This window comes from Flavobacterium sp. LHD-85 (assembly GCF_030929595.1).
Classification (GTDB): domain Bacteria; phylum Bacteroidota; class Bacteroidia; order Flavobacteriales; family Flavobacteriaceae; genus Flavobacterium.
Map to the genome: position 1 here is coordinate 346029 of NZ_JAVFVR010000003.1, position 57671 is coordinate 403699.

Sequence of the window (57671 nt, forward strand, 5' to 3'; positions counted from 1 at the left end):
CTTAAGGTTGTGAAGATTTTAGAAATTCTAACAATCTAACCATCTAAGCAATCTAAATATTTACTACAGTTCCGATGTTTTCGCCTTCGCAGATTTTCAAAAGGTTTCCGATTTTATTCATATCAAAAACAACAATTGGCAACTTGTTTTCCTGGCTTAATGTAAATGCAGTTGTATCCATTACATTCAATCCTTTTTTGATTACGTCATCAAATGAGATGAAATCAAATTTTACAGCCGAAGCATTTTTCTCTGGATCTGAATCGTAAACACCATCAACGCGAGTTCCTTTTAGGATAACATCAGCATTGATTTCGATACCTCTTAAAACTGCAGCAGTATCAGTTGTAAAATATGGATTTCCAGTTCCTGCGCCAAAAATTACAATTCTGCCTTTTTCAAGATGACGGTCAGCTCTTCTTTTAATGTATGGTTCTGCAATAGATTCCATTTTCAAAGCCGTCTGCAAACGCGTTTTCATTCCTTTATCTTCAAGAGCGCCTTGCAAAGCCATTCCGTTAATAACAGTTGCAAGCATTCCCATATAATCTCCTTGCACTCTGTCCATTCCTGAGCTTGCCCCGGCAACGCCTCTAAAAATATTTCCTCCTCCAATAACAATAGCAATTTCGACTCCTTTATCGTGAATTTGCTTAATTTCATCTGCATATTCGCCTAATCTTTTTGGGTCAATACCGTATTGTAAATCACCCATTAGGGCTTCGCCGCTAAGTTTAAGAAGAATTCTTTTATATTTCATGTGTGTGTTGCGTTAATTTGTGCAAATATAGACATATTCTGATTTTTAAAAATAATGTTTGCAAAAAATTAATTTTTGGTTGAATTTTAGATTTAAAACGGCCTTATAAGTTATTTAATCTAAATGTGACAAATGTCATTTCTCCGTCATTTCAAAAATTCGTATTTTTATTGTATTCTAAAAATGAAACAAATATGAAAAGCATCGTGGCCAAAGCATTATTCAATAGTCATCCCTATGTTGAATACAGAAAAATAGTAACCGATTTATTGTCTGAAGGAAAATCAACAGGAAATGAACAATCTGAAAGTCTTACCAATTATTCTAAATTGAATGAAGCAAGAATGAACCGTTTGGAAAAAACGATTGTCATTTCTGATAACATTTCGACTAAACTTCAAAACTTAGACAATCATTATATTTGGCTGGTCCTTTCTGAAGGCTGGTGTGGTGATGCAGCACAAATTCTCCCAATTTTAAATAAAATGGCTTTGGCCTCAAATAAAAAAATTGAGCTAAGAATTGCATTTCGCGATGAAAATGATGATTTGATGAATCATTATTTGACCAATGGCGGAAGAGCAATTCCAAAAGTAATCGTTATCTGCAAAGAAGCTGGAATTGTACGCGCCGATTGGGGGCCAAGACCAAAAGGAGCAACCGAATTAATGGAAAAACATAAAAGAGAAGTTGGCGCTATCAATGAAAAAATAAAAACAGATTTACAGTTATGGTATCTGGCAGATAAAGGAATTTCGGTTCAGGAAGAGTTGGTCGAAATTATGGAAAATATCAAGTATAATCGCCTTTGATCGGATTAATGTGTTGATAAACAGATTATTTGTTAATAAAATTATCTTAAAGTCTTTTTGACTTCAATAGATTTTTGTAACTTAGTAAAAATAATCCCACATCTATTATAGCTTTCAGATTTACTCTTTTTATTGGTGTTTATTTAATATTTAACAATTAAAAATTACACTATTATGAAAAAGTTATTCGAAAGATTTTATGATTTCTTTTCTACATTTTTATTTGGAGGGAAGAATGTGCCTCACTATTAATTTGAGATGAGTATGGAACAACATTACTTGTTTTAAGAGCTTGGCACATTACTTTCTAATATGTAATGTGCTTTTTTTGAACCAAATATTTAGTTTGCTTCTGATGATGAGTAATAAAAGAAATCCTGAAGAGTTATTCCAAAAGAAATCATACCAATGCTTTTTTCATTGTGGAGTGGAAAATCATAATCACAGATTTCTGCAAAAAGAATAAAATCGTCTGAACCAATTCCGAGTTTTAATTTTTTGTACGCTCCATTTAAATCGCCGCGTCCTATGGCAAACCCTTTTCCGTAACCGGCTTGTAGCATAATTCGCGTTTCTGGTCCTACTTTTGGACTTATGCCAAGATTTAAAAAGACAGGAACAGCAACAAGTTTGTCATCCCATTTATAGTCAATACCACTGTGAAGACCTAATGTGAGCCATTTTTTGTAGTGAACTCCGTACCCAATTTTCGAACCTAATCCGTTTGGTACAAGAAAAGCATTTGTGGATGTTGATTCTTGATCGTAATATGAATCGTTTGTGTTAGGGTTTCCAGTTATAGAAACAGCAAAGTCAAATTGTAAGTATGTGAATTTAGCTGCCTGACTATGTATGAATGAACTAAAAAAGGTTATAAATGCAATAGTCAGTAAAATTCTCTTCATACAAGGTTTTATTTTTTCAGGAGTTCTTCTTCAAACAAAGTAATATCAATTGCATTTTTTACATCGTAATCGCCAATTTTAGTTCGACGTAAAACGGTTAAATGCGAACCCGAATTCATTGCTTTTCCAAAATCATAAGCTAGAGAACGAATATAAGTTCCTTTAGAACAAACTACTCTAAAATCGATTTCTGGTAATGCAATTCTTGTGATTTCAAATTCGTGAATAGTAGTTTTTCTGCTTGCAATTTCAATAGATTCTCCTGCACGCGCATGTTCGTATAAACGGACTCCGTCTTTTTTAATTGCAGAAAAAATAGGCGGTTTCTGGTCAATTTCTCCTAAAAACTGTTTTACGGTTTCGTGGATCAAAACTTCATCAATATGTTCAGTTGGAAAAGTCTGATCGATTTCGGTTTCTAGATCGTATGATGGAGTAGTGGCTCCAATGTAAAAAGTTCCAGTATATTCTTTTGCCTGACCTTGAAGTTCGGAGATTCTTTTAGTGAATTTTCCTGTGCAGATTAATAAAAGTCCAGTTGCCAAAGGATCTAAAGTTCCTGCGTGGCCAATTTTGAACTTTTTTGGAAGCCCGACTTTATTAATTAAAAGGTATTTTAATTTATTGACAGCTTGAAATGAACTCCATTTTAAAGGTTTGTCTATCAATAAAACCTGTCCTTCTAGATATTCTTCAGGTGTCATTATATAATAGTAAGCGGATGAATGAAAAAGTGAATCAATAATAAAATGATTCCAGCAATGATTCGGTAATAACCAAAAACTTTAAATCCGTTTTTAGTCAAAAATCCGATGAAGGTTTTAATCGCTAGTAATGCTACAGCAAAAGCAACAATGTTTCCAATAACCAGCATGTTTACTTGGTCGTGAGATAATTCAAAACCTGCTTTGTAATAATCGTAGCATTTTTTTGCAGTTGCGCCGAACATAGTTGGAACGGCTAAGAAAAATGAGAATTCTGCAGCAGAAGTTCTAGTCAGTTTTTGTGCCATACCTCCAACAATACTAGCACCGCTTCGAGAAACTCCAGGAATCATGGCAAGACATTGAAATAAACCAATTTTTAAAGCTTTAGCATAAGTGATTTCAGTAGAAACTTCTGGGTCATTTGGTTTGTTGAACCATTCGTCTACTTTTAGCAGAATTACACCTCCAATTAAAAGAGAAATTGCTACAGTTACGGGATTTTCTAATAAGCCATCAATAAAATCACTTAATAATAATCCTAAAACAGCTGCAGGAATAAAAGCAACAAGAAGTTTAAAGTAAAAATCAAAAGTTTGAAAGAAACGTTTGAAGTATAAAATTATAACCGAAAGTATCGCTCCAAGCTGAATTACAATGGTGAAAAGTTTAGTGAAATCGTCATGAGCGATTCCAAAAAAAGAAGAGGCAATAATCATATGTCCTGTAGAAGAAACAGGTAAAAATTCTGTAATTCCTTCAATAATGGCAAGAACAATAGCTTGTAGTGTATTCATTTAGAATTTTAGATTTCAGATTTCAGATTTTAGATTGCCCTTCGACTTCGCTCAGGGTGACAAAAAATCTATAAACCTTTATTATTTTGATTTTTTGAATATAGAATAAATCGTGATTCCAAAACCGATTAGGACAGTTGTTGGTGCTAAACGAATACGTCTAAAGTTAAAAATGTCTTCGTTAAAAACATTCGGATCTGTACTTCCTCCGCCAGACATTAAAATAAATCCAAGTGCAATTACAGCAATACCAATCAATAAAATTTTATAATTGATGCTGTCAAAAAGGAATTCCTGTTTTTGAACTTGTTGTTCTTCTTTATTATTGTTATTGTTGTTTTTCATTTTTATCTTTTGTTAAACCAGCAAAGCTGAGTTTGTTTATTTGTAGCCTGAGCAAAAACGAAGGCGTTATAATCTAAAATCTAAAGTCTGCAATCTAAAATCAAAAATTAATAAAGATCGTCAGTTCTTAAATTCAAGAAACGTTGTGTTGCAAAATGTGTGCTTACCCAAGTAATTAAAACTCCTAATCCGAAAACCGCAACCAGAACCAAACCAGTTAAAGCTTTATCTTCAAGAATTCCTAAACCAGGAAAATTAGTATCTACATATAATAAAAGCGCGATTAAAGCAATAATGGCCAAACCTGCACCAAGCATTCCAAGTTTTACACTTCGTATTACAAATGGTTTACGGATAAACGCTTTTGTAGCGCCAACCATTTGCATGGTTTTAATAATAAAACGATTTGAATGTATAGATAAACGCAATGAACTATTGATTAATAAAACAGCAATTACAGTTAAGAAACCGCTGATAATCAAAATCCACATACTTACTTTTCTGATGTTGTCATTTACAAGATTTACCAATTGTTTGTCGTAAACAATATCTGAAATCATAGCATTTTTGCGAAAGTTGCTTTCAATCTTAACGATGCTGTCTCTTTCTACATAATCTGCTTTTAAGTGAATATCATATGAATTCAATAACGGATTTTCTCCCAAAAAGGTTAAGAAATCTTCTCCGATAATATCCGTGTGTTCTTTTGCTGCTTTTTCTTTGGTTACATAAACAAAAGATTTAGCAAAAGGCGCTCTTTTAAGTTCTGTATTAAATGCTTTGATAATGCTATCATTCGCTTCATTTTTGAAGAAAACTGTCATGGCGATTTTTTCTTTAAAATCGTCAGCCAATTGTTTAGAATTAATAATGAATAATCCCAGTACTCCTAAAAGGAATAAAACCAAGAATACACTTAATACTACCGAAAAATAAGAGGAAATTAACCTGCGCTTTTGAAATTTATCAAAGTTAGAACTCATAGATACTTAAATTATGTGGTAAAAATAATAAAGAATTTCTTTATTTAAAGTTAATAACAAACTTTTATACTTAAAAGTACGATTTAAATCTTGAATAAAAGTTTATTTAATCTCAAAGTGCGCAAGGTTTTATGTAAAGTTTCTAAACAAAGCTTATTTAATCTCGCAAAGTCGCGGAGTTGCAAAGTAAAAAGTATAACCACAGATTAAAAGGATTAAAGTGATTTTTTAATCGATGTGAATCCTTTAATCTTTGGCAAAAAAATAAAACTTTGATTTTTGTACGTATTGTATTTTAAATATAGCCCGTGGTTTCAACCTCGGGTACACAATCATTGTCATACATTTGTCGCAATCTGTATTCCTGCAATTCAATCGTAGGGCGCAAATATAAATACGTTTCCCGTGGTTGAAACTACGGACTATGTTCGATAAGAAGATATTAAATTTGATTGAACAAAAACTTTGCGACTCCGCGACTTTGCGAGATTAAATAAGCTTAGCGACTTAGTGCCTCAGAACCTTAGAATCTTTATTCAACTTTATAAACTTCAATGCTTTTTAGCCAATAAACATGTCTTGGTCCAGTTCTAATGTCATTTTTGCAAATGGCAATCATTTCTCCATTTTTAATTGGTTTTCCATTTTCTTCAAAAAGAATAAAAGCATTGTCTCCTGTTGGATTATTGAAAAGTTCGGCCCACGAAAAAGTAGCTTTATAATTATCTGAAGCTCTTGTAACAATATAAAAGTTTCGATCTTTATGGTCTTCCTGTTTTATTTTGGCTTTTTCTAAAATATCTCTCAGCAAAACGCCTTTGCAGGTTTTTACTTCTCGTTTTACTTCTCCATTTTTACCTAAAATTTTGAAATTATCAATTGTGGTAACTTTCATTTTCTTCAAAGAATCGACAGTCAATTGCAACGGAAATTCTACTTCGCCTTTTACTTCAATGTAATGATTGACTAATTTTAGACTGTCCTCAGCCGTAAGAACAGTATGTTCATGTTTCGGTTTTTCTAAAGGTTTTTCTATAGCGTTTGTTTCTTCTTTGTCTTTTTTAGAAGAATTACACATAGAGCATGAAAATGCAATTAATAGGACGAGAATGTAATTTTTAGTTTTCATAAAAGTTGTGTTTTAGAATTTAGTGGTTTCCCAAACTAATGATAAGTAATATAATCCGCCAATTGATGGTCCGCCAAGAATTGAAGTATATGGTTTATTGAGGATGTTTGTTCCGCCCAATTTTGCCGATATGCCCTTTTTGAAATGGTAATTTAATTGCGCATCCATTGTCCAATAAGCAGGAACAGTTCCGCTGACCAAGAAAGAAACATAATCAAAGTTGTTTTGATAACGAGCCGTTACGCTTGCACCAAGATTTTTCCAAATGTTTTGGGCAATCAGCGTTCCGTTTAAGTTAAATTCTGGCGTGTTGAAACCGTCTTCCAAACCATCTTTATCGTCCGTTTTGTCGAGTTTGGTGTAAGTAAGATTGGTTAAAGCGCTGAAAGTATTACCAAAACGATATTTCAAACCTAAACTTCCTCCGTAATTGTAAATTTTACTTTTTGAATTCGTCCAAAGTCTGTAACGGTTTTGTGTATTTTTTGAATATAAAGCAGTCGGAATCAAATTTGGATCTGTCGTATTCGGAATGCTAGCTTCGACTTGTGCAATGAAATTTTTATAAGAGTTGTAATAGAAATCGGCATCAATAAATAGGTTTTTGTTTAAAGCCATTCCTCTAAAACCAACTTCAAAGGATTTCACAAATTCGGGTTCCAAATAAGTGTAAGGATTTTTCTGAATTGTATTTTTGTTTTTTTCGATCGCCTGTGCTTGAGCCAAACCATTTGTATTAACATCAGTATTAACCTGTGTTTGAAATTTATCGATTGAAGCTTTGGTATATGAGTTTTCGAAAATTCCATCAGACATAATTCGCAATCCGCCAACACGTTTTACACCGCCTGAATTGACATTGGAAAAACCTTCAAAAATGCTCGGGAAACGATACCCGTTTTGATACGAAGCTCTAAAGTTTAAGTTTTCTTTTGGCGAATAAACTGCTGTAAACTGAGGCGTAAATTTTGCATCAAAATAATCGGCTTTGTCCATTCTTATAGTTGCGCCCAATCTTAATTTATCTGAGAAAAAATCTTTTGTGACTTGTGTAAAAGCACCAGTTTTTTGATACGTCAGATTTTCGTCAGCATGAACTGGATTGATGAAATAATTTCCATCGGGAACAATTATGTAATTTCTATAATCTACACCGCTTAATAATTTCACATCAATTTTTTCAAAGAAGGAAAGAAAAGCTTTATCCCAATTAATCAATCCTTCGCCATGAACTAACGTTGATTTTACCCGCAAAGCGGCGCCAATATCCCAATTGTTGATATCGATTAATTCGTTTTTCTTTTGTTCGTAAGCTTCAGTTCCAGGTAAAAATCGCCCTGCGTCAGATTGAGTTCTCGCAATTCTGTGTGCATCAGCAACGCTTGCTCCGCTTGAAACAGCATTTTTATAGGCAGTGCTGTAATCGGCAAACCATTTATCATCCGATTTATAAGCACGATCCATATTTTCTGCCAAAGAACGTATATTGTACGAATCGCCAGTGTTTTCGTTTGTTGCATACGCTTTTACCTGAAAAACGGGTGTGTGATAATCGGCAGAAAATTGATTTAAAGTATACTTGTCTAATCGAAATCGGTTCGAACGCTGATAAATAGTATTTATTAAAGCAGTTTTGTAAGTCAGAGAAAGTTCATGACCTTTTTTTGGACGAAAATACAATCCGAAATCAGCTTTGTAATTTTTGATTTCGTAGTCAGAAATATCTGTTTCACGATAACCTGTTCTTGCCACCACATAATTTTTGCCATTTAAGTTTAAAGTTTTTCGATTTGCCGATTCATTTCCGTAACCATTTACTTCGTCGTAAGCAGGATTATCTGCGCCAAACAAACCTGTCGAAGCATTTGCATTTGGAGCCAAATCAGTTCTGTCGTCGGCAACCCAATCTGTTCCGCCGGTTGTGGATGCATTTATTTTGAAAGCCAATTTTTCATTAAAAGCTTTGGCAATTCTCAAATTAAACTGCGAATACACTTTTGGTGAAAACCGATCAATATTCCCAACATGATTTACGCCAGTCAATTGCTGTATGGCGATTCCTTGATATTCAAAAGGATTTTTGGTCTGAATATTGGCTAAACCGTTAATGGCGTTCATTCCGTACAAAGCGGCTGCAGTTCCAGGAATAATTTCGATTTTATCAATATCGAGATCATTTGCCCCGAGTGCATTTGCAATTGGAGCGCCCAAATGTGGAGCTTGATTATCAATTCCGTCTACTAATTGTGCAAATCTTACATTAGTAGAATTCGCAAAACCTCTCGTATTGATCACTTTAAAACCTAAACTCGGTGTAATAATCTGAACGCCTTTTACATTTTCGAGCGCTTCGTAAATACTCGGTGATCCCATTATTTTAGCTTCCGCCGATTTTAACTGCTCGATACTAATTGGGGAATGCATTAATTTTTCGGAACGGCGAGACGCTGTAATCACGATTTCATTTAGTTCTTCTTTTTTAATGCTGTCTTGCGTTTTTGAATTTTGGACTTGAGAAAAACTTTTTAGGCTTATAAAAACAAAGAATAAATACAGTTTTTGGTTCATGGTTTTTGGCTGTTAAATTCAGTATGTTTTAAAATGAATACTGATGATTAAAAAAAAAGTCGGTTTGGTTGGTTATTTTTTTAAACACATAGAAACATAGTTTTTTTATCCTCAAAAAGATTGTAAAAAAGAAACTAGTTTCTAAAACATAGATTTGCTATGTGTATTTGAATTAAGTGAAACGCCTTTTTATGATTGCTAAAGCTATGTTTCTATGTGTTTAAATATTTGTTTTTAAAACTTCAAATTCTGAGTTTCTTTTTGGGCAAATTCTTTAATGCGTTTTTCAACTTCATAAAAAACAGTAATCGCTCTTTCTCCAGCTTCTGTCAATCTTGCGCCTCCACCACCTTTTCCTCCAAGAAGTTTTTCGACCAAAGGAGATTCTGCACGCTGATTCATTTCTTCGACCAATTGCCAAGCCTGACGATACGCCATTTTCATTTCTTTGGCCGCATTGGTAATCGATCCCGTTTTCTTGATGTTTTCTAAGAGCCAAATTTTACCAATTCCAAGAAACGCACCTTCAGCTTCTTCAATCCAAACACGGACTTCTACATTGTATTTTTTACCGTCGGCCATTTTAATTTTTTAAATGCTATTCAAAAATAATTCTTTTCTGATAAAAATTTTCTATCTGCGCGAGATATTTTCTAAGTATTAAAATACAAACATAAGTATTTTTACGTAATTAAAAATAAGTATTTTGTTATTTTATTTGTTTGTCAATGAAATAGCTTTGCTACAATCCGCAATAAATGTAAATTTGCGGCTTAATTAATTTAGTGAAAAGCTTAGAACCTTAGTAACTTAGAATCTTAGTCACTTAGAAATGAAGTACAATCCAAACGAAATTGAAGCCAAATGGCAAAAATATTGGGCAGAAAGTCAAACTTTTGCTGCAAAGAATAACTCTGAAAAGCCGAAACATTATGTTCTCGATATGTTTCCTTATCCATCTGGAGCAGGACTGCACGTTGGGCATCCGCTGGGTTATATAGCTTCAGATGTGTATTCGCGTTTCAAAAGACATCAAGGTTTCAATGTTTTGCACCCAATGGGTTACGATAGTTTCGGATTGCCGGCAGAACAATATGCAATTCAGACAGGACAGCGTCCAGAAGATACAACGCGTGTAAATATTGACGGTGGAGTAGACAAAGAAGGAAAACAAATTGCAGGTTACAGAAAACAATTAGATAAAATCGGATTCTCATTTGACTGGGCTCGTGAAGTGCGTACATCAAATCCTGATTATTACAAACATACACAATGGATTTTTATCCAATTGTTCAACTCTTGGTATTGCAGAAAACAAGGACAAGCTTTTGATATTAAAGATCTTGTAACTGTTTTTGAAGAAAGCGGAAATGCATTGGTTGAAGCAGTTTGCGACGATAACGTTGCGATTTTTACGGCTGACGAATGGAAATCTTATTCGGATGACCGAAAAGAGAAAATCTTGTTGCAATACAGAATGACGTATTTGGCAGAAACCGAAGTAAACTGGTGTCCAGGCTTAGGAACTGTTTTGGCAAATGATGAAATTGTAAACGGAGTTTCGGAACGTGGAGGCTTTCCTGTTATAAGAAAAAAAATGACACAATGGAGTATGCGAATTTCTGCTTATGCCGAACGCTTGCTTCAAGGTCTAAATGATATTGATTGGAGTGAGTCTATCAAAGAATCTCAAAGAAACTGGATTGGGAAATCGGTTGGAGCTTTGGTGACTTTTAATGTGAAAAATCATGATGAAGTAATCGAAGTATTCACAACAAGACCTGATACTATTTTTGGAGTTACTTTTATGACTTTGGCTCCAGAGCATGATTTGGTAGCTAAAATTACAACTCCAGAGCAAAAAGAAGCTGTTGAAGCGTATATCGAAAAAACAGCAAAACGTTCGGAGCGTGAGCGTATGGCCGATGTAAAAACTATTTCTGGTGTATTTACGGGAGCTTATGCCGAACATCCGTTTACAAAAGAACCAATTCCGGTTTGGATTGGAGATTACGTTTTAGCGGGTTACGGAACTGGTGCTGTAATGGCGGTTCCTTGTGGAGACGAAAGAGATTATGCTTTTGCTAATTTCTTTAAAGGTCAAAACGGAATGCAGGAAATCAAAAATATCTTCGCTAATGTTGATATTTCTGAGGCTGCTTACGGATCAAAAGATAACGTTGAAATCGCAAATTCTGATTTCTTAAACGGATTAAATTATAAAGAGGCAACTCAAAAAGCAATTGCTGAATTAGAAAAACTAGGTCAGGGAACAGGAAAAACAAATTACCGTTTGCGTGATGCGGTTTTCTCTCGTCAGCGTTATTGGGGAGAACCATTTCCAGTTTATTACGTGAATGGATTGCCAAAAATGATTGAGACGCAGCACTTGCCAATTATTTTGCCTGAAGTAGAAAAATATTTGCCAACAGAAGACGGTTTGCCTCCATTAGGAAACGCAGCGGTTTGGGCTTGGGATACAAAACAGAATAAAGTTGTGGCAACTGATTTAGTTGACAATGTAACGATTTTTCCTCTAGAATTAAACACAATGCCAGGTTGGGCAGGAAGTTCATGGTATTGGATGCGTTATATGGATGCGCACAACGAAAATGAATTTGCAAGCAAAGAAGCTTTGGCTTATTGGGAAAATGTAGATTTATACATTGGAGGAAGCGAGCACGCAACCGGACATTTATTGTATTCTCGTTTCTGGAATAAATTCTTAAAAGACAAAGGTTTTGCTCCAACCGAAGAGCCATTCAAAAAACTGATTAATCAGGGAATGATTTTGGGGACGACGGCGTATGTTTACAGATTGGAAGGAACAAATACTTTTGTATCTAAAAATAAAATTGAAGGTCAAAATGTGCAGCCAATTCGTGTTGATGTAAATTTCGTTAATTCTTCAGACGAATTAAATATAGAAAAGTTTAAAGCTTGGAGAGAAGATTTTGCTACAGCTGAATTTGTTTTTGATGAAAATGGAAAATACATTGTAGGCCGTGAAGTAGAAAAAATGTCGAAATCATATTACAATGTGGTGACTCCAGATGATATTTGTGCTGAATACGGTGCTGATACATTGCGTTTATACGAAATGTTCTTAGGTCCGTTAGAGCAGGCAAAACCTTGGAATACTGCTGGTATTTCTGGAGTATTTGGTTTCTTGAAAAAATTATGGAGATTGTATTTTGATGATAATGGTTTAATCGTAAACAACGACGAACCAACAAAAGACAATTTAAAATCATTGCATAAAACCATCAAAAAAGTAGCAGAAGATATAGAGAATTTCTCTTTCAATACTTCAGTTTCTCAGTTTATGATTTGTGTGAATGAATTGTCTTCTCAAAATTGTCATTCAAGAGCAATTTTAGAGCCGTTAGCAATTTTGGTTTCGCCTTATGCGCCTCATATTGCAGAAGAATTATGGTCACAATTAGGACATAAAACTTCAATTTCAGAAGTTGCTTTCCCTGTTTTTGAAGAAAAACATTTAGTTGAAACTAATAAGGAGTATCCAGTTTCTTTCAACGGAAAAATGCGTTTCACAATCGAATTGCCTTTGGATTTAACCAAAGAACAAATCGAAGAAATCGTAATGAAAGACGAAAGAACTCAAAAACACTTAGACGGAAGAACACCAAATAAAGTGATTATTGTTCCTGGGAAAATAATTAACCTAGTCGGTTAATTATTTTAAAATTCCAATATTTTAAATCCCAAATTCCAATTTTACGATTGGGGTTTGGGATTTTTTTTTGTTTTTTCCGCCACGAATTGCACGAATTTCCACGAATTTCACCCCAAATACGCATAGTTTGTCATTTCGACGAAGGAGAAATCTTCGTAAGTAACTCCGTTCCAATAAGCCAATCTTTGTAGAGCTTCTCGCGAAGATTTCTCCTTCGTCGAAATGACAAGATTGTGGAAAAAACTTTGCGGCTTAGTGCCTTTGCGAGCAAAAAAACTCACATTTTTTATACTTATAAACCCCCGTAAACATTGGGATTTGGAATTTTTTTATTGAAATTTTAAATTAAGTTGTAACATTTTAATAGTTGCCGTATCAAAAGCATGGATCCGATTTAATTAACAATTTATTGCTATTAGAATTTTAACAACTTAAAACTATTAAAAATGAAAAAGTATATCATCTTAATTATCGCATTCCTATTCTCAGCATTATGTCTAAATGTTTTTGCACAAACAAAATCATATCCTTTTGAAGTTCTTAAAACCGGAAAAGGAAAACAATCCATAATATTCATTCCTGGATTTGCATCTTCTGGAGATGTCTGGAATGAAACCAAAGCAGTTTTTGAAAAAGACTTTACCTGTTATACACTTACAATGGCAGGTTTCGCTAGAGTAAAACCACAGCCGAATCCGTCGTTTGAAAACTGGAAAAACGGAATTGCTCAATATATAAAAGACAACAAAATTGAAAAACCAATTGTAATTGGCCACAGTATGGGCGGAGGTTTGGCACTTGCCATTGCGGCAGATTATCCAGAATTGATTGGGAAAATTGTGGTTGTGGATGCACTTCCTTGTCTGGCCGCTTTAAGTGATCCTTCTTTTAAATCAAAAGAAAATAATGACTGTTCGGCAACTGTAAAGCAAATGACGGGAATGAACGAAACGCAGTTTTACGATATGCAGAAACAAATGATGCCGAGACTTTTGCAAGATCAATCTAAATTGGAGACGGTTGTGAGCTGGAGCGTAAAATCTGACCGAAACACTTTTGGGCAAATGTATTGTGATTTTTATAATACAGATTTAAGAGCGAAAATCTCACAGATAAAATGTTCGTCTTTAGTTTTATTAGAATCTTATTTTATAAATTTAAAACCTGCAATCGATGAACAATATAAAAATTTGAAAACAGCCGATTTTAGATACGCTAGTAAAGGTCTACACTTTATTATGTATGATGATACAGCTTGGTATTTGGCACAATTGAATAATTTTTTAAAATCTTAAAATGGAATTTGAACAGATATATAAAACGTATTGGGATAGAATTTTCAGGCTTTGTATGGGTTTCGTAAACGATTATGATGCCGCTCAGGATTTGACTCAGGAAACTTTTATAATTGTTTGGCAGAAACTGGAAACTTTCAGAAATGAATCTTCTATTGGAACATGGATTTTCAGAATTGCTTCCAACAACTGTCTCAGGCAGATAGAAAAACAAAAACGTTTCCCAAAATCTGAGCTTCCAGTTCATCTTTCAGAAGAAAAACATACCTCATTAGAACCTCAGATTCAATTCTTGTATAAATGTATTGCTGAGCTTCCAGAAACCGATCGTATTATTATTTCGTTAGAACTAGAAGATATCAAACAAAATGAAATTGCTAAAATCGTTGGACTTTCTGAAGCAAATGTTAGAGTGAAAATTCACAGAATCAAAGAAAAACTGACTCAAAAATTTAAAGAAAATGAACAACGATAACAATATAGATTTTAAAGACTTATGGAAAAAGCAATCCGTAAGTCAGCCAGATATGACCGATTTATTGGCGAGAGTAGGTAAGTTTAAAAAAGCAGCTTTACGCAGTTTATGGATGATTAATATTTTGCTTTTGGCAACGAGTGCTTTTATAATTTTTATCTGGATATACTATCAGCCACAGTTTATTTCAACTAAAATCGGAATTGTGGTTACCATTCTTGCTATGATGGTTTATGTATTTGTATACAATAAATTATCGAACGATTATAAAAGCATCGATTCTACACAAACCAATCAGGAATACTTGCAGAAACTGATTTCGATAAAAAAGAAACAACAGTTTCTGCAGACCAAAATGATGAATTTTTACTTTATAGGGCTGACACTAGGGATTTGTTTGTATATGTACGAATACGCAAGCAGAATGAGTGTTTTAGGAGCAAGTTTAACGTACGGAATCACGTTGCTTTGGATGTTGTTTAATTGGTTTTACATTCGCCCAAAACAAGTTAAAAAGCAGCAGGAAAAAATTAATAGTCTGATTGAGAAATTTGAAGAAGTTAATCATCAGCTAGAATCATAAAAAAAAGAAGCTTCACAATTGCGAAGCTTTCTTTTACCAAAAACAAAAATCTAAAATTTTAAATTTCTATAGACTATTGTGGGAAAACGTATGGTGTAAGAGGTAATACAATTATTCCATCACTATTTGCTGTTGCAGTTAATTCGTTTTCCAATTTTCCTCCAATATAAATTTTTCCAGTCAATGTTTGTCCAGGAGTTCCACCATATCCACTTGCGCTTAATGATGCGCCAATAGATTTTGCATCAGCAGTAAATTCTTTAGTCCAAGGAAGTTTAGTAATGTCTTCGTTCAGGGCATTTCCTCCTTTTTCAAAATAAGTAGTAGAAAGTGTTCCTGTGTAATTTCCAGTTATTTCATATTTAACGTCTCTCGAGTTGCTTCCGCCTTTATCGTCATTATCGCTGCTGCAAGAAACTGCTGTAAAAGCAAGAGTCATTACAATTGCTAAGGTTTTCAAAATTGATTTCATAATATATCCTTTAATTAATAATCTGATTCATAACAAAATTAGACCCTTACTTACGGGGTGGCAATACCTGATAAAATGTATTTTTTATTACCTGATATCAGGTAAAAGCAAGTAATTTCTTTTTGAAAGTCATTAAGCTTTAATAACTTTGAGTAAATGCCACATTTATGAAGAAAATCTACGCCTTTTTATTTTTTTTGTTTTTCACTGCAATTTCCAATTCACAAGTAATTCTTTCATTAGATGATGATACTGTTTACATTGACAGTATTGTTAAAATCGCAAAAAACACAAAATCCGATAGTGTCAAAAGTTTGAATAGTTTCAGGTTATCAAAACTATTTTTGATGGTGCAGGATGCAAAAAAATCCAAAGAATATTTGGAGCAGGCAAATAAACTTAAAGTCAAATTTCCTTTTCTAAAAGACGCTTCTGTTTTTTATAATGCCTACAGTTTTATAGAAAAAGGCGATTTGGAAGGTTTTGAAAAAGCTTTGCTGGAAGCTAATTCCAAACTTAAAAAATACAGAAATAAAGAAGCCTATAAACTTCGTGCTGTAATACTTCAGAATTATGGCATTATGCAGCAGCGCAAGAATAATGAAAACGCTTATATGAAATTGCTGGTAAATGAAGCCATTCCAATTGCTAAGAAAAGTGGCGATTATGAATTAATCAGCGCCTTAAATAAAGCCGTCGCGATTATTTTCATGAATAATGATGAACGCGAAAAAGCAGCAGAATATCTGGATCAAGCGCAAAAATATATCGAGAGCGCTACCAAAAAATCTGCAACTTTAGCAGAGTCTAAAATGGAAACCTATATTATAAATGCAGAGAATTTAGTAGAGCTGAAGCATTTTTACGACGCTAAAGAAATTTTAGATAAAGCTTATGCGACTTTAGAAAAATACCCAGAATCCAACTTAAACGATTCTTATTTTTATTCGGAGGGACTTTATTATTCTAAACAGAATAAACATAATGAAGCGTTAGTGAGTTTTGAAAAAGGAATCAAATCAGCAGAAAGCCATCAGAATGCAATTGCAGTAAATAGATTGAAATTTGCCGAATATGAAGTGCTTTTTAAATTGAAAAATTATGATAAAGCCAAAAGCAATTTAGAATTTCTAATCGCAAAAACGCCTTTTATTGTAGATAAAAAGAATTACTATAAAGAGCTGTCTAAAGTTTATAATGCGACTAAAGAATATCCGAAAGCGTATTATTATTCGAATAAATACAATGTCATAAACGACAGTCTTAACGATGCTAAACTGAAAAGCGAAATTGTAGAGCTTGAAGCAAAATATAAAAAAGCGGAAAGTGAAAAGAAAATTGGCTTGCTGCAATCTGAAAATGAAAAAGCGGTTTTGCAGGTCAACAATAACCGTTTGAATATGATGCTTTTTGCGGTGCTTTCGTTTGTTCTGTTTTTGACGGTTTTGTTTTTGTGGAGCTGGAATAATTATCAGAAAAAGATAAGTTTCCAAAAAGAAGTCAATCATAAACAAGAACTTGAAGCATTAGAGAACCAGCAAAAATTATCGGTTTCAAATGCTTTGATTGAAGGAGAAGAAATAGAACGTAAAAGAATTGCCAGAGATTTGCACGACGGACTCGGGAGTATGCTTTCAGGACTTAAGATGCATTTGAATCTTGCCGATCGTGAGAATAAAGAAAACGCACCCAATATTAATGGTCTATTGAATGATTCGATCAAAGAGCTGCGCAATATTTCTCAGAATTTAATGCCCGAAAGTTTAATGAAACTTGGACTTGAACATGCGCTTAGAGATTTATGCGCTTCGCATTCAACAGCCGAAACAACAATTGAATTTCAGTATTTGATTAAAAAAACGACTTTGCCACAGCATTTTAAAATAATGATTTTCAGAATCATTCAAGAACTTCTGAATAATTCTCTGAAATATGCCAAAGCATCGCAGATTTTGGTTTCTTGTTCGCAGAACAAAGATGTGTTTTTTATTACTGTAGAAGATAACGGAATTGGTTTTAATGTAGAATATGCAGAAAAAAGAGATGGAATGGGCTTGCGAAATATCAAAAATCGTGTGGCTTTCTTAAACGGAAAATTAGAAATTGATTCTGTTCTGGATAAAGGAACTTCAACTTATATTGAATTAAAATATAACCCAAATCATGATTATGAAGTATAAAACGGTAATAGTAGATGATCATCCGATTGTGATTTCTGGAATTTCAGGTTTGCTTTCGGATTTAGATAATATAGAAATTGTAGAAAAATTTGAATCGGGAATTGCGCTTTTAGATTATATAGAAGACAATAAAGTCGATTTGATTTTAATGGATATTTTCTTGCCCGTAATAAATGGAGTTGATCTGTGTAAAACTATCAAACAGAAGCATCCAAAAATGGTGATTTTGGGTATGAGCAGCCAATCTGAAAGAAGTTTGGTAATGCAGTTTATTCAGAATGGAGGAAATGGATATATTCTTAAAAATGCTTCTTTTGATGAGTTTAAAGAATGTATTTACAAAGCTATTGATGGTGAAATTGTTTTTAGCGAAGAAGTGAAAACAATCATTAGTCAGCCCTTGTCTGAAGATTTGGAAAGAATTCCGGGTTTGAGCCGAAGAGAACGTGATATTGCTTTATTGCTTTCGCAAGGAAAATCGACTCAGGAAATAGCCGACGATTTATTTTTGAGTTTTCTAACCGTTCAAACACACCGACGCAATATTCTTCAGAAATACAAAATGAAAAATGTGGCAGAATTAATCGCCTTTTTGCTTAAAAACAACATGTTGAATTAAGTCAAAAATGGTAAAAAAATGTCAAAATGGCATTTTGTTAAAATGGTTCGCAATTTGCAGTTTGTTTTGTAAATTTAAAAATCAATCTAAAAGACAGAAAAAATGGGATCAGGATATTTAATTATTGCTGGAGCTATCATGTTGTTCAGCTGGCTAGTAAGCTCACAGCTGAAAAGTAAATTTGAATTGTATTCGAAATTGCAATTGAGAAACGGAATGAGCGGAAGAGAAATTGCTGAAAAAATGCTTGCCGATAACGGAATTACAGATGTTCGTGTTATTTCAACGCCAGGCCAGTTAACAGATCATTATAATCCTTCAGATAAAACAGTAAATTTAAGTGAAGCGGTATATAATCACCGTAATGCAGCCGCAGCTGCAGTTGCGGCACACGAATGCGGCCACGCAGTTCAACATGCAATTGGTTACGAATGGCTGACTATGCGTTCTAAGTTGGTGCCGATTGTAAGTGTTGCTTCAAATTTTGTGCAATGGATCTTACTTGCAGGAATTCTAATGATCAAAGTTTTCCCAGGATTGCTATTGGTCGGAATTGTTATTTTTGCCGCAACAACTTTGTTTTCGATTATTACGCTTCCGGTAGAATATGATGCTAGTAACCGTGCTTTGGCTTGGTTAGAAAATAAACATATGCTTACGCAAGAAGAACAAGCAGGAGCAAAAGACGCTTTAAAATGGGCGGCAAGAACTTATTTAGTAGCAGCAATTGGTTCTATTGCAACGTTGCTGTACTATATATCGATTTATTCTGGAAGCAGAAGGAACTAATTTGATAATTGAGATAATTAGTCAATTAGATAATTTATAGCAAACCCGACAGGTTTTAAAAACCTGTCGGGTTTTGTGTTTTATGAAGTTAGTCAAGCTGAGCGGAGTCGAAGCCCTTATAGGTAATTAAGTCTTTCGACTTCGCTAAAGGTGACAGCTCGAGTGAAATTATCTAATTTTCAAATTGGCACATTATCTAATTCTAAAGCTGTATCTGTCTATCAATCTGCTGATCTAGCGAGATAAAAGTCTCTGTTCTTGAAACCCCTTCAATAGCTTGGATTTTGTTGTTTAAAAGTTGCATTAAATGCTCGTTATCGCGACAGATAATTTTAATCAAGACCGACCAGTTTCCTGTTGTATAGTGGCATTCTAAAACTTCTGGGATTTTGCGGAGTTCTTTTACGGCTTCGGAGTTTCTCGAAGCTTTGTCCAGATAAACACCAACAAATGCCATTGTATTATAACCAAGAACTTTTGGATTTACAGTAAACTTAGATCCAGAAATAACACCAGATTGTTCTAGTTTTTTTAATCTCTGGTGAATGGCTGCTCCTGAGATTCCTATTTTATTAGCGATTTGTAAGATTGGTTTTCGGGCATCGTCCATAAGATAGCGAAGGATTTCTTTGTCGATTCCGTCAATTTCAATTAAAAGGGAGTTGATTTTCATAACTTACAATTTGAAACTATTTTTTGTGATTTGGGTTGTCAATAGAAATCAAATGTAGTTAAAATGAAGGAAAAATAAAATTCCATTTTTTTTAAATTCTAAAATCTAAATTCCAAATCTAAAATTTCAAACATAACCCGTGGTTTCAACCACGGGAAACGTATCGAATAAATCTTAAAAAAGAAAAATTCCAAATTTCAAGCGGTTAACTTGGAATTTGGAATTTTAAAAATTGTATATTTTATAAAAAGGTTATTTTCCTTTGTTGGCTTCTGCTACGTATTTCTCTAGAGCCATTGTCATAGAAGGCGTTTCAGGAGTTGGAGCAAGAATATCAATTCTTAAACCATGATCTAAAGCTTCTTTTTGCGTTGTGCTTCCGAATACGGCGATTCTGGTATTGTTTTGTTTAAAATCTGGGAAATTCTTAAACAATGATTTAATTCCTGTCGGACTGAAAAAAGCTAATACATCATAATAAACATCAGCTAAATCAGATAAATCACTCATTACAGTTCTGTAGAAAATTGCTTGTGCCCAATCTACTTTTAGACTGTTTAATGTAACAGGAGCATCTGCATTTAATTGGTCAGATGCAGGAAGCAAAAACTTCTCGTCTTTGTACTTCTTAATTAGCGGAGATAAATCTGCAAAATCTTTTGCTCCAACGTAAATTTTACGTTTTCTGTACACAACATACTTTTGAAGGTAGAACGCAACAGCCTCAGATTGACAAAAATACTTCAATCCTTCAGGAACTTTGTAACGCATTTCATCAGCCACTCTAAAAAAATGATCTACAGCATTTCGACTTGTTAAAATGATCGCAGTGTAATGATTAAGATCGATTTTTTGTAATCGAATCTCTTTTGCGCTAACCCCTTCTACATGAATAAATGGTCTGAAATCAATTTTTATTTTGTGTTTTTGTTGGAGCTCAAAGTAAGGAGAATTCTCCACTTTAGGTTCAGGCTGTGACACCAAAATTGTTTTCACTTTCATATTATAAATATTTACTAAGCACTCCCTTTTGTTAACCAATAATAGAGAAAATAATAAGGGGCTATTTCAAGAGCGCAAAGATACAAAATAAAATAAAATAACTTACCGATTATTACGTTTTGATACGTTTTAATTGAAATAAAGTAAGAGTATACGCTAATACACAGCGAAATACCAATGATTGCTAGCGGAATAATCTGCGGAATATTGTTGTAATAGAACAAAACAGCATTGATTGGAAGGATTAAAACGCCTATATAGGTTCTGTACGTTACCTTTTGTAAGTTAAATAGTTCTACAAAATCGTCAATATTGAATGAAGCGGCTACAATTTTTTCGATTAAATACTTTCCTAAAATGAAATAAAGTAAAAAAGTAGCAATGCGAATAAACAAAAGCCAATCGGTTTTTGAAGCATAACCAAAAATATTCATCGTAAGCAGAATAAAAAAGGCAAACGATACAATCTGCACAAAAAATAAACCAACCGTAAAGCTGTTTTTCATGTGGCTGTTGTCCCGATAAATTTTGGCGTATTTATCAGAAAAAATAAGTTTACTAAATTCACTAAATCTTGTTTCGTAAGCCGATTTCGTCATGGCAACAACGGCAAAGGTCAGCACAAATAAAAGTGTTGCCCAGTCTTTGTTTTCAAGAATCCGAGGGTGTAATTGTTCAATCATAGCCTTGCAAAATTAGTAATTTTTTGATGCAATACTTTTATTATATATTTATTATGAATCAAATGCTATAAAAAGTTTACTTTTGCGGTGAAATTACCGAGAAAAAATGAATGATAGTATTGTCATAATTCCCACTTATAACGAAATTGAAAACATAGAAAGTATAGTTAGAGCTGTACTTTCGCAGCATAAATCTTTTCATCTGCTGATTATCGATGATAATTCTCCTGATCATACGGCAAAAAAAGTAATTGCATTACAGGAAGAATATCCGGGGAAACTTTTTTTAGAGCAGAGAACAAAAAAATCAGGATTAGGAACCGCTTATGTTCATGGCTTTAAATGGGCTTTGGAGCGCGACTATCAATTTATTTTTGAGATGGATGCCGATTTTTCGCATAATCCAAATGATTTAGAAAAATTATACGATGCCTGCCACTTTGGTGGAGCAGATTTAGCAATTGGTTCTCGTTATGTAAAAGGAGTGAATGTGGTGAACTGGCCATTAAGCCGAGTTCTGATGTCTTATTTTGCTTCTGTTTATGTAAAATTTATCACCGGAATGAAAATTCATGATGCGACTGCAGGTTTTGTATGTTACAAAAGAGAAGTTCTGGAGAAAATCAATTTAAATAAAATAAAATTTGTCGGATACGCGTTTCAAATTGAAATGAAGTACAGAACGTATTGTGCCAAATTTCAAATTACCGAAGTCCCAATTATTTTTACAGACAGAACAAAAGGAGTTTCTAAGATGAGCAATGCTATTATTAAAGAAGCTATTCTTGGAGTGATTTCGCTTAGATTAAGAAAATTAGTCAATTCATTATAAACCAACCGAAATGAACAGGATTTTAATAAAAAATGCCAAAATTGTAAACGAAGGGACAATTTTTGAAGGTGATGTTTTAATTGAAAACGATTTGATTGTTGAAATTGCAGACAGCATTTCATTAAAAACTTCAGATTGTATCGTAATTGATGCTGAAGGAAATTATTTAATGCCTGGCGCAATAGACGATCAAGTGCATTTTAGAGAACCAGGATTAACGCACAAAGGCGATATCGAATCAGAATCTCGTGCTGCTGTTGCAGGCGGAATTACTTCTTTTATCGAACAGCCTAATACAGTTCCGAATGCGGTTACTCAGGAAATTTTAGAAGATAAATACCAAATTGCGTCAAAAAGTTCATTTGCGAATTATTCGTTTATGATGGGCGCAACAAACGATAATTTGGAAGAAGTTTTGAAAACGAATCCAAAGAATGTTGCTGGAATCAAGATTTTCTTAGGTTCATCTACAGGAAATATGCTGGTGGATAATGAGGCTGTTTTAGAAAAAATATTCTCAAGTACGCCAATGTTAATTGCAGTTCATTGCGAAGATGAAACTACAATTAAAAATAATCTTGCAGCTTTTAAGGAGCAATATGGAGACGATGTTCCGGTTACGGCGCACAATTTAATTAGAAGCGCTGAAGCTTGTTATATTTCTTCTTCAAAAGCAGTGGCTTTGGCAAAAAAAACTGGAGCAAGATTGCATATTTTCCATCTTTCGACTGCGAAAGAAATGGAATTGTTTACGAATAAGATTCCGTTGGAAGAGAAAAAAATCACTGCTGAGGTTTGTGTACACCACCTTTGGTTTACAGATGAAGATTACAAAACAAAAGGGAATTTCATTAAATGGAATCCTGCGGTTAAAACAGCTGAAGATCGTGCAGAGCTTTGGAAAGCTTTAAATGATGGAAGAATTGACGTTATTGCAACAGATCACGCGCCGCATACTAAAGAAGAAAAACAGCAATCTTATTTGAATGCACCTTCTGGAGGTCCGTTGGTACAGCACGCTGTTGTGGCGATGTTTGAAGCGCATCATCAAGGAAAAATTAGTGTGGAGAAAATTGTGGAGAAAATGTGCCACAATCCAGCTAAGCTTTTCAAAATAGAAAAAAGAGGTTTTATCAGAGAAGGCTACCACGCCGATTTAGTTATCGTAAATCCGAGTTTGCCTTGGAATGTGAAGCCAGAAAATATTTTATACAAATGCGGATGGTCTCCGTTTGAAGGTTATACTTTCAAATCTAGAATTACGCATACTTTTGTAAACGGAGAATTGGTTTACAATAATTTCAAAGTGAAAGATACCAGAGCGGGTAAAAGATTATTGTTTGACAGATAAAAAATAAAAATGAAAAATTTTATAGTCATAATATTGGTTTTGTTTCTTTCTGTAAGCTGTAAAAAAGAGGTCGTAAAACAGCCGACAAAGCTTATTGAGAAAGATAAAATGATTGATATTATGTATGATTTGTCTATTTTAGAAGCAATGAGGTATCAGAAACCATTGTCTTTGGATTCGATAGAAAATGATCCGAAAAAGTTTATTTTTAAAAAGTATAAAGTAGACAGTCTTCAATTTGCACAGAACAATATGTATTATGCTTCTGATTACGATAGTTATAAAGACATGTTTGATGAGGTAAATAAAAGAATTGAAGTAAATCAAAGGGCTGCAGATTCGTTAGCTAAAATAGATGAAAAAAAAGCCACAAAAGAGAATAAAAATAAGCCTAAAGAATTAAAAGAGGTTTCGAAAGATTCAGTTCAAACAAGAATTCCGAAAGTTAACATTGATTCAATTAGAATGGCGCAAAGAAAGCACAGAAGAGATTTATAATTTAGAGCTTTCTAAAATATATTTATGAATATCAGTAAAAACCGTTCCTAGAGCGGTTTTTATTTTTTCGTTACTATACAGATTTTTTGAGTACGAAGCTTTTGCTGTTGCTTTTGTGATGCTTCTTTTTCTGAAAAGCAAAGTAGAAAATATTCCGTCAGCCATCCATAATAAATTCATTAAAAAAGGTGTGGCATGAATATGAGGTTTTTTTACTTTTAAAGCGTCAGCAACGGTGTTTAAAAGATCTTTAAAAACAATATTGTCTGCAATCAGCGTGAAACGTTCGTTTTTTATTTCGCTTTTCATCAATTCATAACTGGTTTTTGCAACATCATCGACTGTAATAAAACCAGTGCTTCCTAATGTGAAGAATGGAAGTCCCTTTGAAACTTTACGATAAATCTCGCTGCTGCCTTCATCGAAAATGTCCATCATTTTCGGCGGACCTAAAATTACTCCTGGATTTACAATAATAACATTTAAGCCTTCTTGATGTCCGCGCCAAACTTCCATTTCAGCACCATATTTAGAAATGGCGTAATCGCTGTGTGGTTTTTCGGGATTCCAATCTGTTTCTTCGGTAATGTGTGTTTCATGAGGCGCAATATCTCCTAAAGCAGCGATAGAACTAATGTAGCAAAACTTTTCTGTTTCTTTGGCAATAGCAAAATTAACCATGTTTGCAGTTCCTTCGATATTGGTTTTTCTAAGGGTTTCTTCGTCTTTTGGTTCGAAAGAAATAAAAGCTGCTGAATGATATACTTGTGTGATGCCAATAAAAGCAGTTTCAAGTGAAGGTATGTCTAGAATATCGGCTTCAAGCCAATTAATTTTTTCAAACAAATCTGTTTTTTTATAAAGATCAAAAACCGATTTTGTTTTCTGAATATTCTTTTCGGTTCTGTAAATTGCCCGAACATTTTCTCCATTTTCAATTAAATGAAGCAATAAATGTGCGCCTACTAAACCAGTTCCTCCAGTTACTAATACCATTTTGTAAAGATAAGTTTTTGTTGGAAAGGTGCAAAATTGCAGAGGGACAAAGTTGCAAAGGTTTTTTTCTTTTTGCCACAAAGACGCAAAGGCGCGAAGTTTTTGTTTTTTCTTGTGAAGGCTTAGCGTAAACTTTATGGAAATAAAAAACTTTGCCACTTAGTGGCAGATTTTTTTTGTCATCGCCATTGATTGTATTAGTGTAAATTATTTAAAACACTAAAGCAACGGACAAATGTTTATCCATTGCTTTAGTATCTTTTTGTGAAGTTTCTATTTGTGTATTAGAAGATAGAATAGGCAAATACCAAATCAATTGCTTTGTAGTCAACCGAAATGGTGTTGTAATCTCCTAATAGCTGTTTTTTTGTATTTGTTCTAATTTCAGCACTAAATTTGTTTTTAAAGTTGTAACCTACTCCAAAAGCAAAATTAGATCCCGATTTACTTTCAAGTTCTGCATTTTTATCAAAAGATAAACTTGCTTTGCCATTTATATCAAAAGAGTAAGCAGCATTTATGAAAACTTTTGAATTATTATTAATAAGAAAATAATAACGTAATCCTATTGGAACTTGGATGCTTGTGTATTTAACTTCTATGTTACGAGTTATAGAGGGAGATCCCGCAAAAAGACCTGGTCTGCTGTATTGCTTAGTGGTTTCGTATTTTTGATAAGCTGGGTTTAAAAAGAGACTCCATTTGTTTTTATTAAAAGGAAGAAGATATTCTGCTTCCAAGCCTATTTTAAAATTAGTATTGCTATCTAAATTTACATCTATTGATGGACTGTCTCCGTCATTCATAGATCCTGAGATAAAGCTAAGTTCAGGTGTTATTTTTAAATGAAAATGACCTTCACTAGATTTAGATATTACATTGTTTTTTGTTCTGTTGTCGGTATTATTGTATTTTAAAAAGTATCTGGTAAGATCAGCTTTTTTATATTTTAGATTCGTAATCTCGCTGTCGGTTGTATTTGCAGATCTTACATTGTTGTTTAATTGTTGTTTGTAGTAATCATTTTCTCTTAGTTCTCCGGTTGATTTATCTCCTTTTGTCAAAGTGTATTTTAAATACGTAAGTTGCTCTAATGGGATGCTTTTGGTTTCGTAAAAATATCGGATAAGATTTCCTTCTGTGTAAGAGTATAATGTTGCTTCTCCCTGAACTAATAATCTTAGAAAAAGAGTGTTTTCTTCCCATACAGGTTGTCCAGTTTCTGATAGTTTATCTAAATTGTCACTGGAACGGTCCATTTTTACTTTGGCTCTTTTGAAAGTTACAGTATTGTCAATGCCAAATTCTTGAACATTAGCAATTGTTTCTGTTTTGTAATCATTGTCGCTAATCTGGGATTTGTATTTGAAATCGGTTGGATTGTTTTTCCAGTCTAAGTTTCGGATGAAACATTCTGTTCGTGTTCCATTTTTGGAAATAAAATAGCCTTTTTCAAAAGAAATCTGTGCATTGCTTAAAGTGCAGTAAAGAAAAAGAATAAGTAAAAAGGTTTTTTTCATTTTGGTAGTTTTTGGTGGGCGAATCTAAACAAAAAATAAAATAGATTTTTACGTGTTTCCGTAAAGTGATTTATTAAATATCCTTTGCCCTTTTGTATTAGAAAAGTGAGTTTTTAAATAAATCTCATTATCATGTTTTTAGTTTAAATGATTAAAATTTATATTGAAAGGGCTTTTTATTGTTGATAATCAAATTGCTTTTGTGATTGCCATTGACATTGATTACATTTGCGCAAATTATTAAAAAAATGAAGAATCTAGTTGAAGAATTAAAATGGCGCGGGTTATACCATGATAGTATGCCTGGAACGGAAGAACAATTGCTAAAAGAAGCAACCACTGCCTATATCGGTTTTGATCCAACGGCAGATTCACTGCACATCGGAAGTATGGTTCAGATCATTTTATTGGTTCACCTAAAGAATTTTGGTCACAGACCAATCGCTTTAGTAGGTGGAGCAACAGGAATGATTGGGGATCCTTCTGGTAAATCTGATGAAAGAAACTTGCTTGACGAAGAAGCTCTAGCTAAAAACGTAGCTGGAATCAAAAGCGTTTTGTCTCGTTTCTTAGATTTTAATTCAACCGAAGCAAATGCGCCTGTAATGGTGAATAACTACGATTGGATGAAAGAATTCTCTTTTATCGATTTTGCACGTGAAGTTGGAAAAAGAATTACCGTAAACTATATGATGGCTAAAGATTCTGTAAAAAAGAGATTTAGCGGCGAAGGTGAGGGAATGTCTTTTACAGAATTTACATATCAGTTAATTCAAGGTTACGATTTCTATCATTTATATAAAAACAATAACTGTATTCTGCAAATGGGTGGTTCTGACCAATGGGGTAATATTACCACTGGTACAGAATTAGTGCGCAGAATGGGGGGTGAAAATGCAAAAGCTTACGCTTTAACAACTCCTTTAATTACAAAAGCTGACGGATCTAAATTCGGTAAATCTGAAGGAGGAAATGTTTGGTTGGATGCTGATAAAACTTCTGTATACAAATTCTACCAATTTTGGGTGAATACAACAGATGTAGATGCTGAGAAATACATTAAAATCTTTACTTTCTTAGATAAGGATACTATTGATGCGTTAATTGAAGAACACAAAACTGCTCCGCATTTAAGAGTTTTACAAAAGAAACTGGCAGAAGAAATTACTGTTTTTGTTCACAATAGAGAAGAGTTGGAAAAAGCAATTCAGGCTTCGAATATTTTGTTTGGAAATTCAACGGCTGAAGATTTGAAAAAACTGGATGAAGTGACTTTCTTAGAAGTTTTTGACGGAGTTCCGCAAGCTGAAATCGCAAAATCTGATTTAGAAAACGGATTGGAAATTATAACCGTTTTAAACGAAAAAACAGGTTTCTTTAAATCAAACGGAGAAGCGAGACGAGCTTTAACAGCAAACTCAATTTCTGTAAACAGAGAAAAAATAAAAGAAGATTTCGTTTTAACGACAAATGATTTAATCAACAATCAATTCGTTTTATTGCAAAGCGGTAAAAAGAATTATTTTGTGATAAGAGTTGTTTAAGTGTTTAATTGATTTAGCAAAATCTTTTACATTAAATATATAAATCCCAATGTTCGAAAGAATATTGGGATTTTTTTATTGAAAAAAATCATTCCGTAGGAATGTTTCGTCGGTAGCGTAAAAATTTGGTTTGGAATTTTACGTTCCGTAGGAACGTTTGAACAGTGCAGTGAATATCGATTAACCGATTAAACAAATCAACGATTAAACCTATAAGACCATCAAATTACAACCGCGAATATCAGAATTATCAAAACGTCCCAATACTTCAAAAGAGTTGTTGGAATATTTTTTGCCTAAATCCTGCGTAGCTATAAAAGAGCATGAATTGATATTGGCTAAATCAATTACATTGATGCCGCCAGTTTTTCCGTCTTTTACATAAGTTAAAGCATCTTCCGGGTCGCGAACTAAAATATGCATCCAAGAAGGACATTCGAAAATACCTTCGCCAAGAGAATAGGCTTGTGCTAAAAGTTCCGTCATTCCGTATTCTGAATGAATAGATGAAACACCGAAACCTTTACAGAGTATTTCGTGTAATTCTTCGCGAATCATCTCTTTGCGTTTTCCTTTCATTCCCCCAGTTTCCATAATAATGGTATTTTGAAGGCTGAATTGGTGTTTTTCGATTAAATCCAACAAAGCATATGTAACCCCAATTAAGATTACATTTTGACCTGCTTCGTCCAATTCAAGAAGTTTTTTGATTAAGTCGTCATGATTGTGCAAATAAAACCCGCTTTCAGGCTGATTAGAGAGTTTTATCAGGTCTTCTACCATATAAATTAACGAAGAGCCTTCACGTTCTAAATAAGACGGTAAAAGGGCTAAAACAACGTAATCTTCAATATTGCCATAAAACTGAGAAAAGCCTTTGCGGTAACTTTCCTCATATAGGGAAATATCGGTCACTAAATGTCTGCTGGTAATCATTCCAGTTGTGCCGCTACTTGTGAAAGTTACTTGTACAGGATCTGTATTAGAAACAACATCGTGGCTTTTGAAAAACTGAATGGGTAAAAAAGGAATTTGTTGCAGTGATTTTACCTGCTGCGGATTAACTTTTAAAAAATCGCAAAAATCGCGATAGACTTTGTTATTCTCATGCTGAAAACGAAACACTTTTAGTGCTATTTTTTCAAATTGTTTCTGACTTGAAATGGTAAAGATATCGCTGGCTGTGATCAAAACTTTTTTTTGCAAAGATACTTTTTTTTAGTTTTCGGTCTCAGTTTTCAGTCTCGGTTTTCGGGGAGGATTTTTATTAAAAGGTATAATTGAAAGAAGTATTGTGTCTCGGTTTTCAGTCGCAGTATTCAGCAAAGCATATAAACTGAAAACTGAGACTGCGACTGAAAACCAAAAAAAAACTCCTTTGGAGTTTTTTTTATCTTATAATGAGTTTTCGGGTTGCCGATGCATTTTGTTCGATTATTCTGATGATGTAAACACCTGGAGGCAGTTCTGAAACACTTAATTCTTTTGATACTAAATGTGCCTGCAATACTTTTTTGCCTAAGATATCAAACACAATAATTTCTTTCTCTAAATCGTTTTTAGATGAGATATAGACTTTTCCGTTTGTCACTGGGTTAGGATACAAGCTTAAACCCTCAATAGAAGTAGATTCCTGAGTTTTTGGTAATTGCTTGCTGTCTTGCGCCGAAACGCTTACAGTGAAGAAAAATGCCAATATGAAAGTAATATAAAAGTAGTTTTTTGCCATCGCGTGTATTTGATTACTGTAAATATACAAAAAAAAATACAAAAAGCACGCCAAAAAAAAACATCCTAAGGAATTAGGATGTTTTTAACATTATGTGTTCGAAGTGATTAGAAACCTACTGTCCATCCAGCAGCCCATGTTGGTTGAGCAACACCAGCTCCAGCTCCAGTTGCAGTAGCAGATTCTACTGATACAGCAGCTACGTCAGCAGCAGTTCCGTCTGTTTTCTTTCCTTTAGTTTTTGTAGGTACATCAGCAACGTAAAGTACGTTTGAAACTTTTAAAGCTGATGGTACGAAAGCGATAGTTTCATCATTTTCAACATCGATACCAGTTTTCCATCCGCTTAAAACAACGTTAGAAACTTGACCTTTAGTTCCTCTTCTAAATTTGATACCTTGGTTTTCAGTGTAAACAGTTGCATCTGCAGCACTTCCAGGTCCAACAAGAGTCATGTTAGTGATTGTTGGGTTAGCAATTGGAGTATTAGCATATCCTAATTCGAAGTTATCAGCTTCAATTCCTCTGTTTCCTTTTCCGAAAGCTAATTTACCATACCAGTTAGTGTTAGTTCCAGACCATCCTTCAGTCCAGTCAAATTGATCATCTTCGTTACCAATAGCAACTAAGTTAGAAGTATTTACAGTTCCACCGAAGAATTCGAATCCGTCATCAGAACCGTGGAAAGCTTGTACGTTTTCAACAACTGTACCTGAACCAACTCCGAAGAAAGAAAGTGCGTTGAATTCTTTTTCAGTGTTAAATGCAGCACCAGCGTACTCGATTCTTAAGAATTTAATAACTCCAGAGTTATCGTTAGCAACAGTTCCACCGTAAGTTAAGTCAGCAACTTCAGATTGAGCAGTTCCTGTACCACCAGATGTACGGTTGATTGGAGCTTTTCCGCAGATTACTAATCCACCCCAGTCTCCAGCAGCTTTAGTAGCTAAACCAGATGTCATGATAACAGGTTTTGCAGCTGTTCCGTTTACGTTGATTTTACCTCCTTGTGCGATCGCGATATAAGCAGATGTTCCTCCAACTCCTTGAATTACTGTTCCAGCAGGAATAGTAAGAGTAGCGCCAGAGTTAACTTGAATTTTTCCTGTTAGTTTGTAAGTTGTTCCTGCGTCAAGAACTACTTCTCCGTCAGTAATTGTTCCTTTAAAATCATTTGCGTTAACAACAAATGAAGATGATGGTTTGTTGTTGTCGTCACTAGAGCAGCTTGTCATTAAACCTGCTGATAAAGTAACAATTCCAATTAATTTTACAATTGAGTTTTTCATAATTGTGTTGTAATTTTTGTGTTTAATTTCTTGAGGCAAAGATGGAATAGAAATCTTTTTTAGATGTTAAGAAACCGTGATTGTTAGTTTAACAAAAACTGTATTTAATATTAAGTAAATGTTAGGTTTGTAAACTGAAAATAAACTGCTTTTGCAAGCCCCAGAGCCTGCGCGGTCTTGTATGTTAAAAATAAAAAGAGGCCAGTTGTTAAACTGGCCTCTTTTCTATAAATTGTTTTACTGTATTAGATTAGAAAGTGTAATTAAGTTTGAAGCTTAATCCTAATCCTTTTTTGTATGATAATACATTTACGTCTCCAGAAGTATTTTCTTGTACTCTGTTGATCTTTGGATCAAGAATGTTTTTTACTACGAAATCCAATCCTAAGTTTTTGTTTAATTTAGATTTAGCAATAAAATCTAATGAACCAAAGGCTTTATCAACCAAATCACCTCGTCCGTTTGTTCCAATTGCGTTGATACGATCTGAGAAATAAGTATAAGCAACAGTTGTGTTTAAACTTTTATCGTTTTCCCATTCTGCTAAGTAAGAAAGGTCTGCGTTTAGCAATAAATCTGAAGCTCCTGTAAATTGGCTTTTTGTATTTGTGAAAACAACTTGGTAATCAGTTTCTTTGTCAACTTTTTCTGCATTTAACTCTTGGCTTGTATGCAAGTAAGATGCGTTAATACCAGCAGACAATTTTTTCGTATTTACATCGTCAAAATTGAAAAGTGTTTTACGATATTCTACTTCAGCTCCAGCTACATATCCATAATCTCCTGTGTTGATGTAAGAGATATCATTTGAAGAAGAAGCAATAGTAACTTCGTTCATTGGATTAACAATATATTTTCCAAAAGCTGTAAACGAAATTAACTCGTCGCTTTTTGGGAACATTTCCCATTTAAGATCTAAGTTGTAATCATCAGATTCATATAAGTAAGGGTTACCCACTTTTACTTGTAATACTTCTTCGTAAACAAATAATGCTCTTTCTTTAAATTGAGGCAATGTATATGTTTTACTGAAACCAAAACGTAAATTTTGTTTTTCGTTCAATTCATATTTCATTGTTAAGCTTGGTAAGAAAGCTACTTTGCTTAATTCGTCACTTCCAACATCTCCTAACTGTGTATTCCAATCTACATTTTGAACAATAGATTCTGCACGTAAACCTAAAACTCCTGTGAATTTTGAATTGAATTTATATTCTGTATTTAGGTAACCTCCAAAGATTGTTTGTTTACCGTCATATGTTTGAGGATCTAAAGCATTTGATACTTGAGAGTTTCCTCTAAAAGTAGAAATGTTGAAGTATCCATTGTTTAAGTTTGTTTCGTTGTAAAACAAATCTAAGTTATTTGGGTCAACAATTGTGTTGGTGTAACCTGGCTGAGATAAGAAGTTAAATTGAGAAGCCTCAAAGTTTCTGTTTTTAATTCTTCCGCTTGCTCCTAATGTGAATTTCCCTTTATATTCATCATCAGAATTTTTGTTGAATTTGTAATCTACAGAAAGATTACCCGCCAACTCGTCTTCTTTTAGTTTTTGGAAGTATCTATGGTTATCTGGTCTAGAAATAGAAGATAGTACATATCCATTTGGCTCATTTCTAAAAGTGTTTTGCGCTCTATCTGGCATAGAACCATCAATAATGTTGTAAGATGCTCCCCAATTTAATTTAGATCTATCGCTTAATTTATGATCTCCAAGTAATTGGTTGATCCAAAGACTATTTTTTTCGTAGTTAAAACGACGAATTAAACCATTTCCGTTGTTGGCAAGATCGACAATGTATCCAGCATATTCTTCTTTAGATTGAGAAGAAGTATTAATGTAAACAGTATTAAAACTTACTTTGTTATCTGAGTTGATTTTATAACCAACATTCAATAAACCTGTAGAGTTTGTTTGGTAACCCATATCAGTATAAGAGTAGAAATCTTTATTTGCAACTCCTGCACCGTTTACACCACCTTTTGCGGTAGCGTTACGAATAGAGTTGTATTCATTGCTGAAATTAGCTGTAGCGAAGAAGCTTAATTTTCCACCGTCACCAACATTAAAAGATTTTCCTCCTGATATGCCTAACGAACCAGCAATCGGATTTTTTCCGTCCATTTGCAAAGTGTTGTAGTTGTATTGAGTAAGTGGATTGTTTGGGATTGAAGGATTGTCAAAACCAAAACTATTGATTCCTCTTTGTAATTTAAAATCTTTTTCAGCTAATGCGTTTGTGTTTACATTAGAACCCATTTCGATTTTAAAATATCCGTTTCCTTTGTAATCTTTAGAAATGATGTCTACGTTTCCTCCAGCAAAATCTCCATATAGTTTACTGCTGTAAACTTTGTCTATAGAAACATATTCTAAGATATCTGTAGAGAAAATTTCAAGATTAATGTTTTTCTTTTCAGGATCGTTTGACGGAATTGGTAATCCGTTCATTGTTGTAGAATTGTAACGGTCACCTAAACCTCTTACGAAAATGTTTCCAGAACCTTCTTGTTTTGTAATACCTGTAGTTTTAGAAACAGCCGCGGCAACATCGCTAACTCCTTTTCTAGAAAGTTCTTGTGCACCAATAGATTGTTTAATGTCTACAGCATTTTTTTGTTCCAAAAGTAAAGCAGATTCTTTTTGTTTACTTCCGGTTGAAGCTTGAACTACTACATCTTTAAGTGTATAGCTTCCAGATGAAAGTCCTTGATTAACTGTTACAGTTTCGTTTGCTTTAACAGCAACTGGAGCTTCTACAGATTCATATCCTAAGAAACTAAAAATTAAAGTATAATTTCCAGGATTTACGCTTAACGAATATTTTCCGTCTACGTCGGTATTTACGCTAATATTTGTACCTTTAACTAAAACATTAGCAAATGGCAGAGCAGCGTTGTTCATATCTTTGTCGGTCAGAACTCCAGAAATCGTACCTTTGTTTTGCGCGATCGAAATCGTACAGATAAATAATGCAATAAAGAGAAATCTTAAATTGAATTTCATTTTTTTTCAGTGTTGTGTTTGTGTCTTATTATTTTTGTGCAAAGAAAGAACCACTCTGTGAAGTCCATGTTACCGACTTGTTATGTTTTTGTGTTGTTAAGATTATCAAATTGTTACGAGATTAAATTACGGTTAACACCATTTTTTAAAGGTTCTTTTGTTAGTATATTTACCCTGTGAAATAAGAAATATCGAATGTTTAATGAAGAAGTTTCGATATAAAAATCTCAATTTTTGCTATTTATGAAAAAAACACAAACTAAGATTTTATTAGTTGACGACGAACCAGATATCTTAGAAATCGTTGGCTATAACCTTGCTCAGGAAGGCTATCAGATTGTTACAGCTTCTAATGGAAAAGATGCTATAGCAAAAGCACAGAAAGAGCTGCCAGAATTAATCATTATGGACGTGATGATGGCAGAAATGGACGGAATGGAGGCTTGCGAGCATATTAGAAAAATTCCAGAATTAAATAATGTTATCATAACATTCCTTACAGCAAGAAGTGAAGATTATTCTCAAGTAGCTGGTTTTGATGCAGGTGCTGATGACTATATTACAAAGCCAATTAAACCAAAATTATTGGTCTCAAAAGTAAAGGCGCTGTTAAGAAGGTTAAAAGAACAAGAAGTTGTTACAGATACTTTAAATGTAGGCGGAATCGAGATTAACCGTGAGGAATACAAAATCATAAAAGGCAATGTAGAAATTGCTTTGCCAAGAAAAGAATTCGAATTATTTTATCTGTTGGCTTCAAAACCGGGAAAAGTTTTTAAAAGAGACGAAATCCTGGATAAAGTTTGGGGTAACGAAGTGGTAGTTGGAGGAAGAACAATCGATGTTCACATTAGAAAACTACGTGAAAAAATAGGTGAAGACCTTTTTAAAACCATAAAAGGTGTTGGTTATAAATTTGAGGTTTAACATTCTATAAAAATTCGAACCATATAAGTGATATAAGTTCATTTTAATTTGTTGTTCGTATTTTTTAAAAATAGTATATTTAGCACATGTAAACATAGCGTTTACATGTGCTAAGTCATTTATAGTCAAAAGTAAAATGAACTTATATCACTTATATGGTGAAAAAATAATCTCTTAATGGTTAACTATTTCAATGAAAATTAATTTTAAAAAAACATACAAATTCGCGATAAAATCGGCATTGTATATCAGTCTCTTTACAACAGCATTTGTACTGATGTTAATGTCATTATTTTATAAAAATCAATTAAAACATCAAGTTGCGTTTGGAATCATTTTCATTATCGTAATCTATATTTTCTCTTTTCTGGTTTTGCAATATCGTGTAGAACGATTTATTTACCGAAGGGTAAAGAAAATTTACGATGAGGTTTCATTATTGGAATCAACAACATTAATCAATCAGCCGATTAATACAGATATGGAAACGCTTTCGCGTGAAGTGAAAAAGTTTGCGACCGATAAAAAACTCGAAATCGAAATGCTCGAAATTCGTGAACAATATAGAAGAGAGTTTTTAGGAAACGTTTCACACGAATTGAAAACGCCTTTATTTACCGTTCAAGGTTATGTTTCAACTTTGCTTGATGGAGCAATGGACGATAAAAATATCAGAAAGAAATATTTAAAACGTGCCGAAAAAGGAGTAGAGCGTCTTATATATATAGTAGAAGATTTGGATATGATTACCAAATTAGAATCGGGAGATCTAGATTTGAATATGACTGATTTTGATATTGTCGAATTAATTCAGAATGTCTTCGAGCTACTTGAAATGAAAGCCGACAAAAAGAAAATTAAGTTGGCTTTTGAAAGTAAAAATGTGCAGTCTGTTATGATTAGAGGAGATCAAGATAGAATACAGCAAGTGCTGGAAAATCTGATTGTAAACTCTATTAAGTACGGAAAAGAGGGCGGTCTGACTGAAGTTGGCGTAGTAAACTTAACTAAGAAAAAAGTATTAATACGTATTAGCGATAACGGAGAAGGAGTTGAAAAACAAAACATTCCGAGACTTTTTGAGCGTTTTTATCGAGTGGATAAAAGCGGAACTAGATCTGAAGGTGGTTCTGGTTTAGGATTGGCAATTGTAAAGCATATTATTGAAGCGCATAAAGAGAAAGTTTATGTAGAAAGTGAGTTCGGAATTGGCTCTGAATTCTCTTTTACGCTCGAAAAAGCAAATAAAATAGTAAAAACAGACGTTAAAAAATCGTAACGGCAGTTTTGCTGAAAGCCCTAAAATAAAGGTGTTTAACAATAAATAAACATTCCGATTTAGGCCGTAACATTAAATTTTTATTATAGTAACATCTGGTTAATGATTTCTTAACATAGGTGGTCCATCTTTGCATCCTGAAATTAAGGGAATTACAGAACTAATGATAAAAAGAAAACTATTAGCCGTTTTATTACTGCTAACTTGCGTAGCTAATGCACAAGAAACAAACAAACAAGAACTGAATAAACAGGATGTAAAAAACGAAGTAATGCGTATTTTAGATTCTATAAACAAAGCAAAACTTCCAGAGACCAAATCTGGAGGAGGAGTTGAGGAACATTGGTACGACAGAATCTCCTTAAGAGGTTATGCACAAATTAGATACAATGGCCTTTTTTCTACAAACGATAAAGTTTCTTGTGAGCAATGTGACAGATCGTGGGGAACGACTTCTACAGCTCCAGATGCCAAAGCAAACAACGGACTTTTTATTCGACGTGCCCGTTTAGTATTTTCGGGACAAGTGCATCCAAATGTGTTTTTCTATTTTCAGCCCGATTTTGCTAGTTCACCGTCAAGCGGAGTTAATAACTTCGTTCAGATTCGCGATTTATATTTTGATCTTTCTTTTGATAAAAAAAGAGAATATCGTGTTCGTATAGGACAGAGTAAAATTCCATACGGATTTGAAAATATGCAGTCAAGCTCGCAACGTTTAACTTTAGACCGTGCCGATGCAATCAACTCTTCAATTTTAAATGAACGTGATTTAGGAATATTCTTTTATTGGGCACCAGCCGAAATCAGACAGCGTTTTGAAATGTTGGTTAAAGATGGCTATAAAGGTTCTGGAGATTATGGTGTTTTTGCATTTGGTGTTTACAATGGTCAAATTGCCAATAAATTGGACGGAAACAGAGACCTAAATGTGGTAGCCAGAGTAACCTATCCTTTTGTTATTGGAAGCCAGATTATAGAGCCTGGAATTCAGGCTTATACCGGAAAATGGGCTTTTACAGGAGAAGTGTCGCCAGGAGTTACGGTTAACGATCCTCAATATGTAAAAGATCAAAGAGTTGGAGCGACTTTTGTATTATACCCAAGACCATTCGGAATCCAAACGGAATACAACATTGGTACTGGACCTCGATACAATACTTTGACCAATTCAATAGATCAAACCGATTTGAACGGAGGTTATGTTTTGTTAAACTACAAATGGGATATTAAAAAACAGCATATTTATCCTTTCGCCAAATTTCAATATTATGATGGAGGAAAAAAATATGAAAAAGATGCTAGAAGTTACGTAGTAAGAGATTTTGAATTTGGTGTAGAATGGCAGCCAATTAAAGCCTTAGAATTAACTGCAGAATACGTAGTAGCAGACCGAACTTTTGAAGACAGCGTTTTGCCAGTAAACAGACAGCAAGGAAATGTGCTGAGAATGCAGGTACAGTTTAACTTCTAAAAAGGACACAGATTAAACGGATTTGCTATCGCAAAGACGCTTATAAAAACTGATTTTTTATTTGAGAAAAAATTCAATTGCCTCCAGCTTGAGCTGGAGGTTTTTTTGTAGTGAAAAACAATAGATAGAATCCGCTTAATCCGCGTCTTTCCGATAGCAAATCCGTTTCATCAGCATACAATTATGCTGTTTTGTCTTCAAAAACCTTAAATAAAGAATCCCAGTCGATATTGTTTTCAAATTGGGATAATCCTTTAAACGATTTCACTTTTGATAAATTTTCAATAGTAAAGTCATCCTGCATCGCATACGGTACAAGATTCTCTTCCTGAAGTTTTATGGCTAGATATTCCTGTTCATATTGGCCGGGCGTCGGAATAAAAAAGGCTTTTTTGCCCAGCTTTGCCAAATCCATAACAGTCGTATAACCCGAACGGCATAATACAAACTCACTTTCGTTAAAAGTCTGCTCCAGTTGTTTGGAATTCATAAAATTATAGTAGGTAACATTTCCGGCCTGCCATTTTTCCTGTGATTTTTCTACTTTTCCTTGTACAAAAACTACTTTTCCAGAATATTTTGCGGCTTCTTTCTGCAATTTTTCATCTAAGAAAGTACGCTGCGGTTCAGGTCCAGACAATATAATCATCAGATCATATATTTTTGGCGTATCCTTTTTCTTCATACGGCTCAACGGACCGATATATTTTAGATTCAGTTCATTGTTTTTTAAATGGCCCAAATCTCCTGTTAAGTTTGTTTTTTCATTAGAATCTGGAACCCAGCATTCATTATATTTTTTAATAAAAAACTGATGACATTTACTCGTAAACCAAGTCGTGTTTCCTGTCATTACATTCAATTGATGGGTTATAAAAACAGAAGGTACTTTTTTATTGATAACTCCCAATCTATTGTCCGAAATTATACCGTCAATGCCGTGTTTTTTGATCCATTGATTCACCATTTTTTTCTCATCCAAAATAGCGGTAATCATCTTCGGAAGATTTTTAATCAGCTTCCATTTAAAGTTTTTGCCATTCTTTGCATATTCAATATGGTATGAAGGCAGTTCTAAAGTTTGTATATAAGGAAATTCTTTTCGTAATAGAGCCAGCGCAACGCCATCGGAGGCGATAATCGGAATATAATTATTCTCTTGAAGCGCTTTGATAATAGGAATGCATCGAGTGGCATGTCCAAGTCCCCAATTTAATGGAGCTACTAAAATAGTTTTATTCGCAGAATAATCAATGCTCATTTTTAACACGTTTTAAAAACGAAGATAGAAAAATATGTTTTTTATGTTATTTCGGAGGTATTACTAAATTATTAATTTAAGGTTCTAAGGTGCTGAGGAACTAAGACTCTAAGGTTTGTTGGATTGAATAAAAAAAGAGGTTGCCTCAAAAGAACAGTCATTTTGAATTAATTGAATATTTAAAATTATTCTATCAGTAAAGCCCAGCGGGTAAAATATTTATAGAATTCCAATAAGACAAATAAAAAAATATTTCGCTCCTCCGGAACTTTATAGTGTAAAAAACATTCTTTGCTATAAATATTTCGCTTCTGCGAAACTTACCTAAAAAAGATTTTACAAGCATATTAAAAAGCCCCAGAGGGGCGACATATCTATAGAAATTCAATTGCGCAAAGATAAAGAGCTCCAGAGGAGCGACACATAATTTTTCGCAATAAAATATGTCGCTCCTCTGGAGCTTTTAATCTCTGGGAATTGCAATTTCTATAAATATTTTGCTTCTCCGAAGCTTATAAAAAGAAGAAGCTGTCCCAAAGGACAGCTTCTTCAAAGTCTCGTATTAAACCTTAGCACCTCAGAACCTTAGTCCCTCAGTACCTTTATTTAATCCTGAATATACGTTTTATTTCCATTTTTGTTAATATAGTATTTACCGCCTCTTGGGCCAGTATATACTTTTTTACCATTGTATTCGCCAGTTACTTTGTCTGGTACAGATGGCGCTTTTTCGTTCGTTTCTTTTAAAGTTTTACTAGCCGATTTTTTAGCAGCTGTGGCATCTTTCTTTGTAGCGTCAGCTTTTGCGGTTGTTTTCTTGGCGTCGGCTTTGGTTTTGTCTGCTGTGCTTTTTGCTTTGTCAGCAGTACTTTTTGCTTTATCAGATTCTACAGTAGCTTTTTTGGCATCAGCTTTAGCTTTTGTAGCTTGTTTATCGGCAGTTTTTTTTGCTGCGTCAGCAGATTCTTTCTTGGCTTTTGTTGAAGCAGCTTTTGCGTCATCTGCTGCTTTCTTAGATTTTGTGGCTTCCTTTTTTGCGTCAGCCGAGGCTTTGTCAGCACTTGCTTTCGCTTTTTTCGCCGAAGTTTCAGTTTTACTTTTTGTAGTTTTTACAGTTGTTTCCTGAGCATAAAAATTAGAAGAGAAAGCAACCATCAAACAGAACAATACTAATTTTTTCATAAGGCTAAAAGTTTAAATTTCAATTAAAATTAAACAATTTATTGTCATCTTTTCCGCAGCGCACTAAAAATATGCACGAAGCTGCACATTTCCTGTATGAATCGTATTTCCAGTTTCACTTTTTCTTCCTTGATAATTTAAATTAACATCCAAAAAAGACGTAATGTTCTTTTGCAGAAGCAGTTTCCAAACCAAATTTGAACCCGCCTGAAGTCCTTCGAGCATCTGGAAACCGACTGACGAAAATTCATTTCCGTTAAATTTATTTTCATAAAAAGAGAATTCCCCATTAACTGTAACTTTCTTTTCGCCTGCATAAGAAAAAGAAGTTCCAATTCTATTTTGATCTAAAGTTTCAAGATTTCCAATTTGATTTTTTTTGTTTTGAAGTTCGTAAAAGAAATCCAATTTGGTGTTTTTAGAAAATAAATAACTGATTTTTGGCGCCAGCTGCCAGCCTTGAATATCATAATTTTTCTCAGCAAAATCTTTTGAAACCAAATCGGTTTTTATGGTTTTGGTGAAGAAATTAAACAGCCAGCTATTTTGGTATAAATGCGTGTACTGAATTTGATGCGAATAATTCTGCACGTGCTGTGAACCAACAGAAAGCAGGCTTTTTCCTTTATTTATAAGATAAGAATAGGTAACCGAATGTTTCTGTTTGCCTCGATTATAAAATAAGCTGTTTCTGAAACTCGAATTCAATCCCAAAATATTTTCTTCTGACGAATCAAACGGATTGAGTTCTAATTTTTCTCCATCGCTTTTTACCTTTCGATCCATTATAAAAGAAGTCTGGTTATAAAAATAAGACAGCAATTTTTTAAACCCTTTTTCATTCTGCCACTGTAGCGGATTCAAAGTTAAGGATTGAGAAAACTTATTCTGGTTGGTTTTAATGTAAATCTGATTCGGCAAAAAGACCCTCACATATCGCGCCTGATCTTGGTAAACTGCAACTTCAAATTCTTCCAATTCCTGAATTCCGTTACCATTGTAATCATTCCAAGTATAAACTCCTTGACCTGTTGGAACTTCTACATACGTAAATTCCTGCTGCGCAATAGTTCCTGAACTGGTTTCGTAAGCTGTTCCAATTTGCATGAACTGATTAAAAAAACGGTCGTTGTACAGAATTCTCGAATTTAAAGAAGGTTCATTCTGTCTGGATTTGTCTGTAAAATCCAAATTTCGATAACTCGCATAAACTGCCAAATCGGTTGTTTTGTTCTGAATCAGTTTTGATTTTAAATAATACGTCTGCGAATTATTGACATGCTGCAGTAATCCGTTTTGCAAACTATCGTTTCGTCTTTGCAGAAAACCAATTTCAACAAAAACTTTAGTGCTATCGCCGCGTCCCGTAAATACACCATATTCTGAAAATCTTTGGCTTAAAGCAGAAAACTGATTGGTAACTTTATCTTTTTCCTGGTTGTCTTCCAATTGCATAGTTCCTCCAACCCAGTTTTTGCCAAAATGATATTTGGTTCTGGTTTGGTTTCTAATGAATTTTGAAGTCGAAACTGTAGCATCAGAATTTAGGAAACTGCCGTTGTTTTCAATCGTCCAATTTTTTAATTTGAATAAAGCGTTTGTTGTATGTCTTGCTCCAGAATAGCTTTCGCTGTAATCTAATTTCTCAAATTGATAGGTTAGTAAACCAATATTAGAAGTTTCTTTTTTTGAAAATAAATCAAAATTCAAACCCGTAACCAAAAGACTCTGATTGCCATATTGGGTTCCCGTTAAATTCCAGTCACGATTAAATTCGATATTGTACAAACGTTCCACCGATTTAAAATTTTGCTGCACAAATTGATAATTCGCGAAAGCGTCTAAATTCCAGCTTCTCGAAAAAAGACGTTTTTTAAGATTGGTTTTAAAAGCCACTCCTTCATTATTAGCATCATCAATTCCAGAAAATAAATTCTGGTCATTATTGCTGACGGCCAATTCAAAATCAACCAGCGTTTTTTCATTCGGATTGTATTTTCCTAAAAAAGTTGCTACCTGAAGTTTCATTGGCGCAACAAGCTGAACGATTGGCTCGTAATTTCCTTGTAGAATTCCGTTTACAGGTTCAATATATTGATAAATTCGTTCAACAGAATTATTGTTTTGAATGATATAATTTCCAGAATTTGCACCAACTTGGCTAAATCTTACATTGTACAAAACATCAGTGGGATTATTCGAATATTCATAAGCTTCAACCGAATTGATGAGTGTCTTTTTATATAAAATTTTATTGTCGGCATAAGTATCTTCATAAGCAGAAGGCGCTTTCATCAAGTTGACATCATCGCCCGCTTGACTTAAAATCTGAACTTGTTCTGGAGAAAGATTTTGCTGCAAAGGCTGATTTTTCATATCATTTTCAGAATAAATATATCCGCCAAAACTCCAGTTTTTATTTTCGTGCGTTGCGCCTGCGTAAGTAACTAATCGATTATAATTTCGTTCAGAATATTGGTATTCCACATTAATACGCATTTCTGAAGTAATGGTAAAAAGCGAAGTAAAGACAATTTCTCCAGCATTATAATCAATCACATAATCGTTGTTTTCGCCTCTTTTCAATAAAACGCCGTTTACATAAACCCGTTCAGAACCCGAAATCACCAAAACATACAATTCGCCATTTTGCCCTTTTAATTTGTACGGACCTTGATTTCCTTCCTGACCTGTAAAAGTACTTTTGGCATATTGTCCTTTTACAAAAGCAACCGAAGCAAAAACGTTGGTCTTACTTTTTTCGGTATCAAAATCAAAATTGGCAGAAAGTCCCTGAACCTTTTTATTAAAGCCTAAAAATTGAGTTTTTCTATTTTCTAAGAATACATCGCCGGCGCGAATGTTCCAGTCATCGCTGAAAAGCTCGATGAAAATATTGTCAAACTGATCCAGTTTCTGCGAATAACCGCCATCTTGCAACGGAATATTATTGTCTTGGAGCGAAGCCCTTAAACTTACTTTGTCTGAAAGTTTTCCTGTAATCTGTAAATCTAAATTGGAATTTAAAACTGTACTTTGATTATTACCAACCGTAACGCCACGCGTAATGCTTCCAGAAGTTTCTAGTCCGTCAAAAGGAGTTGCTTTTTTGGCATTTGAATTATTGTCTATGCGATACAATTTGTCTGTTCCAACATCACCGCTCACAATCTGATCCGATTTGTAAAGGCTGTATTCCTTGGTTAAGAGATCGGGATAATTGAGATAATTGACAATTAAAGTATCTGAAACCGATTGGAAATTTTCATTTAAAAGTAAATATCCTTTTTGAAAATCGACTTTATAAGAAGTCGAATCGATTGGCTCATTTTTAGTATTTAGAATCTGGAAAAATCCAGAGTTGATAGACATTTTTTCAAGACGAATAGTGTCTTTTGAAACGATTACTTTTTTTGTTTTGTATAGCGATTCAGTTTCCTGAGCCTGAAGCGCAGAAAACCAGAAGAAAACCGTCAAAAACAGTAATTTTTTCAACATAAATACTCTAACTCTAAAAAGTCAAAAGTAGTATTTATAATTGTGAATTGCAGTGTAGGTTATTTTAGATTTATTGGCCAATATTATATCTTATCTTCCATTTTTAATAAAAGCTAAAATTATCAAAACAATGAGTGCGATGATTACAATGAAAATAGGATTTGCATAATTGGCATGCCATCCCAATTCCTTTATTTTTTTTGGAAAATAAGATCTTTTGTCTTTTGGATTGTAATAAAACATTCCCCAAATCCAATTATTAGGATCATTTTCCCAATTGTTCTTAGTTTCTTCGCTCGGTTCGTCAAACTTTTTCATAACTATATAACTATCGGATTATTTGGCTATTATAAAGTAACTGATTTATTTCCATTTAAGAATAATCTTTTTAGCTTTGTTTCAGATAAACGAACTTAATTTATGGATACTAGCAAAGAACTTTTATTCTTTTTTAGTGCTTTAGGAGCTTTCAACGGAATTATTCTCGGAATTTATTTCTTCTTTTTTACCAAGAAAAAATATCTGACGAATTATTTTCTGGGTGCACTTTTGTTTGCCCTAAGTATCCGAATTGCAAAATCTGTATTTGTTTATTTTCATCCTGAACTGCCTAAAATGTATCTTCAGTTTGGGCTTACGGCTTGTTTCTTTATCGGGCCTTTTTTGTATTACTTTATCAAATCTGCAGTTGAAGAAGTGCAGCTAATGCCCAAATCATGGAAATTGATTATAGCATTTTGGGGAACATTAATCGTTGCGGTTGGTGTTTTATATCCGTATGAAGTGTATCCGAAACTTTGGGGAGGCATTTTTATAAGAATCATTTATTTTCAATGGTTTGTTTACATTGTTTTTGCTGGTTTTGAACTTCGTGGTGTTTTGAAGAAAATCCTCAGCCGAAAAGAAAAAACTACTCCATCCGAAATGTGGTTTTCAATGCTCTATTTCGGAAATTGTTTGCTATTTCTATTTTACTTCTTGGCGATTATGGGAGCGCCAGGAGCTACCTATATAAGTGGTGCAGTTGTTTTTTCGTTTATTTTATACTTGGGAATTTCGATTCTTTTGTACAGAAAAAAAACAGAAGATTTATTTTTATTGAGCGGGAAGATTTCGAATAAAAAAATAGAATCAGGGGATGCAATAATGTGGTCTGAAAAACTGGAAAAGGCAATGCGCGAAAAAAGTTTATATAAAAATCCGAACTTGACACTTCAAGATTTATCTCAGGAAATTAATATCTCAAGCCATCAATTATCGCAGTTTCTGAATAATAATTTAGGAAAGAATTTTACCAGTTATGTAAACGAATTCAGAATCAACGAAGCGTGTAAAATTATCACTTCTTCAGATAAATTAACTTTAGAATCTGTTGGTTACGATGTCGGATTTAATTCCAAATCAACCTTCTTTACGGCATTCAAAAAACATACAGGAACCACGCCGCTTAACTATCAGCTTCAGGCTTTACAATCGTAAATTGGAGTATTAATTTATAAATCCGTACTCCCGATTTCGTTTTTTAGAATCTCATTTATCGATTTTCAGATGACTTTTGTTTCAAATAAAAGTCAAACTGCTAATTGTTAAAATTTATGAGATTTCTAAAAGTGGTTATCATTTCTATTTTTTCCCTTGCTTTTTCATCAATCGAAATAAAAGCGCAACGCATAAAAAATGTTAAAGATAAAAGTTACTATAGTGATGATGTACTCTTCGGAAAGTTATTTAAGTCTGCTCAAGATTCTTTAATTGTTAAAGAAAAAGAAAAAGAGAAAGAGCACAATGAACTAAATGAAGTGGTTATAAAAAGCCAGCCTTCATTATTAAAATATGGAGCTAACGGAAATATTGATGTCAATGTAAACGGAACTGTTCTTGCAACCAGCAGTTCGGTAAACGAATTGCTAGGAAGAGTTCCAAATGTTGTGGTTGCCGACGGAGAAATCAGCGTTGTCGGAAAAGGCGAAGCCATTATTTATCTCAATGGAGTTATGATTAATTATGAACGGTTTGTTGCAATTCCCGTTTCACAAATCCAAAAAATCGAAGTCATTTCTAATCCTTCTTCGAGATATGATGCCGAAGGAAAAGCGGTTATCAATATTATTACCAAACAAAATATAGAAAGCGGCGTAATGGGATCTGTCAATCAGCACGTAACCGTTTCTAAATTTGGCGGAACAATTTATAATACACTTTTTGATTTTAATTATTCTAAAGGAAAATTCTCGTTTGTTACCAACTACGGTTTGCAGTTGGGAAGAAACCGTGAGTTGCTGTACACTACAAGAACACGTCCAGATCCGGATGATTTTATGAAATCTGAATTGACTACCGATTGGAAAAGAAGATTTAATAATTATTCAAATTTTGGATTTGGACTTCAATATAGTTTTTCTCCAAATAATTATATTTCATTGGCATATAGCGGCAATATAAATGATTTGGGGGGCATTACAGAAAGCAGGAATTCGATAACCAACAATTCGGGAAAAAGTTTTTACGCTACAGATGTTGACCGAAACGATGTTTTGTTAAATCAATTTATCAATTTGAATTATAATTGGACTACGGCTAAAGGTTCGACACTGTTCATTGGATCACAATTTTCAAATTACAATCAAACCATAAGAGATTTTATTGAAGAAAGCAGTTTGGTAGATGAGACAGATTCTGAAAGATATTTAAAGAACAATGTTGGAAGCCGAATTAATATAGTTGCAGTTCAAGCAGATTATTCGAAGAAAATAAATGAAAAAACAAAACTAGAAATAGGAGCAAAGTTTAGTTACGCCACCATAAATTCAGGAACAGATTTTTTGATTTCTGAGGATGAAATAAATTTTGAGATAGACAATGAATTGTCGAGCGATTTTGAATACAATGAAAAAATTGCTGCTGCGTACTTTAATTATATTGGAGCATTGAATGAAAAAATCAATTTTTCTCTTGGCGTAAGGGCAGAAAAAACGAGTTATGATTTATTTACTAATGCCAACGGAATTCAGAAATTTGATAAATCGTACGGTAATTTTTTTCCAAGCGCACTTTTAAATTTTAATCTTTCAGAAGATTGGAAAGGACATTTTTCTCATGTTTCCAGAATTACGAGACCTAGATATCAGGCTTTAAATCCGTACATAATTTATCAGGATCCGTTTACTACAATTGAAGGAAATCCGAATCTGCTTCCCGAAAAAACACATGCTTTTGAGCTAGGGGCAATGTATAAAAAGTTCGATTTTAAAGTTGGATACACTTATAAAATTGATCCGATTTCTGCGGCGGCTTTGCGTGGCGATACACCAAACAGTTATATTTTGAGGGCGCTGAATCTTGAAAAAGGGTATACTTTTTTTACCTCGCTTTCTAGAGCTTTCAATGTCAAATGGTGGAATTCTGTTAATACTGCAAGCATTACTTGGCAGAAATCGGTAGACAATTATTATGCATTTGCGTTTAGCCCTGTAGAGCCTCAGATTTATTTATATACTAATAATACATTTACGATTCCTAAACTTTTCAAACTCCAACTTTTGGCTTGGTATTTAAGCGATAGAAGTTATGGATTAGGAAGCGAAAACAGCCGATCGACCATAACTTTAGGAATAGAAAGAAACTTTTTTAAAGATGCATTAAAACTCAATTTTACTGCAAACGATATCTTTCATAAGTTTATGGTTTCTGGCGATTATAATGTGGGACAAACTCAGATTTATTATCACCGAACCTATAGCACCAATTATTTTAAATTAATTGCAACATACAATTTCGGAGATTCAAAAAAGACAACTTATAAAAAGTCAGAAGTGGAACAGTCGGAGAATAATAGGGCGAGGTAAATTACTTGACACTTTCAGATATAATCATTAAAACAAGAATAACCACAACGCAAATGAAAACCGAATTAGGATTTGCAAAATTTATTGTCCAGCCTAGTTCTTTAATTTTCTTTGGCGGAAACATTCTGTTGTCTTTTGGGTTGTAATAAAATATTCCCCAAACCCAATTATTTGGATCATTATGCCAATTATTTTTTTCTTTTTCGGATATTTTTTGATTTTCCATTATCAAGAATTGGTAAATAGATTATTGTTATTTATTAGTTTTTCCTCTTTTTAATTGTGTATAGGTAATGAGAATTGCAATTGTAGAAAGAAATGGACCAATTACCAATCTAAAATCTGAAAAAGAAATGTCTTTAATATCCTTTGCAAGCAATGGACTTAAAGATATACTGATGTACAATAAACCAAGAATAATGAAAACTAATAAAAAGCTCTTTTTGCTCATTTTAAGTTCTTTAGAAAGAAAGTAAATATAATCAAAAACAAGTTAAGCGAAGAAAATTCTTTCGAAATAAAAAAGGCTCCACAATTAAGCGAAGCCTTTTCAATAATTTTTGAATTAAATAATTACCTTTTATAAAGCAATATTAGATTAATTCTTTAGTCACAATCTGCATAGTTTCGCGGCTAACTTGTTTCAATAAAACTTCTTTGTTAGCTTCAACAGTCTGTGCTGCCTCTTCGGTAAAGTGACGGATTGTATATAAGGTTACATTTTCGCTATATTCTACTTTGAATTTTTTAGAAAGAATAGCATTCAATTCAGGGAAATTTCCAAATTTATCTTCCACGCAAACAGAGAAACTAATTGCTGAGTTCTGAATCAAGTTTACTTTGATTTTGAATTCGTGGAATAAACCAAAAATCTCACTGATGTTTTCTTCCATAATAAAAGAGAAATCAATTGATGAAAGCGAAATTAAAAGCTGTTCTCTTTTTACGATAAAACAAGGATATTGCGGTTCCAAATCAACACCTTTAGAAACACATGTTCCTTTTAATAGTGGGTTGATAAACGATTTTACGTATAATGGAATTTCTTTTTTCTGTAGCGGTTGTAATGTTTTTGGGTGAATAACGGTTGCTCCGTAAAACGCTAATTCGATAGCTTCACGATATGAAATCTGATTTAACAAACTTGCATTTTCAAAATAACGTGGATCGGCATTCATAACTCCAGGGACATCTTTCCAGATTGTTACACTTTCTGCATTTAAGCAGTAAGCAAAAATTCCAGCAGTATAATCAGAACCTTCACGACCAAGAGTTGTTGTAAAGTTGTTTTCGTCTGCACCTAAGAAACCTTGCGTAATGTTTAATTGCTTTCTTGGAACATTTTTGCTGATGTTTTGCTGTGTAGTTTCCCAGTCAACTTCTGCATCTCTATAGTTTGCATTTGTTTTAATGAAATTACGAACGTCAAGCCATTGTGTCTGAATTCCTCTGAAATTCATATAGTGGCTTAAGATATTAGTCGAAATCAATTCACCAAAACTTACCACCTGATCGTAAACGAAGTTGTAGTTTGGAGATTTATTGTGAGCCAAGAAGTATTCTAATTCGTCAAACTGAGCATTTACAGCTGCAAAAACCGCATGGTTTTCATCTTCAAACAAATCCAATAAGATTTGATTGTGGTATTTTTTTATTTCCTGAACAGAAGCGTTTAATTCTGTCGATTTTTCAAAATAATTCTTGATTACAACCTCAAGAGCATTTGTTGTTTTTCCCATAGCCGAAACCACAAGAATTACGTCTTCGTAACCTACTTTTTGTAAAACGTCGTATACGTTTTTAATTCCATCTGCATCTTTTACCGATGCACCACCAAATTTAAATACTCTCATTTTTAATTTTAGATTTTTAGATTTTAGATTTAAAAGAAATCTAGTATTTTATTTGTTGCCACGAATTTCACAAATTAGCACAAATTAATTAGTGAAAATTAGTGAAATTCGTGGCAAAAGACTTTTTATAATTTTTCTAAGAACGCGTTGACTCCAGCTTCATCCATTTGAACCACTTGCCAATCCTCAAGAATTTTTGCGCCCGAATTTTTGTAAAAATTCACTGCTGGTGTATTCCAAGCAAGTACATTCCATTCAACTCTTCTAACATTATCTCTCTTTCCTTGTTTCATGATTTCAGCATAAAGGGCCGAGCCTAAACCTGTGCCTCGCATCTTTTCTTTTACAATCAAATCTTCAAGGTGAATTGTCTTTCCTTTCCAGGTAGAATAGCGATAATAATACAACGCTATTCCAACAATTTCTTTTTGTTTTTCTTCGTTTTCGATCTCCGCTACAAAAACATTAAATAATGGTTTTTCACCAAAACCGTCACGTATCAAATCATCCTCTGTAATGACAACCGCATCAGGTTCTTTTTCGAATATAGCCAGCTCCTGAATAAGCCCTAACACCGATTTCATGTCTTCAGGATTTCCCTTTCTAATATTCATATATTCCTATTTTTAACTATTTAATATCTAAAAAAGCTTCATTTTAGCTAGTGCTTTTTGCAGATTATTAGCAAATATACAATAGTAGCATACAAACAAAATAATTTTTAAATCATTCTCACAAAATAAGCGATATTTGTGACTTAAAAATAAAACTATAACGATTTAGAAATGGAAGAACGCAATAAAACACTGGGAGAGTTTATTATTGAGAACCAAAAAGCATTTCAGTATTCGTCGGGAGAACTCTCGCGAATTATCAACTCTATTCGATTGGCAGCAAAAGTGGTCAATCATAAAGTAAACCAAGCGGGTTTAGTAGATATTGTGGGCGCGGCAGGCGAACAGAATATCCAAGGCGAAGACCAGCAAAAATTAGATGTCTATGCAAACGAAGTATTTATCCAGACGTTAATAAACCGTGAGATTGTCTGTGGTATTGCTTCTGAAGAAAACGACGATTTTATTACTGTTCAGGGGAGCGACAACAGTCATAATAATAAGTACGTGATCTTAATGGATCCGCTAGACGGATCTTCAAACATTGATGTAAATGTTTCTGTGGGAACTATCTTTTCTGTTTTCAGAAGAGTAACTCCAATAGGAACTCCGGTAACTAGCGAGGATTTTTTACAGCCGGGAATCAATCAAGTTGCAGCAGGCTACGTAATTTATGGAACTTCAACGATGTTGGTTTACACGACTGGACATGGCGTAAATGGTTTTACGTTAAATCCAGCGATAGGGACATTTTATCTTTCGCATCCAAACATGAAATTTCCAGAAAACGGAAATATTTATTCGGTAAACGAAGGAAATTATGTTCATTTTCCGCAGGGAGTAAAAAATTACATTAAATATTGCCAGCGAGAAGAAGGAGACAGACCGTATACTTCAAGATATATCGGAAGTTTGGTAGCCGATTTTCATCGAAATATGATTAAAGGCGGAATTTATATTTATCCAACAAGTTCAAAAGCACCAAAAGGGAAATTGCGTTTGCTGTACGAATGTAATCCGATGGCGTTTTTAGCAGAACAGGCGGGAGGAAAAGCAACAGACGGTTTCGGAAGAATTATGGAAATTCAACCAACCGAATTGCACCAAAGAGTGCCTTTCTTCTGCGGAAGCTACAATATGGTAGAAAAGGCTGAGGAATTTATGGCTGAAGCGAATTAAAGTTTTCAGTTTTCAGTCGCAGTTTTCAGTCTGGACTATATAAGGTGTCAAACCCGATAGGTTTTAAAAACCTGTCGGGTTTTGTTTTGAGTTAAATTTTAAAAGTTTAAGCGTAAAACTGTTGACTGTTGCTGAATACTGAAAACTAAAAAATAAGACGCAACCATTTTTAGTTTTATCAATCTTTAAAAAGAACCAATTGTTTATGAGAAATTATGGATTAATTTTTTTGTAAATAATTTAAAACTAATCAAAAACCAAAAAGTAAATTATTATGAAGAAAAAACTATTGATGATTCTATTCGGAATGTTTTCAGTTTTGTTTGTTGCTTGCAGTAGAGAAGAGCATGTTGATCCTCCAATTGGATTATCTGAAGATAATATTAAACTTTCTAAAAAGGAAGCTTCTTTTACCGCAGAAGCCAATACAGTTACGATTACTACAGAGTATAAAGGATGGTGGGTAAATGGTTTTTCATTAGACAAAGTAAGAATTGATAAAGGAACTGTAAATTTGTCTGCTGACAATTTTATCTTTAAAAATGATGTTTTTGAGGTAGAAAGGAAAAACGGAAACACTTTGATTATTACGATGAGTAAAAATACAACAGGTGCAGAAAGGATTCTTAATATAGGATTACAATCAGGAAACTATTTTGATAATATAAATATCACGCAGTCAAAATAAAGGACTTAAAAAACAAAACCCGATAAAATCAATTATCGGGTTTTGTTTTTTAAATTTTCATTCGCAGTCAAGTTTCAGCACAGAAACTGAATACTAAAAACTGATTACTGAATATTATTTATGCATGTGCTGCATTTCGTAGATAAAAGTATCTGCATCGACTTTATTGTCAACCAGCGATAATGCTTTTGCAATGATATAATCTACGTTGCTTGGCGTGAATCCTAATGCAACACTTATTTTTTTCAATAATACTTCTTGTTTGTCTTCAAGATGATGGTCAACATGAACCATTCTTGTTAAATCATATAAACGCTCTAAACGCTGAACATATGAATAAGGTGGATTGATCGGATATTTTAAAGGATCGCTAAGAATTTCTTCGTATTCCGATTCTGTAATTTCTAAACGAGAAGCAAGTTTATCTAAAAAGGCTTTTTCTTCTGGATAAACAACACCATCAGCTAAAGCTACACGAACAATAGCAGAAAAGTGTCCTTTGTTTCTTTGCTTGAATTCGCTATCAAATAATTCTGAAAATGACATAATTGTAAAGTTTTTGTTAAACAAATATAGCCTTATTTTTAAATTATCGATTTTAAAATTCTCATAAAATTTAACTTTTCTTTATTGAAGGATTTGGCATCTTGAATATTTAAGTTTGAAAATTAATCGTAAGTTTACAACCCCTAATTATTTAATTGCAATATACCTATGTCACAATTTTGGATTTATTTTCAAATAGGATTAAAACACGTTTTAGATATCAATGCTTACGATCACGTTCTTTTTTTAATCGCCTTAACTGTTCCGTATTTATTTAAAGACTGGAAAAGAATTTTCTTATTGGTTTCTCTTTTTACAATTGGCCATACTTTGGCTTTAATTCTTTCTGTTTACGGCATAATTGCCATAAAAGTAGATGTTGTAGAATTTCTGATTCCGATTACAATTTTGATAACAGCACTTTATCATTTGTTTACGGCTGGAAAGACTTCAAAAAATGATGGTGTAAATCTGGTATTTTTCATAACTTTATTCTTTGGAATTATTCACGGGCTAGGTTTTTCTAATTATTTCAAAACAATTTTAGGAGGTTCTGCAACCTCAAAATTGTTACCTTTGGGAGAGTTTGCCTTAGGAATAGAAGCTGCTCAGCTGGTAGTGGTTTTTGTTGTTCTGGTAATTTCATATATAGTGCAGACTGTTTTTCGTTTTTCAAAACGAGACTGGGCACTGGTAATGTCGGCTTTTATCATTGGAGTTGTAATTCCGATGATTATTGAAAGCCCAATTTGGAACAGATAAATTAAATGGAAGTAAAAAAACTGAATAAATACGATAAAGCATATCTGCGAATTGCAAAAGAGTGGAGCCTGCTTTCTTACTGTAAACGTAAACAAGTTGGCGCTATTATCGTAAAAGACAGAATGATTATCTCTGATGGTTACAACGGTACACCATCTGGATTTGAAAATTGCTGTGAAGACGAAGACGGATTAACGCGCTGGGATGTTTTACACGCCGAAGCAAATGCAATCCTTAAAGTGGCAAGATCAACTCAATCTTGCGAAGGAGCGACATTGTATATCACGCTTTCGCCTTGCAAAGAATGCAGCAAATTAATACATCAATCTGGAATAAAAAGAGTAGTGTACCACAATGGATACCGTGACGATTCGGGAATTCAATTTTTAATAAAAGCTGGCGTAGAAGTAGAACACATTCCTGTTTTGGAAGAGTAATGAAATTTAATCCGAAATATTTGCCAATAGTCATAGGAGCAACTTTTGCTCTTGGAACAATTGCCGGAAGCATAATGAATGCTCCTGCAAGTGACCAGCTTTTGGCTAAAAATTACTCTAAAACCAAGCTTAATAAACTTATTGATTTTATCAATACAGAATATGTTGATAGCGTCAATACAGATTCGATTGTAAATCTTACAGTCGATAATATACTTTCTAAATTAGATCCGCATTCGGTTTATATTCCGCCAAGCGAACAAGCTGAGGTTGCAGAAAGCATGAAAGGTGATTTCGTTGGAATCGGAATCAATTTTTACATGTATAAAGATTCGGTTGCGATTATAAAACCAGTCGAAAACGGACCTTCAGCAAAAGCGGGAATAAAATCTGGGGATCGAATTCTATTTGCGGGAAAAACCAAATTGTATGGCAGAAAATTGCCATCGGATAGTTTGTTTTCTAAATTAAAAGGGCTTCAAGGTTCAGAAATCGAATTGACGGTTTTTAGAAAATCAGAACAAAAGAAACTCAAGTTTAAAGTAAAACGAGATATTATTCCAATTAAAAGCGTTGATGCTTCTTTATTGGTTGGAAATAATGTTGGTTATATCAAAATAAACCGTTTTGCAGAAACTACTTTCAACGAATTCAAAACAGGTTTAACGAGATTAAAACAAAAGGGAATTCAGTCGCTCGTAATTGATCTTCGCGACAATGGTGGCGGTTATATGGAAGAAGCGATTGCTATTGCCGATGAATTTTTAAAAGATAAACAGTTAATCGTTTTCACGAAAAGCAAAAACGGCTCTACTGAAAAAACATATGCTACAAAAGCAGGAAGTTTTGAAACTGGAAAAGTGTATGTTCTGATTAATGAAAATAGCGCTTCTGCGAGTGAAATTTTAGCTGGAGCCATTCAAGATAATGACCGCGGAACGATTGTTGGACGCCGTTCTTTTGGAAAAGGTCTCGTACAAAGAGAAATGGATTTTAATGATGGATCTGCAGTGAGATTGACCGTAGCGCGTTATTATACGCCAACAGGAAGATCGATTCAGAAACCGTATAAAAAAGGAAACGAAGAATATTTTAAGGAATCTGAAGCAAGAATTATTACTGGGGAACTTTACGCGAAAGACAGCATAAAAGTGGCCGATTCTTTAAAATTTAAAACTCCGAAAGGAAAAAGTGTATACGGCGGCGGCGGAATTGTTCCAGATGTTTTCGTTCCTATGGAAGCAGAGCACGGAAATGAAAATGTTGCTTATTTGCTGCAAACAGGAATTGTTGGTCATTTTGTTTTTGAAGAATTAGACAAAAATAGAAATGCTTTTGCAGGCGATAGTTTTGCTGAATTTTTGGCTAAAATGAAAAACTCAGATATGTATTTTAAAAAATTCAAGAATTATATCTTGATGACAGGTCTGGATTTGAAATTAGAAAAAACAAAAGCGCTAGTAAACCGCCATATTACAGCTGAATTTGCTCGACAGCTATATGGAGAATTGTATTATTATGATGTAATCTTAAAAGAAGATGCCATGATAAAAACAGTTCTTAATCCGAAGAAATAACTTCAAATCTTTATATCATGAAAATTGAAACCGTTGTTAATGCAGAAATTGAACTCCTAACTGCAATTAAAAAATCGGATGTTATGGCTTTGGAAACCATTCTTCATGATGATTTATTGTTTAATATGCCTGATGGACAAACCATCACTAAGGATTTCGATTTACAGACATACCGCTCTGGAAAGATTAAAATTGATTCTTTAGAGGGTTCCGATCAAATCGTTAATATAATTGGAGATTCGGCCGTAGTTACTGTTACAGTCGCATTAAATGGGGCTTATGATGGCAATCCGATTAATGGTGTTTTCAAATACATAAGAGTTTGGAAAAAAATAGGGAAAAATCTAAAGGTTATCGCAGGAAGCTGCGTTCAGCTGGCATAAAGTTTGGAGCAATAATAATATTAACTTAAAATAAAACTTAGCGAACATAGCGTTAATCATTGCGTTCTTTGCGGTTAAACTAAAATATATGAAAAATCTAAAAAGAATAAGTTTTCTAGTGCTTCTAATGACTTTTGTAATCTCTTGCACAACTATGAAGAATGATACGAATGCTGTAGTTTCAGGAAAAGTTGATGGTATAGAAGCCGGTAAAGATGGCTACACGGCTAAAATTACAACAGACGCCAAAGAAGTGTACTTTGCAACAATCAGTATTGTAAACCTGGGCGGGCCTCAGAATTACAAACAATTAAAAATTGGAGATGTAGTGGCTGTTAAAGGAGAAAAATGGAAAACCGAAGAGGAAAACCATATTAAAGTAACAGAAATCGTTTCGGTTAAATAAAGCTAGCAAAAAAACAAACCATATAAGTGATATAAGTTCATGTATGCTTTGCGCATAGTTTAAATGAGCTTATATCACTTATATGGTTTAATAATTTTATCGAATACTGTCGTGAGTGTGAGTCTGTATACCGTTATTCCATAAAGTAAGAATGTCTGTTGCTACAGCTGCACCACTTCCGGCGGCAATTGCCAACTGACTTCTCCAACCAGCCAAAGTCCCGATTACATAAATGCCATCAGCTACTTTATGATCTTCATTTTTGAGCTGAATACGCTGTTTTTCTGGAAGTGCTTTTTTATGAGGTTCAATGTATTGCATTAAACCTTCAATGTCGAAAGTATTGGCAGAACCAATTCCGATCACGATATTTTTTGTTTGGTATGAATTTTTGTTGGTTACAACAGTAAATTCTGGGTAACTGCCCTCAATTTTCATTACTTTTTCATTTGGAATCTGAGTAATGTGCGGGTAAGTTGTCGCTAAATCCTGAGTGCTTTCAGTTAAAAGTTCAGAACCTAATTTTCCTGGTGTAATTCCGTAAGCGTTATAAAAGATTGCCTCTTGTAAAGAAGAATTTTTCTGGTGGGTAAAAATTCCGATTTTTTTATCAGTAACAAAAGTTTTGTTTTTAGCGGATCCTAAGACAAGAGCACAAGACATGCCAGATACTCCTCCGCCGATAATTAAAACATCAAACATATTATCTGTTGTCATTCATTTTTTCTTCAATTCTTTTTGAAATTCTAAAAATCAAAAGAATCAAAACAGCGCAAAATGAAGCGGCGATTCCAATAAAAGCTACCATACTATCTCCTTGAAAAGGGTTTTGAAAGTCTAATAGCGTAATATTAAAAACGATTAAAGCTAATGCCAAAAGCACTAAGATTGAAGTGAAAATTTTCATAAGGTTGTTTTTGTTTTTGCCTAAAATAATAAAGTAGAACTTTATGGGAAAATGCCTTAAAGTTGTATTTTAGAAATTTTACGGGGTAAATTTATAAAAATAAAATTTAGACAAACAAACCTTTAACATTAGCAGCGAATAATTTAACAGCAATTGCTAAAAGTATTACTCCAAATGTCTTGCGAACCACTCCAAGTCCGTTCTCTCCAAGCAGGTTTTCGATTTTCTTGGATGATTTTAAAACGATGTAAACCAAGATGATATTCAGTACAATCGCTATGATAATATTAACGGTATGAAACTGAGATCGAAGTGATAATAAAGTAGTCATCGTTCCTGCCCCAGCGATTAGCGGAAAGGCCAAAGGTACGATAGAGGCAGATCCCGGTTCTTCGTCACGATAAATTCTGATTCCTAAAATCATTTCTAAAGCAAGAAAGAATAAAACGAAAGATCCTGCAACGGCAAATGAGTGAACGTCAATGCCAATTAAGTTTAGTAAACCTTCTCCAACAAATAGAAAAACAATCATAATAGCTCCGGCGACAATAGAAGCTTTCTCGGATTCGATGTGTCCGACTTTAGCTCTTAAATTTACAATAATCGGAATCGAACC

55 protein-coding genes (1 of these 55 only partly in view) are annotated in these 57671 nt (G+C 33.7%); 24 read left to right on the forward strand and 31 right to left on the reverse strand.

Annotation, left to right across the window (positions count from 1 at the left end; genetic code table 11):
- Positions 1 to 52: 52 nt before the first annotated feature.
- Positions 53 to 760, reverse strand: coding sequence for a UMP kinase (pyrH, locus tag RB618_RS07430; protein WP_008465141.1), 708 nt, complete (start codon positions 758 to 760; stop codon positions 53 to 55).
- Between the two features lie 194 nt (positions 761 to 954).
- Between pyrH and RB618_RS07435 the strand changes: the two genes are divergently transcribed.
- Positions 955 to 1572 carry a thioredoxin family protein gene (locus RB618_RS07435; RefSeq protein ID WP_308068174.1) on the forward strand — a complete coding sequence of 206 codons (618 nt, stop codon included), beginning with the start codon at positions 955 to 957 and terminating at the stop codon, positions 1570 to 1572.
- A gap of 341 nt (positions 1573 to 1913) precedes the next feature.
- Here the strand turns inward: RB618_RS07435 and RB618_RS07440 are convergent, their stop codons facing one another.
- The 8 genes from RB618_RS07440 to RB618_RS07475 form a co-directional block, all read right to left on the reverse strand.
- Positions 1914 to 2477 carry a hypothetical protein gene (locus RB618_RS07440; protein ID WP_308068175.1) on the reverse strand — a complete coding sequence of 188 codons (564 nt, stop codon included), beginning with the start codon at positions 2475 to 2477 and terminating at the stop codon, positions 1914 to 1916.
- An 8-nt stretch (positions 2478 to 2485) separates the two neighbouring features.
- Entirely contained in the window at positions 2486 to 3181 is a 696-nt protein-coding gene (gene truB, locus RB618_RS07445) for a tRNA pseudouridine(55) synthase TruB (RefSeq protein WP_308068176.1), read from the reverse strand.
- On the reverse strand, positions 3181 to 3978 hold the full coding sequence (locus RB618_RS07450; protein WP_308068177.1) for an undecaprenyl-diphosphate phosphatase: 798 nt from the start codon (positions 3976 to 3978) through the stop codon (positions 3181 to 3183). The genes truB and RB618_RS07450 overlap by 1 nt, the downstream gene beginning before the upstream one ends.
- Before the next feature lie 81 nt (positions 3979 to 4059).
- Positions 4060 to 4323, reverse strand: coding sequence for a DUF3098 domain-containing protein (locus RB618_RS07455; RefSeq protein WP_308068178.1), 264 nt, complete (start codon positions 4321 to 4323; stop codon positions 4060 to 4062).
- Between the two features lie 107 nt (positions 4324 to 4430).
- Complete coding sequence (locus RB618_RS07460) at positions 4431 to 5306, reverse strand: permease-like cell division protein FtsX (protein WP_308068179.1); 876 nt, start codon at positions 5304 to 5306, stop codon at positions 4431 to 4433.
- 532 nt (positions 5307 to 5838) lie between these two features.
- Positions 5839 to 6435 carry a molybdopterin-dependent oxidoreductase gene (locus RB618_RS07465; protein WP_308068180.1) on the reverse strand — a complete coding sequence of 199 codons (597 nt, stop codon included), beginning with the start codon at positions 6433 to 6435 and terminating at the stop codon, positions 5839 to 5841.
- Positions 6436 to 6447: 12 nt separating this feature from the next.
- Positions 6448 to 9003, reverse strand: a complete 2556-nt coding sequence (locus tag RB618_RS07470) for a TonB-dependent receptor domain-containing protein (protein ID WP_308068181.1) — start codon at positions 9001 to 9003, stop codon at positions 6448 to 6450.
- Between the two features lie 234 nt (positions 9004 to 9237).
- On the reverse strand, positions 9238 to 9585 hold the full coding sequence (locus RB618_RS07475; RefSeq protein ID WP_308068182.1) for a LysR family transcriptional regulator: 348 nt from the start codon (positions 9583 to 9585) through the stop codon (positions 9238 to 9240).
- A gap of 250 nt (positions 9586 to 9835) precedes the next feature.
- Between RB618_RS07475 and leuS the strand changes: the two genes are divergently transcribed.
- From leuS to RB618_RS07495, 4 genes are all read left to right on the forward strand, one after another.
- A complete protein-coding gene (gene leuS, locus RB618_RS07480; protein ID WP_308068183.1) occupies positions 9836 to 12700 on the forward strand; it encodes a leucine--tRNA ligase in 2865 nt (954 codons plus the stop codon).
- Positions 12701 to 13146: 446 nt separating this feature from the next.
- Positions 13147 to 13995 (forward strand): alpha/beta hydrolase, encoded by an 849-nt coding sequence (locus RB618_RS07485; protein ID WP_308068184.1) that lies wholly within the window; start codon positions 13147 to 13149, stop codon positions 13993 to 13995.
- 1 nt (position 13996) lies between these two features.
- The gene (locus RB618_RS07490) at positions 13997 to 14470 is read left to right on the forward strand and encodes a sigma-70 family RNA polymerase sigma factor (RefSeq protein ID WP_308068185.1); all 474 of its coding nucleotides are present in this window, start codon (positions 13997 to 13999) and stop codon (positions 14468 to 14470) included.
- The gene (locus RB618_RS07495; protein WP_308068186.1) at positions 14457 to 15053 is read left to right on the forward strand and encodes a hypothetical protein; all 597 of its coding nucleotides are present in this window, start codon (positions 14457 to 14459) and stop codon (positions 15051 to 15053) included. The genes RB618_RS07490 and RB618_RS07495 overlap by 14 nt, the downstream gene beginning before the upstream one ends.
- 73 nt (positions 15054 to 15126) lie before the next feature.
- Here RB618_RS07495 and RB618_RS07500 read toward each other — a convergent pair whose 3' ends face one another.
- Positions 15127 to 15525, reverse strand: a complete 399-nt coding sequence (locus RB618_RS07500) for an MmpS family transport accessory protein (RefSeq protein WP_308068187.1) — start codon at positions 15523 to 15525, stop codon at positions 15127 to 15129.
- Between the two features lie 167 nt (positions 15526 to 15692).
- Here RB618_RS07500 and RB618_RS07505 point away from each other — a divergent pair, with 167 nt between their 5' ends.
- The 3 genes from RB618_RS07505 to RB618_RS07515 all read left to right on the forward strand — a co-directional run bounded on the left by RB618_RS07505 (position 15693) and on the right by RB618_RS07515 (position 19113).
- Entirely contained in the window at positions 15693 to 17705 is a 2013-nt protein-coding gene (locus RB618_RS07505) for a histidine kinase (protein ID WP_308068188.1), read from the forward strand.
- On the forward strand, positions 17695 to 18324 hold the full coding sequence (locus RB618_RS07510) for a response regulator transcription factor (RefSeq protein ID WP_308068189.1): 630 nt from the start codon (positions 17695 to 17697) through the stop codon (positions 18322 to 18324). The genes RB618_RS07505 and RB618_RS07510 overlap by 11 nt, the downstream gene beginning before the upstream one ends.
- 102 nt (positions 18325 to 18426) lie before the next feature.
- Positions 18427 to 19113 (forward strand): zinc metallopeptidase, encoded by a 687-nt coding sequence (locus RB618_RS07515; RefSeq protein ID WP_308068190.1) that lies wholly within the window; start codon positions 18427 to 18429, stop codon positions 19111 to 19113.
- A 202-nt stretch (positions 19114 to 19315) separates the two neighbouring features.
- Here the strand turns inward: RB618_RS07515 and RB618_RS07520 are convergent, their stop codons facing one another.
- The 3 genes from RB618_RS07520 to RB618_RS07530 form a co-directional block, all read right to left on the reverse strand.
- Positions 19316 to 19786: an Lrp/AsnC family transcriptional regulator gene (locus RB618_RS07520; RefSeq protein WP_111365821.1), complete on the reverse strand. Its 471-nt coding sequence runs from the start codon at positions 19784 to 19786 to the stop codon at positions 19316 to 19318.
- A 252-nt stretch (positions 19787 to 20038) separates the two neighbouring features.
- Complete coding sequence (locus RB618_RS07525; RefSeq protein WP_008465120.1) at positions 20039 to 20788, reverse strand: uroporphyrinogen-III synthase; 750 nt, start codon at positions 20786 to 20788, stop codon at positions 20039 to 20041.
- Positions 20789 to 20802: 14 nt separating this feature from the next.
- The gene (locus RB618_RS07530; protein WP_308068191.1) at positions 20803 to 21471 is read right to left on the reverse strand and encodes a DUF4271 domain-containing protein; all 669 of its coding nucleotides are present in this window, start codon (positions 21469 to 21471) and stop codon (positions 20803 to 20805) included.
- Between the two features lie 106 nt (positions 21472 to 21577).
- Here RB618_RS07530 and RB618_RS07535 point away from each other — a divergent pair, with 106 nt between their 5' ends.
- Genes RB618_RS07535 through RB618_RS07545 form a run of 3 tightly spaced genes read left to right on the forward strand, consistent with a single transcriptional unit; the run spans position 21578 to position 24152 of the window.
- Positions 21578 to 22303: a polyprenol monophosphomannose synthase gene (locus RB618_RS07535; protein ID WP_008465116.1), complete on the forward strand. Its 726-nt coding sequence runs from the start codon at positions 21578 to 21580 to the stop codon at positions 22301 to 22303.
- Positions 22304 to 22313: 10 nt separating this feature from the next.
- Positions 22314 to 23654: a dihydroorotase gene (locus tag RB618_RS07540; RefSeq protein ID WP_308068192.1), complete on the forward strand. Its 1341-nt coding sequence runs from the start codon at positions 22314 to 22316 to the stop codon at positions 23652 to 23654.
- Between the two features lie 9 nt (positions 23655 to 23663).
- Positions 23664 to 24152, forward strand: a complete 489-nt coding sequence (locus RB618_RS07545) for a DUF4296 domain-containing protein (protein ID WP_308068194.1) — start codon at positions 23664 to 23666, stop codon at positions 24150 to 24152.
- Here the strand turns inward: RB618_RS07545 and RB618_RS07550 are convergent.
- Entirely contained in the window at positions 24147 to 25148 is a 1002-nt protein-coding gene (locus tag RB618_RS07550; protein WP_308068195.1) for an NAD-dependent epimerase/dehydratase family protein, read from the reverse strand. The two genes, RB618_RS07545 and RB618_RS07550, sit on opposite strands and share 6 nt — an antisense overlap.
- A gap of 284 nt (positions 25149 to 25432) precedes the next feature.
- Complete coding sequence (locus RB618_RS07555) at positions 25433 to 26668, reverse strand: outer membrane beta-barrel protein (RefSeq protein ID WP_308068196.1); 1236 nt, start codon at positions 26666 to 26668, stop codon at positions 25433 to 25435.
- Positions 26669 to 26916: 248 nt separating this feature from the next.
- On the opposite strand from RB618_RS07555, the gene tyrS reads away from it, so the two are divergent.
- On the forward strand, positions 26917 to 28212 hold the full coding sequence (tyrS, locus tag RB618_RS07560) for a tyrosine--tRNA ligase (RefSeq protein ID WP_308068197.1): 1296 nt from the start codon (positions 26917 to 26919) through the stop codon (positions 28210 to 28212).
- Between the two features lie 210 nt (positions 28213 to 28422).
- Here the strand turns inward: tyrS and RB618_RS07565 are convergent, their stop codons facing one another.
- The 4 genes from RB618_RS07565 to RB618_RS07580 all read right to left on the reverse strand — a co-directional run bounded on the left by RB618_RS07565 (position 28423) and on the right by RB618_RS07580 (position 34237).
- Positions 28423 to 29403, reverse strand: coding sequence for an acyl transferase (locus tag RB618_RS07565; protein ID WP_308068225.1), 981 nt, complete (start codon positions 29401 to 29403; stop codon positions 28423 to 28425).
- Positions 29404 to 29602: 199 nt separating this feature from the next.
- The gene (locus tag RB618_RS07570; protein WP_308068198.1) at positions 29603 to 29941 is read right to left on the reverse strand and encodes a T9SS type A sorting domain-containing protein; all 339 of its coding nucleotides are present in this window, start codon (positions 29939 to 29941) and stop codon (positions 29603 to 29605) included.
- A gap of 107 nt (positions 29942 to 30048) precedes the next feature.
- Positions 30049 to 31230: a hypothetical protein gene (locus RB618_RS07575; protein ID WP_308068199.1), complete on the reverse strand. Its 1182-nt coding sequence runs from the start codon at positions 31228 to 31230 to the stop codon at positions 30049 to 30051.
- A 250-nt stretch (positions 31231 to 31480) separates the two neighbouring features.
- Positions 31481 to 34237, reverse strand: coding sequence for a TonB-dependent receptor domain-containing protein (locus RB618_RS07580; protein WP_308068200.1), 2757 nt, complete (start codon positions 34235 to 34237; stop codon positions 31481 to 31483).
- A 243-nt stretch (positions 34238 to 34480) separates the two neighbouring features.
- On the opposite strand from RB618_RS07580, the gene RB618_RS07585 reads away from it, so the two are divergent.
- The 3 genes from RB618_RS07585 to RB618_RS07595 all read left to right on the forward strand — a co-directional run bounded on the left by RB618_RS07585 (position 34481) and on the right by RB618_RS07595 (position 37917).
- A complete protein-coding gene (locus tag RB618_RS07585) occupies positions 34481 to 35164 on the forward strand; it encodes a response regulator transcription factor (protein WP_008465097.1) in 684 nt (227 codons plus the stop codon).
- 193 nt (positions 35165 to 35357) lie between these two features.
- Complete coding sequence (locus RB618_RS07590; RefSeq protein WP_308068202.1) at positions 35358 to 36443, forward strand: ATP-binding protein; 1086 nt, start codon at positions 35358 to 35360, stop codon at positions 36441 to 36443.
- Positions 36444 to 36606: 163 nt separating this feature from the next.
- Positions 36607 to 37917, forward strand: coding sequence for a porin (locus RB618_RS07595; protein ID WP_308068203.1), 1311 nt, complete (start codon positions 36607 to 36609; stop codon positions 37915 to 37917).
- A 181-nt stretch (positions 37918 to 38098) separates the two neighbouring features.
- Here the strand turns inward: RB618_RS07595 and RB618_RS07600 are convergent, their stop codons facing one another.
- The 4 genes from RB618_RS07600 to RB618_RS07615 all read right to left on the reverse strand — a co-directional run bounded on the left by RB618_RS07600 (position 38099) and on the right by RB618_RS07615 (position 44176).
- Positions 38099 to 39178 (reverse strand): glycosyltransferase, encoded by a 1080-nt coding sequence (locus RB618_RS07600; protein ID WP_308068204.1) that lies wholly within the window; start codon positions 39176 to 39178, stop codon positions 38099 to 38101.
- A gap of 606 nt (positions 39179 to 39784) precedes the next feature.
- Positions 39785 to 40360, reverse strand: a complete 576-nt coding sequence (locus RB618_RS07605; protein ID WP_308068205.1) for a hypothetical protein — start codon at positions 40358 to 40360, stop codon at positions 39785 to 39787.
- A gap of 63 nt (positions 40361 to 40423) precedes the next feature.
- A complete protein-coding gene (locus RB618_RS07610; RefSeq protein ID WP_308068206.1) occupies positions 40424 to 43858 on the reverse strand; it encodes a hypothetical protein in 3435 nt (1144 codons plus the stop codon).
- 90 nt (positions 43859 to 43948) lie between these two features.
- Complete coding sequence (locus RB618_RS07615) at positions 43949 to 44176, reverse strand: hypothetical protein (RefSeq protein WP_308068207.1); 228 nt, start codon at positions 44174 to 44176, stop codon at positions 43949 to 43951.
- 102 nt (positions 44177 to 44278) lie between these two features.
- Here RB618_RS07615 and RB618_RS07620 point away from each other — a divergent pair, with 102 nt between their 5' ends.
- Positions 44279 to 45337 (forward strand): AraC family transcriptional regulator, encoded by a 1059-nt coding sequence (locus tag RB618_RS07620; RefSeq protein ID WP_308068208.1) that lies wholly within the window; start codon positions 44279 to 44281, stop codon positions 45335 to 45337.
- 116 nt (positions 45338 to 45453) lie between these two features.
- Complete coding sequence (locus tag RB618_RS07625) at positions 45454 to 47703, forward strand: TonB-dependent receptor domain-containing protein (protein ID WP_308068209.1); 2250 nt, start codon at positions 45454 to 45456, stop codon at positions 47701 to 47703.
- Position 47704: 1 nt separating this feature from the next.
- Here the strand turns inward: RB618_RS07625 and RB618_RS07630 are convergent, their stop codons facing one another.
- From RB618_RS07630 to RB618_RS07645, 4 genes are all read right to left on the reverse strand, one after another.
- A complete protein-coding gene (locus RB618_RS07630) occupies positions 47705 to 47929 on the reverse strand; it encodes a hypothetical protein (RefSeq protein WP_308068210.1) in 225 nt (74 codons plus the stop codon).
- Positions 47930 to 47956: 27 nt separating this feature from the next.
- Entirely contained in the window at positions 47957 to 48154 is a 198-nt protein-coding gene (locus RB618_RS07635; protein WP_308068211.1) for a hypothetical protein, read from the reverse strand.
- 142 nt (positions 48155 to 48296) lie between these two features.
- Entirely contained in the window at positions 48297 to 49556 is a 1260-nt protein-coding gene (locus RB618_RS07640) for an aspartate kinase (RefSeq protein WP_008465067.1), read from the reverse strand.
- A gap of 125 nt (positions 49557 to 49681) precedes the next feature.
- Positions 49682 to 50170, reverse strand: coding sequence for a GNAT family N-acetyltransferase (locus RB618_RS07645; RefSeq protein ID WP_308068212.1), 489 nt, complete (start codon positions 50168 to 50170; stop codon positions 49682 to 49684).
- Between the two features lie 171 nt (positions 50171 to 50341).
- Here RB618_RS07645 and fbp point away from each other — a divergent pair, with 171 nt between their 5' ends.
- Both fbp and RB618_RS07655 read left to right on the forward strand, forming a co-directional pair.
- Positions 50342 to 51349 (forward strand): class 1 fructose-bisphosphatase, encoded by a 1008-nt coding sequence (gene fbp, locus RB618_RS07650; RefSeq protein WP_111365855.1) that lies wholly within the window; start codon positions 50342 to 50344, stop codon positions 51347 to 51349.
- Positions 51350 to 51623: 274 nt separating this feature from the next.
- Positions 51624 to 52037, forward strand: coding sequence for a hypothetical protein (locus RB618_RS07655; protein WP_308068213.1), 414 nt, complete (start codon positions 51624 to 51626; stop codon positions 52035 to 52037).
- 114 nt (positions 52038 to 52151) lie between these two features.
- On the opposite strand, the gene RB618_RS07660 is transcribed toward RB618_RS07655, so the two are convergent.
- Complete coding sequence (locus RB618_RS07660; RefSeq protein WP_177211913.1) at positions 52152 to 52583, reverse strand: TerB family tellurite resistance protein; 432 nt, start codon at positions 52581 to 52583, stop codon at positions 52152 to 52154.
- A 168-nt stretch (positions 52584 to 52751) separates the two neighbouring features.
- Between RB618_RS07660 and RB618_RS07665 the strand changes: the two genes are divergently transcribed.
- The 5 genes from RB618_RS07665 (at position 52752) to RB618_RS07685 (ending at position 56148) form a co-directional block, all read left to right on the forward strand.
- Entirely contained in the window at positions 52752 to 53345 is a 594-nt protein-coding gene (locus RB618_RS07665; protein WP_260671621.1) for a HupE/UreJ family protein, read from the forward strand.
- Between the two features lie 5 nt (positions 53346 to 53350).
- A complete protein-coding gene (locus RB618_RS07670) occupies positions 53351 to 53782 on the forward strand; it encodes a dCMP deaminase family protein (RefSeq protein ID WP_089054282.1) in 432 nt (143 codons plus the stop codon).
- Positions 53782 to 55359 (forward strand): S41 family peptidase, encoded by a 1578-nt coding sequence (locus tag RB618_RS07675; RefSeq protein WP_308068214.1) that lies wholly within the window; start codon positions 53782 to 53784, stop codon positions 55357 to 55359. The genes RB618_RS07670 and RB618_RS07675 overlap by 1 nt, the downstream gene beginning before the upstream one ends.
- A 17-nt stretch (positions 55360 to 55376) precedes the next feature.
- The gene (locus tag RB618_RS07680) at positions 55377 to 55742 is read left to right on the forward strand and encodes a nuclear transport factor 2 family protein (RefSeq protein WP_308068215.1); all 366 of its coding nucleotides are present in this window, start codon (positions 55377 to 55379) and stop codon (positions 55740 to 55742) included.
- 88 nt (positions 55743 to 55830) lie between these two features.
- Complete coding sequence (locus RB618_RS07685; RefSeq protein ID WP_308068216.1) at positions 55831 to 56148, forward strand: hypothetical protein; 318 nt, start codon at positions 55831 to 55833, stop codon at positions 56146 to 56148.
- Between the two features lie 96 nt (positions 56149 to 56244).
- Here RB618_RS07685 and RB618_RS07690 read toward each other — a convergent pair whose 3' ends face one another.
- The 3 genes from RB618_RS07690 to RB618_RS07700 form a co-directional block, all read right to left on the reverse strand.
- The gene (locus RB618_RS07690) at positions 56245 to 56850 is read right to left on the reverse strand and encodes an FAD-dependent oxidoreductase (protein WP_308068226.1); all 606 of its coding nucleotides are present in this window, start codon (positions 56848 to 56850) and stop codon (positions 56245 to 56247) included.
- Position 56851: 1 nt separating this feature from the next.
- Complete coding sequence (locus RB618_RS07695) at positions 56852 to 57055, reverse strand: hypothetical protein (protein WP_095928256.1); 204 nt, start codon at positions 57053 to 57055, stop codon at positions 56852 to 56854.
- A gap of 106 nt (positions 57056 to 57161) precedes the next feature.
- A protein-coding gene (locus RB618_RS07700; RefSeq protein WP_308068217.1) for a MarC family protein crosses the window boundary here: on the reverse strand, positions 57162 to 57671 show its 3' portion. The gene runs 69 nt beyond the window's last position; only the last 510 of its 579 coding nucleotides appear in the window; its start codon lies beyond the right edge, outside the window; the stop codon is at positions 57162 to 57164.

Excerpts from the sequence above, each read along its gene's own strand:
- pyrH (WP_008465141.1), bottom strand. The coding sequence starts at position 760 with ATGAAATATAAAAGAATTCTTCTTAAACTTAGCGGCGAAGCCCTAATG.
- RB618_RS07435 (WP_308068174.1), top strand. The coding sequence starts at position 955 with ATGAAAAGCATCGTGGCCAAAGCATTATTCAATAGTCATCCCTATGTT.
- RB618_RS07440 (WP_308068175.1), bottom strand. The coding sequence starts at position 2,477 with ATGAAGAGAATTTTACTGACTATTGCATTTATAACCTTTTTTAGTTCA.
- truB (WP_308068176.1), bottom strand. The coding sequence starts at position 3,181 with ATGACACCTGAAGAATATCTAGAAGGACAGGTTTTATTGATAGACAAA.
- RB618_RS07450 (WP_308068177.1), bottom strand. The coding sequence starts at position 3,978 with ATGAATACACTACAAGCTATTGTTCTTGCCATTATTGAAGGAATTACA.
- RB618_RS07455 (WP_308068178.1), bottom strand. The coding sequence starts at position 4,323 with ATGAAAAACAACAATAACAATAATAAAGAAGAACAACAAGTTCAAAAA.
- RB618_RS07460 (WP_308068179.1), bottom strand. The coding sequence starts at position 5,306 with ATGAGTTCTAACTTTGATAAATTTCAAAAGCGCAGGTTAATTTCCTCT.
- RB618_RS07465 (WP_308068180.1), bottom strand. The coding sequence starts at position 6,435 with ATGAAAACTAAAAATTACATTCTCGTCCTATTAATTGCATTTTCATGC.
- RB618_RS07470 (WP_308068181.1), bottom strand. The coding sequence starts at position 9,003 with ATGAACCAAAAACTGTATTTATTCTTTGTTTTTATAAGCCTAAAAAGT.
- RB618_RS07475 (WP_308068182.1), bottom strand. The coding sequence starts at position 9,585 with ATGGCCGACGGTAAAAAATACAATGTAGAAGTCCGTGTTTGGATTGAA.
- leuS (WP_308068183.1), top strand. The coding sequence starts at position 9,836 with ATGAAGTACAATCCAAACGAAATTGAAGCCAAATGGCAAAAATATTGG.
- RB618_RS07485 (WP_308068184.1), top strand. The coding sequence starts at position 13,147 with ATGAAAAAGTATATCATCTTAATTATCGCATTCCTATTCTCAGCATTA.
- RB618_RS07490 (WP_308068185.1), top strand. The coding sequence starts at position 13,997 with ATGGAATTTGAACAGATATATAAAACGTATTGGGATAGAATTTTCAGG.
- RB618_RS07495 (WP_308068186.1), top strand. The coding sequence starts at position 14,457 with ATGAACAACGATAACAATATAGATTTTAAAGACTTATGGAAAAAGCAA.
- RB618_RS07500 (WP_308068187.1), bottom strand. The coding sequence starts at position 15,525 with ATGAAATCAATTTTGAAAACCTTAGCAATTGTAATGACTCTTGCTTTT.
- RB618_RS07505 (WP_308068188.1), top strand. The coding sequence starts at position 15,693 with ATGAAGAAAATCTACGCCTTTTTATTTTTTTTGTTTTTCACTGCAATT.
- RB618_RS07510 (WP_308068189.1), top strand. The coding sequence starts at position 17,695 with ATGAAGTATAAAACGGTAATAGTAGATGATCATCCGATTGTGATTTCT.
- RB618_RS07515 (WP_308068190.1), top strand. The coding sequence starts at position 18,427 with ATGGGATCAGGATATTTAATTATTGCTGGAGCTATCATGTTGTTCAGC.
- RB618_RS07520 (WP_111365821.1), bottom strand. The coding sequence starts at position 19,786 with ATGAAAATCAACTCCCTTTTAATTGAAATTGACGGAATCGACAAAGAA.
- RB618_RS07525 (WP_008465120.1), bottom strand. The coding sequence starts at position 20,788 with ATGAAAGTGAAAACAATTTTGGTGTCACAGCCTGAACCTAAAGTGGAG.
- RB618_RS07530 (WP_308068191.1), bottom strand. The coding sequence starts at position 21,471 with ATGATTGAACAATTACACCCTCGGATTCTTGAAAACAAAGACTGGGCA.
- RB618_RS07535 (WP_008465116.1), top strand. The coding sequence starts at position 21,578 with ATGAATGATAGTATTGTCATAATTCCCACTTATAACGAAATTGAAAAC.
- RB618_RS07540 (WP_308068192.1), top strand. The coding sequence starts at position 22,314 with ATGAACAGGATTTTAATAAAAAATGCCAAAATTGTAAACGAAGGGACA.
- RB618_RS07545 (WP_308068194.1), top strand. The coding sequence starts at position 23,664 with ATGAAAAATTTTATAGTCATAATATTGGTTTTGTTTCTTTCTGTAAGC.
- RB618_RS07550 (WP_308068195.1), bottom strand. The coding sequence starts at position 25,148 with ATGGTATTAGTAACTGGAGGAACTGGTTTAGTAGGCGCACATTTATTG.
- RB618_RS07555 (WP_308068196.1), bottom strand. The coding sequence starts at position 26,668 with ATGAAAAAAACCTTTTTACTTATTCTTTTTCTTTACTGCACTTTAAGC.
- tyrS (WP_308068197.1), top strand. The coding sequence starts at position 26,917 with ATGAAGAATCTAGTTGAAGAATTAAAATGGCGCGGGTTATACCATGAT.
- RB618_RS07570 (WP_308068198.1), bottom strand. The coding sequence starts at position 29,941 with ATGGCAAAAAACTACTTTTATATTACTTTCATATTGGCATTTTTCTTC.
- RB618_RS07575 (WP_308068199.1), bottom strand. The coding sequence starts at position 31,230 with ATGAAAAACTCAATTGTAAAATTAATTGGAATTGTTACTTTATCAGCA.
- RB618_RS07580 (WP_308068200.1), bottom strand. The coding sequence starts at position 34,237 with ATGAAATTCAATTTAAGATTTCTCTTTATTGCATTATTTATCTGTACG.
- RB618_RS07585 (WP_008465097.1), top strand. The coding sequence starts at position 34,481 with ATGAAAAAAACACAAACTAAGATTTTATTAGTTGACGACGAACCAGAT.
- RB618_RS07590 (WP_308068202.1), top strand. The coding sequence starts at position 35,358 with ATGAAAATTAATTTTAAAAAAACATACAAATTCGCGATAAAATCGGCA.
- RB618_RS07595 (WP_308068203.1), top strand. The coding sequence starts at position 36,607 with ATGATAAAAAGAAAACTATTAGCCGTTTTATTACTGCTAACTTGCGTA.
- RB618_RS07600 (WP_308068204.1), bottom strand. The coding sequence starts at position 39,178 with ATGAGCATTGATTATTCTGCGAATAAAACTATTTTAGTAGCTCCATTA.
- RB618_RS07605 (WP_308068205.1), bottom strand. The coding sequence starts at position 40,360 with ATGAAAAAATTAGTATTGTTCTGTTTGATGGTTGCTTTCTCTTCTAAT.
- RB618_RS07610 (WP_308068206.1), bottom strand. The coding sequence starts at position 43,858 with ATGTTGAAAAAATTACTGTTTTTGACGGTTTTCTTCTGGTTTTCTGCG.
- RB618_RS07615 (WP_308068207.1), bottom strand. The coding sequence starts at position 44,176 with ATGAAAAAGTTTGACGAACCGAGCGAAGAAACTAAGAACAATTGGGAA.
- RB618_RS07620 (WP_308068208.1), top strand. The coding sequence starts at position 44,279 with ATGGATACTAGCAAAGAACTTTTATTCTTTTTTAGTGCTTTAGGAGCT.
- RB618_RS07625 (WP_308068209.1), top strand. The coding sequence starts at position 45,454 with ATGAGATTTCTAAAAGTGGTTATCATTTCTATTTTTTCCCTTGCTTTT.
- RB618_RS07630 (WP_308068210.1), bottom strand. The coding sequence starts at position 47,929 with ATGGAAAATCAAAAAATATCCGAAAAAGAAAAAAATAATTGGCATAAT.
- RB618_RS07635 (WP_308068211.1), bottom strand. The coding sequence starts at position 48,154 with ATGAGCAAAAAGAGCTTTTTATTAGTTTTCATTATTCTTGGTTTATTG.
- RB618_RS07640 (WP_008465067.1), bottom strand. The coding sequence starts at position 49,556 with ATGAGAGTATTTAAATTTGGTGGTGCATCGGTAAAAGATGCAGATGGA.
- RB618_RS07645 (WP_308068212.1), bottom strand. The coding sequence starts at position 50,170 with ATGAATATTAGAAAGGGAAATCCTGAAGACATGAAATCGGTGTTAGGG.
- fbp (WP_111365855.1), top strand. The coding sequence starts at position 50,342 with ATGGAAGAACGCAATAAAACACTGGGAGAGTTTATTATTGAGAACCAA.
- RB618_RS07655 (WP_308068213.1), top strand. The coding sequence starts at position 51,624 with ATGAAGAAAAAACTATTGATGATTCTATTCGGAATGTTTTCAGTTTTG.
- RB618_RS07660 (WP_177211913.1), bottom strand. The coding sequence starts at position 52,583 with ATGTCATTTTCAGAATTATTTGATAGCGAATTCAAGCAAAGAAACAAA.
- RB618_RS07665 (WP_260671621.1), top strand. The coding sequence starts at position 52,752 with ATGTCACAATTTTGGATTTATTTTCAAATAGGATTAAAACACGTTTTA.
- RB618_RS07670 (WP_089054282.1), top strand. The coding sequence starts at position 53,351 with ATGGAAGTAAAAAAACTGAATAAATACGATAAAGCATATCTGCGAATT.
- RB618_RS07675 (WP_308068214.1), top strand. The coding sequence starts at position 53,782 with ATGAAATTTAATCCGAAATATTTGCCAATAGTCATAGGAGCAACTTTT.
- RB618_RS07680 (WP_308068215.1), top strand. The coding sequence starts at position 55,377 with ATGAAAATTGAAACCGTTGTTAATGCAGAAATTGAACTCCTAACTGCA.
- RB618_RS07685 (WP_308068216.1), top strand. The coding sequence starts at position 55,831 with ATGAAAAATCTAAAAAGAATAAGTTTTCTAGTGCTTCTAATGACTTTT.
- RB618_RS07690 (WP_308068226.1), bottom strand. The coding sequence starts at position 56,850 with ATGTTTGATGTTTTAATTATCGGCGGAGGAGTATCTGGCATGTCTTGT.
- RB618_RS07695 (WP_095928256.1), bottom strand. The coding sequence starts at position 57,055 with ATGAAAATTTTCACTTCAATCTTAGTGCTTTTGGCATTAGCTTTAATC.